The organism is Rhizobium sp. SYY.PMSO (genome assembly GCF_046840415.1).
In the GTDB taxonomy this organism is placed as follows: domain Bacteria; phylum Pseudomonadota; class Alphaproteobacteria; order Rhizobiales; family Rhizobiaceae; genus Rhizobium.
The window spans coordinates 1,127,301-1,184,971 of sequence record NZ_CP177349.1; the positions used below are offsets into that span (position 1 = coordinate 1,127,301).

General features: G+C 60.6%; 52 protein-coding genes and 3 tRNA genes (2 of these 55 cut by a window edge). 36 read left to right on the top strand and 19 right to left on the bottom strand.

Annotation, left to right across the window (positions count from 1 at the left end; translation table 11 throughout):
- On the bottom strand, positions 1-804 hold the 5' portion of the coding sequence (locus tag ACJJVH_RS05460; protein ID WP_112795636.1) for an extracellular solute-binding protein. It extends 549 nt beyond the left edge of the window; 804 of the gene's 1,353 nt are visible here — the first part of the coding sequence; the start codon lies at positions 802-804; its stop codon lies off the left edge, out of view.
- Between the two features lie 315 nt (positions 805-1,119).
- Between ACJJVH_RS05460 and ACJJVH_RS05465 the strand changes: the two genes are divergently transcribed.
- Entirely contained in the window at positions 1,120-1,677 is a 558-nt protein-coding gene (locus ACJJVH_RS05465; RefSeq protein ID WP_113372532.1) for a sugar O-acetyltransferase, read from the top strand.
- Positions 1,678-1,784: 107 nt separating this feature from the next.
- Here the strand turns inward: ACJJVH_RS05465 and ACJJVH_RS05470 are convergent, their stop codons facing one another.
- The gene (locus tag ACJJVH_RS05470) at positions 1,785-2,096 is read right to left on the bottom strand and encodes a hypothetical protein (protein ID WP_412064869.1); all 312 of its coding nucleotides are present in this window, start codon (positions 2,094-2,096) and stop codon (positions 1,785-1,787) included.
- Positions 2,097-2,212: 116 nt separating this feature from the next.
- On the opposite strand from ACJJVH_RS05470, the gene ACJJVH_RS05475 reads away from it, so the two are divergent.
- From ACJJVH_RS05475 to ACJJVH_RS05485, 3 genes are all read left to right on the top strand, one after another.
- A tRNA-Asn gene (locus ACJJVH_RS05475) sits at positions 2,213-2,287 on the top strand.
- 288 nt (positions 2,288-2,575) lie between these two features.
- A complete protein-coding gene (locus ACJJVH_RS05480) occupies positions 2,576-2,980 on the top strand; it encodes a DoxX family protein (protein ID WP_112795632.1) in 405 nt (134 codons plus the stop codon).
- A gap of 300 nt (positions 2,981-3,280) precedes the next feature.
- Complete coding sequence (locus ACJJVH_RS05485) at positions 3,281-3,469, top strand: hypothetical protein (protein ID WP_112795631.1); 189 nt, start codon at positions 3,281-3,283, stop codon at positions 3,467-3,469.
- A gap of 208 nt (positions 3,470-3,677) precedes the next feature.
- Here ACJJVH_RS05485 and ACJJVH_RS05490 read toward each other — a convergent pair whose 3' ends face one another.
- The 4 genes from ACJJVH_RS05490 to ACJJVH_RS05505 form a co-directional block, all read right to left on the bottom strand.
- Positions 3,678-3,995 (bottom strand): hypothetical protein, encoded by a 318-nt coding sequence (locus ACJJVH_RS05490; RefSeq protein ID WP_113357930.1) that lies wholly within the window; start codon positions 3,993-3,995, stop codon positions 3,678-3,680.
- 211 nt (positions 3,996-4,206) lie between these two features.
- Positions 4,207-5,310, bottom strand: a complete 1,104-nt coding sequence (locus ACJJVH_RS05495) for a porin (protein WP_113357931.1) — start codon at positions 5,308-5,310, stop codon at positions 4,207-4,209.
- Between the two features lie 1,037 nt (positions 5,311-6,347).
- Positions 6,348-6,421, bottom strand: a tRNA-Cys gene (locus ACJJVH_RS05500).
- 614 nt (positions 6,422-7,035) lie between these two features.
- Entirely contained in the window at positions 7,036-7,461 is a 426-nt protein-coding gene (locus ACJJVH_RS05505; RefSeq protein WP_412064870.1) for a Rap1a/Tai family immunity protein, read from the bottom strand.
- Between the two features lie 444 nt (positions 7,462-7,905).
- Between ACJJVH_RS05505 and ACJJVH_RS05510 the strand changes: the two genes are divergently transcribed.
- From ACJJVH_RS05510 to exoR, 6 genes are all read left to right on the top strand, one after another.
- Positions 7,906-8,574, top strand: a complete 669-nt coding sequence (locus tag ACJJVH_RS05510) for a protein-L-isoaspartate O-methyltransferase family protein (RefSeq protein WP_112796463.1) — start codon at positions 7,906-7,908, stop codon at positions 8,572-8,574.
- Positions 8,575-8,822: 248 nt separating this feature from the next.
- Positions 8,823-9,692, top strand: coding sequence for a DUF2497 domain-containing protein (locus tag ACJJVH_RS05515; RefSeq protein WP_412064871.1), 870 nt, complete (start codon positions 8,823-8,825; stop codon positions 9,690-9,692).
- Positions 9,693-9,814: 122 nt separating this feature from the next.
- Positions 9,815-12,658, top strand: a complete 2,844-nt coding sequence (locus ACJJVH_RS05520) for a valine--tRNA ligase (RefSeq protein WP_112796461.1) — start codon at positions 9,815-9,817, stop codon at positions 12,656-12,658.
- Positions 12,659-13,067: 409 nt separating this feature from the next.
- Entirely contained in the window at positions 13,068-14,330 is a 1,263-nt protein-coding gene (locus ACJJVH_RS05525) for an OmpP1/FadL family transporter (RefSeq protein WP_112796459.1), read from the top strand.
- A gap of 312 nt (positions 14,331-14,642) precedes the next feature.
- Entirely contained in the window at positions 14,643-15,020 is a 378-nt protein-coding gene (locus ACJJVH_RS05530; protein ID WP_162752457.1) for a hypothetical protein, read from the top strand.
- A complete protein-coding gene (exoR, locus tag ACJJVH_RS05535; RefSeq protein WP_113393663.1) occupies positions 15,013-15,816 on the top strand; it encodes an exopolysaccharide production regulator ExoR in 804 nt (267 codons plus the stop codon). The genes ACJJVH_RS05530 and exoR overlap by 8 nt, the downstream gene beginning before the upstream one ends.
- Positions 15,817-15,932: 116 nt before the next feature.
- Here the strand turns inward: exoR and xth are convergent, their stop codons facing one another.
- Positions 15,933-16,724 (bottom strand): exodeoxyribonuclease III, encoded by a 792-nt coding sequence (xth, locus tag ACJJVH_RS05540; RefSeq protein WP_113393664.1) that lies wholly within the window; start codon positions 16,722-16,724, stop codon positions 15,933-15,935.
- 128 nt (positions 16,725-16,852) lie between these two features.
- The gene (locus ACJJVH_RS05545; RefSeq protein WP_112796453.1) at positions 16,853-17,185 is read right to left on the bottom strand and encodes a HesB/IscA family protein; all 333 of its coding nucleotides are present in this window, start codon (positions 17,183-17,185) and stop codon (positions 16,853-16,855) included.
- Positions 17,186-17,490: 305 nt separating this feature from the next.
- On the opposite strand from ACJJVH_RS05545, the gene ACJJVH_RS05550 reads away from it, so the two are divergent.
- The 13 genes from ACJJVH_RS05550 to ACJJVH_RS05610 all read left to right on the top strand — a co-directional run bounded on the left by ACJJVH_RS05550 (position 17,491) and on the right by ACJJVH_RS05610 (position 32,771).
- Complete coding sequence (locus ACJJVH_RS05550; RefSeq protein WP_412064872.1) at positions 17,491-18,708, top strand: deoxyguanosinetriphosphate triphosphohydrolase; 1,218 nt, start codon at positions 17,491-17,493, stop codon at positions 18,706-18,708.
- Positions 18,709-18,764: 56 nt separating this feature from the next.
- Positions 18,765-20,525, top strand: coding sequence for an arginine--tRNA ligase (gene argS, locus ACJJVH_RS05555; protein ID WP_113383538.1), 1,761 nt, complete (start codon positions 18,765-18,767; stop codon positions 20,523-20,525).
- Positions 20,526-20,586: 61 nt separating this feature from the next.
- Positions 20,587-23,298: an SPOR domain-containing protein gene (locus ACJJVH_RS05560; protein WP_412064873.1), complete on the top strand. Its 2,712-nt coding sequence runs from the start codon at positions 20,587-20,589 to the stop codon at positions 23,296-23,298.
- 125 nt (positions 23,299-23,423) lie between these two features.
- Positions 23,424-24,437: a beta-N-acetylhexosaminidase gene (gene nagZ / locus ACJJVH_RS05565; protein WP_113358031.1), complete on the top strand. Its 1,014-nt coding sequence runs from the start codon at positions 23,424-23,426 to the stop codon at positions 24,435-24,437.
- A 71-nt stretch (positions 24,438-24,508) separates the two neighbouring features.
- Entirely contained in the window at positions 24,509-25,306 is a 798-nt protein-coding gene (locus tag ACJJVH_RS05570) for a segregation and condensation protein A (RefSeq protein WP_112796518.1), read from the top strand.
- A gap of 13 nt (positions 25,307-25,319) precedes the next feature.
- Positions 25,320-26,042: an SMC-Scp complex subunit ScpB gene (gene scpB / locus ACJJVH_RS05575; RefSeq protein WP_113372639.1), complete on the top strand. Its 723-nt coding sequence runs from the start codon at positions 25,320-25,322 to the stop codon at positions 26,040-26,042.
- Between the two features lie 245 nt (positions 26,043-26,287).
- Positions 26,288-26,494, top strand: coding sequence for a twin-arginine translocase TatA/TatE family subunit (locus ACJJVH_RS05580; RefSeq protein WP_112796448.1), 207 nt, complete (start codon positions 26,288-26,290; stop codon positions 26,492-26,494).
- Between the two features lie 55 nt (positions 26,495-26,549).
- Complete coding sequence (tatB, locus tag ACJJVH_RS05585) at positions 26,550-27,239, top strand: Sec-independent protein translocase protein TatB (protein ID WP_412064874.1); 690 nt, start codon at positions 26,550-26,552, stop codon at positions 27,237-27,239.
- A complete protein-coding gene (tatC, locus tag ACJJVH_RS05590; protein ID WP_113372641.1) occupies positions 27,236-28,063 on the top strand; it encodes a twin-arginine translocase subunit TatC in 828 nt (275 codons plus the stop codon). The genes tatB and tatC overlap by 4 nt, the downstream gene beginning before the upstream one ends.
- 100 nt (positions 28,064-28,163) lie before the next feature.
- A complete protein-coding gene (gene serS / locus ACJJVH_RS05595) occupies positions 28,164-29,447 on the top strand; it encodes a serine--tRNA ligase (RefSeq protein ID WP_113357940.1) in 1,284 nt (427 codons plus the stop codon).
- Between the two features lie 15 nt (positions 29,448-29,462).
- Positions 29,463-30,227 (top strand): 5'/3'-nucleotidase SurE, encoded by a 765-nt coding sequence (gene surE / locus ACJJVH_RS05600; RefSeq protein WP_112796440.1) that lies wholly within the window; start codon positions 29,463-29,465, stop codon positions 30,225-30,227.
- A gap of 4 nt (positions 30,228-30,231) precedes the next feature.
- Complete coding sequence (locus tag ACJJVH_RS05605; protein WP_412064875.1) at positions 30,232-30,885, top strand: protein-L-isoaspartate(D-aspartate) O-methyltransferase; 654 nt, start codon at positions 30,232-30,234, stop codon at positions 30,883-30,885.
- Positions 30,886-31,055: 170 nt separating this feature from the next.
- Positions 31,056-32,771, top strand: coding sequence for a peptidoglycan DD-metalloendopeptidase family protein (locus ACJJVH_RS05610; protein WP_412064876.1), 1,716 nt, complete (start codon positions 31,056-31,058; stop codon positions 32,769-32,771).
- A 75-nt stretch (positions 32,772-32,846) separates the two neighbouring features.
- On the opposite strand, the gene ACJJVH_RS05615 is transcribed toward ACJJVH_RS05610, so the two are convergent.
- A complete protein-coding gene (locus ACJJVH_RS05615; RefSeq protein WP_412064877.1) occupies positions 32,847-33,719 on the bottom strand; it encodes an ATP-binding protein in 873 nt (290 codons plus the stop codon).
- A 205-nt stretch (positions 33,720-33,924) separates the two neighbouring features.
- On the opposite strand from ACJJVH_RS05615, the gene yajC reads away from it, so the two are divergent.
- From yajC to ACJJVH_RS05640, 5 genes are all read left to right on the top strand, one after another.
- On the top strand, positions 33,925-34,272 hold the full coding sequence (gene yajC, locus ACJJVH_RS05620; protein WP_112796434.1) for a preprotein translocase subunit YajC: 348 nt from the start codon (positions 33,925-33,927) through the stop codon (positions 34,270-34,272).
- Between the two features lie 158 nt (positions 34,273-34,430).
- Positions 34,431-36,974, top strand: coding sequence for a protein translocase subunit SecDF (gene secDF / locus ACJJVH_RS05625; protein WP_412064878.1), 2,544 nt, complete (start codon positions 34,431-34,433; stop codon positions 36,972-36,974).
- 4 nt (positions 36,975-36,978) lie between these two features.
- On the top strand, positions 36,979-37,365 hold the full coding sequence (locus ACJJVH_RS05630) for an Mth938-like domain-containing protein (protein ID WP_112796430.1): 387 nt from the start codon (positions 36,979-36,981) through the stop codon (positions 37,363-37,365).
- A 16-nt stretch (positions 37,366-37,381) separates the two neighbouring features.
- Positions 37,382-38,242, top strand: coding sequence for a phytoene/squalene synthase family protein (locus tag ACJJVH_RS05635; protein ID WP_112796428.1), 861 nt, complete (start codon positions 37,382-37,384; stop codon positions 38,240-38,242).
- A gap of 77 nt (positions 38,243-38,319) precedes the next feature.
- Positions 38,320-38,781, top strand: a complete 462-nt coding sequence (locus tag ACJJVH_RS05640; protein ID WP_112796426.1) for a hypothetical protein — start codon at positions 38,320-38,322, stop codon at positions 38,779-38,781.
- A gap of 21 nt (positions 38,782-38,802) precedes the next feature.
- Here the strand turns inward: ACJJVH_RS05640 and trmFO are convergent, their stop codons facing one another.
- The 3 genes from trmFO to ACJJVH_RS05655 all read right to left on the bottom strand — a co-directional run bounded on the left by trmFO (position 38,803) and on the right by ACJJVH_RS05655 (position 41,072).
- The gene (trmFO, locus tag ACJJVH_RS05645) at positions 38,803-40,245 is read right to left on the bottom strand and encodes a methylenetetrahydrofolate--tRNA-(uracil(54)-C(5))-methyltransferase (FADH(2)-oxidizing) TrmFO (RefSeq protein ID WP_113357946.1); all 1,443 of its coding nucleotides are present in this window, start codon (positions 40,243-40,245) and stop codon (positions 38,803-38,805) included.
- A gap of 232 nt (positions 40,246-40,477) precedes the next feature.
- Positions 40,478-40,621: a DUF1127 domain-containing protein gene (locus ACJJVH_RS05650; RefSeq protein WP_015339701.1), complete on the bottom strand. Its 144-nt coding sequence runs from the start codon at positions 40,619-40,621 to the stop codon at positions 40,478-40,480.
- 304 nt (positions 40,622-40,925) lie between these two features.
- Entirely contained in the window at positions 40,926-41,072 is a 147-nt protein-coding gene (locus ACJJVH_RS05655; protein ID WP_015339702.1) for a DUF1127 domain-containing protein, read from the bottom strand.
- Between the two features lie 887 nt (positions 41,073-41,959).
- On the opposite strand from ACJJVH_RS05655, the gene ACJJVH_RS05660 reads away from it, so the two are divergent.
- From ACJJVH_RS05660 to tig, 4 genes are all read left to right on the top strand, one after another.
- Positions 41,960-43,099, top strand: a complete 1,140-nt coding sequence (locus tag ACJJVH_RS05660) for a DUF2157 domain-containing protein (RefSeq protein ID WP_412064879.1) — start codon at positions 41,960-41,962, stop codon at positions 43,097-43,099.
- 5 nt (positions 43,100-43,104) lie between these two features.
- The gene (locus ACJJVH_RS05665; RefSeq protein ID WP_113503909.1) at positions 43,105-43,713 is read left to right on the top strand and encodes a GDYXXLXY domain-containing protein; all 609 of its coding nucleotides are present in this window, start codon (positions 43,105-43,107) and stop codon (positions 43,711-43,713) included.
- A gap of 144 nt (positions 43,714-43,857) precedes the next feature.
- Positions 43,858-43,942 (top strand) — tRNA-Leu (locus ACJJVH_RS05670).
- A 279-nt stretch (positions 43,943-44,221) separates the two neighbouring features.
- Entirely contained in the window at positions 44,222-45,709 is a 1,488-nt protein-coding gene (gene tig, locus ACJJVH_RS05675) for a trigger factor (RefSeq protein WP_412064880.1), read from the top strand.
- A 101-nt stretch (positions 45,710-45,810) separates the two neighbouring features.
- On the opposite strand, the gene ACJJVH_RS05680 is transcribed toward tig, so the two are convergent.
- The 7 genes from ACJJVH_RS05680 to phaC all read right to left on the bottom strand — a co-directional run bounded on the left by ACJJVH_RS05680 (position 45,811) and on the right by phaC (position 53,523).
- Positions 45,811-46,620 carry a phytanoyl-CoA dioxygenase gene (locus tag ACJJVH_RS05680; protein WP_412064881.1) on the bottom strand — a complete coding sequence of 270 codons (810 nt, stop codon included), beginning with the start codon at positions 46,618-46,620 and terminating at the stop codon, positions 45,811-45,813.
- Positions 46,621-46,840: 220 nt separating this feature from the next.
- Entirely contained in the window at positions 46,841-48,244 is a 1,404-nt protein-coding gene (gene sthA / locus ACJJVH_RS05685) for a Si-specific NAD(P)(+) transhydrogenase (RefSeq protein WP_112796416.1), read from the bottom strand.
- A gap of 108 nt (positions 48,245-48,352) precedes the next feature.
- Entirely contained in the window at positions 48,353-48,949 is a 597-nt protein-coding gene (locus ACJJVH_RS05690) for a dual specificity protein phosphatase family protein (protein WP_112796415.1), read from the bottom strand.
- A 262-nt stretch (positions 48,950-49,211) separates the two neighbouring features.
- Positions 49,212-50,030, bottom strand: a complete 819-nt coding sequence (gene radC / locus ACJJVH_RS05695; RefSeq protein WP_412065136.1) for a RadC family protein — start codon at positions 50,028-50,030, stop codon at positions 49,212-49,214.
- Positions 50,031-50,072: 42 nt separating this feature from the next.
- Positions 50,073-50,909: a type I methionyl aminopeptidase gene (gene map, locus ACJJVH_RS05700; protein WP_113385112.1), complete on the bottom strand. Its 837-nt coding sequence runs from the start codon at positions 50,907-50,909 to the stop codon at positions 50,073-50,075.
- Between the two features lie 2 nt (positions 50,910-50,911).
- Positions 50,912-51,661 carry a DNA/RNA nuclease SfsA gene (sfsA, locus tag ACJJVH_RS05705; RefSeq protein WP_412064882.1) on the bottom strand — a complete coding sequence of 250 codons (750 nt, stop codon included), beginning with the start codon at positions 51,659-51,661 and terminating at the stop codon, positions 50,912-50,914.
- A 14-nt stretch (positions 51,662-51,675) separates the two neighbouring features.
- Positions 51,676-53,523: a class I poly(R)-hydroxyalkanoic acid synthase gene (phaC, locus tag ACJJVH_RS05710; RefSeq protein ID WP_412064883.1), complete on the bottom strand. Its 1,848-nt coding sequence runs from the start codon at positions 53,521-53,523 to the stop codon at positions 51,676-51,678.
- Between the two features lie 159 nt (positions 53,524-53,682).
- On the opposite strand from phaC, the gene ACJJVH_RS05715 reads away from it, so the two are divergent.
- The 4 genes from ACJJVH_RS05715 to recJ form a co-directional block, all read left to right on the top strand.
- Positions 53,683-54,132, top strand: a complete 450-nt coding sequence (locus ACJJVH_RS05715) for a hypothetical protein (RefSeq protein ID WP_112796316.1) — start codon at positions 53,683-53,685, stop codon at positions 54,130-54,132.
- Between the two features lie 221 nt (positions 54,133-54,353).
- A complete protein-coding gene (locus tag ACJJVH_RS05720; RefSeq protein WP_412064884.1) occupies positions 54,354-55,574 on the top strand; it encodes an LL-diaminopimelate aminotransferase in 1,221 nt (406 codons plus the stop codon).
- A 57-nt stretch (positions 55,575-55,631) separates the two neighbouring features.
- On the top strand, positions 55,632-56,951 hold the full coding sequence (locus tag ACJJVH_RS05725; RefSeq protein WP_112796313.1) for a homoserine dehydrogenase: 1,320 nt from the start codon (positions 55,632-55,634) through the stop codon (positions 56,949-56,951).
- A gap of 53 nt (positions 56,952-57,004) precedes the next feature.
- A protein-coding gene (recJ, locus tag ACJJVH_RS05730; protein WP_412064885.1) for a single-stranded-DNA-specific exonuclease RecJ crosses the window boundary here: on the top strand, positions 57,005-57,671 show its beginning. The gene runs 1,139 nt beyond the window's last position; the window shows 667 of its 1,806 coding nt (coding positions 1-667); the start codon lies at positions 57,005-57,007; its stop codon lies off the right edge, out of view.

Below are 57,671 nucleotides of genomic sequence, written 5' to 3' on the forward strand. Positions count from 1 at the left end.
GCCGGAGGCGAAGGCCTGAACCATGTCCTGACCGAGCTCCTTGGACTTGATCTTGACGAAGCCCTGATCGTACCAGCTCTTCAGGTCCGTTACGTATTTGACAAACTTGGTCTTGTTGACCGTCAGACGGGCGTCGAGGCCGTCATAGCCGTTGTTCTTCGTGGCAACCGGCTGGTCGTGGATCGCGGAGAACTGCTCCATCAGCTGCCAGCTTTCGTTGCCGGAGATGTTGATCGCCATCGGGCAATCGTAGCCGGCGCCCTTCAGCGCCTTCATGTCTTCGGCAGCCTCTTCCCAGGTCTTCGGAGCGGCGGTCTTGCCGATCTTAGCGAAGGCGTCCTTGTTCCAGTAGAGCAGGGCGGTGGAGGAGTTGAACGGGAAGGAGAGCAGCTCGCCCTTGGAGGTGGCATAGTAGCGGGCGATACCGGGGAAATAATCGTCCCAGTTCACCTTGTAGTTATTTTCCGACATCAGCTTGCCGACGGGATAATAGGCGCCGGAAAGCATCATCGTGGCGGTGCCGACGTCATAGACCTGAACGATGGTCGGCTGCTTGCCGGCGCGGAAGGCGGCAATCGTGTTCTGCAGGGCCGCGTCGTAATTGCCCTGGCTGACGCAAGAGACCTCGTAGTCCTTCTGGGAATCATTGAAGTTCTTGCACAGCGTCTGGACGACGCGTTCCAGGTCGCCGGACAGGCCGAACCAGAAATCGAACTTGGCCGGAGCGGCAGCAGCAGGCAGGGCCAGCGCTACGCTCATGACACCGGCTGCGGCAGCCGAAATGCAGTTTTTAAGTTTAGACATAATCCCTATTTCCTTTTTGAAAGATCGGAACCGGTGGTCTTGCGCAAGTCCGCGGTAGCGCGGGTTATAGACAAGCTGTGTGACAGTTTGTTGAGGGCAAGAATCCCGTATCGGCGGGCTTTTTCACTTGGAAGGCAGGTTCGGAGACGAGGGATCTTCGACGGCTCGAATATTTGAGATCCTGCTAATCAAGGCGTGCAAGATGCCTTTGCTCGCGCATGGCCCGTTGGCCGGCGGAAACCGCGATCGGCTTTCTTGCCGGGGCGGCCGATCGTGATGCAAGATCAATCCGCAAGACATCGGAGGATCGAGAACATGAGCTTGAGCGAACGGCAGAAAATGGCGGCGGGAGAGTGGTACTGCTGTTTCGATCCCGAACTCGACGCCTTGCGCTGGCAAGCGCGCGAGGCCGTGCATGAGCACAATACGATGCCGCCCTCGCAACGCGGCCATTTCGCCGCCGCCCTGTCGGCGCTCTTTGCCGACGCCGGAGAGGGCACTTTCATCGAAGCGCCGTTTCACTGCTCTTATGGGATCAATATTTCGCTCGGCCGCCGCGTCTATATGAACGCCGGCTGCACCGTTCTCGATAGTGGCAGGGTTCGCATCGGGGACGGCAGCATGCTCGGCCCGGGCGTCCATATCTATTGCGCCGAACATCACAAGGATGCGGAGCTGCGCGCAGCCGGCATGGAAATCGCCCGGCCGGTGACGATCGGCAAAAGCGTGTGGATTGGTGGCGGAGCGATCCTGGTCGGCGGAGTGACGGTAGGTGACGGTGCGATCATCGGCGCGGGTTCGGTCGTCACCAGAGATGTGCCGGCCGGGGCGACCGTCGCCGGCAATCCCGCCCGCCCGCTCGGCGTGCGATAAGAGAGGCAAGAGCATTTCCGCTTTTCTCCGAAACGCGAAAACGTTCTATCCTTTTGCTTGACGCAATTCCGGACGGTAAGCCGCGATGCACTTTTCCTGGAAGGGCTCTAGTTCGCCGGACGGCGCTTTCTCGTCCACCATATGGCGAAGCGCCGGCGCCAGCGGCGGACGATCGGCATGTCGTGCGAGAGCACGATAAAGCCCAGCGGCAGCATCCAGAAGCCGAGGATCGGCAGAAAGCCGAGCAGGCCCCCCAAGATGAGGGCGATTCCCACACCCATGCGGGCGAGACGCGATTGCGGCAGAGGAATTCTCACCGAGCCGAAAACGAGCTCGCGCGTTGAGGGATCAATGCCGAAACGCCGGGCTTTCCGGCCATTTCCAGCGGCATTTGCTGTCGTTTCGCTTTGATCGGTCATCCACAGGAAATGGTGAGGCGAAGAAATAATGCAAGAGAAATGGATTTTTTTGAAAAAACCGCTTGGCAAATCGGGAAAGCATTTGTATTACCCCGCTCACACCGCGCCAAGCGCATTCCCTGGTAGCTCAGCGGTAGAGCATTCGACTGTTAATCGACAGGTCGCCGGTTCGAATCCGGCCCGGGGAGCCACTCTTCTTCGAAGATATCAAGCTGAAATTCGCGCACGCTGCCCTGCAAGCGTCTGATGGCGGATTGCCGGCTCGCCCCCCTTTTTCAGCTGGATCGGCTGCAAGCTGTAGCATCCGAATTTTGCAGTTTTATTGCGCGTTTCGAGCCGATGACTGGCGCTTGATTCGTCTTCGGTCCCGACCCGGACGCACGCGGCATTCTCATTGACCTGTCTTTCCGGGCCATGGCAGGATCGATGGCGGCTCCTGGAGGGCCGTGGGAGCGGATTTCGGGATATTGGGGGATAGGATGGCTGAGAATGCAAAATCGCGCGCAGTTTCGCGCGTCGGATGGATACTGACGTCGATCGTCGTGCTTGCCTTGGCGGCCGACGCCGCAGTCAGCCTGTTTTCGCCGGCGACGCTCACCGCCGAAATGGAGGCGACCGGATTTCCAGCCGCCCAGACGTCATTATTGGGGCTGATCACCCTCGTGTGCGCCATTCTCTATGCAATCCCGCGTACTGCCGTACTCGGCGCCATCCTGACAACGGGCTTTCTCGGCGGGGCGATCTGTACGCATTTCCGCCTCGGAGAAATAGGGTCGCCGCCGCAACTTATCAGCTTGCTGCTGGGCGTCATGGCCTGGGGGGGCCTTTATCTTCGCGACGAACGCATTCGGCGCCTGCTGCCGATGCGAACCGCCATCGGCTAAGCATCAAAAGCCGGAGCCTTTGTGCTGCGACAACAGCCTGTTGCGGTCATTCCGGTTCGTCCGTGGGCTATCGGGTGCAAGGGGTTGCGGCCTGCATCGAAGAAAGGCAAGCGGCGAATCCGGATGGCTATCGCTGTTTGCTTTCGTGCCGGAAAATGCGGTTCTCGCAAAAAATGCATTCAAGGCATGGTTGCTCTCGCGAATGTGAGAATACGTTCATGTGTCGTTAATGCCGTGCGGCGCATGAACATATGTGCGTGATCCGCGCAGCATAGTCCCCCAATGCTTTAGAGGTTCGACATGAAAAATCTGTTTCTTGCTTCCGCAGTAGCTCTGGCATCGTTCTTCGCCGTCAGCGCGCCTTCCGAGGCCGCTCCGATGCATCATCGTCACTACCATCATCATTATCATCACAACTGCCATATGAAGACGGTAAAGCACCGGGTTCATGGCCACTGGGTCGTCCGCAAGGTGCGCGTCTGCCGTTGATGGCAGGGAGCGGGAGCCTGCACGTTCCCTTACAAAGCAAGCGGCCGCTACCGACATCATCGGCAGCGGCCATTTTATTTCGCGGCATTCCTTTTGGGCGAAGTCCCTGGCCCCGGGCTTGCAGCATTCCCGACGCCCGTGGCGGGGGAATGCACATCTCTCAATCGAAGAAGAGATAGAGCGTTTCGGCAGCTCCTGGTGAACCGCTTTACGGCCTGATTTCGAATATCACGCCGTGATGGTGCCGGTGATGATAGCGGCGGTCGTCCCGCCATCCGTTATTCCAATGACGGCGCTCCCAGCCGCGCTCGCGCCAGTGATGGCGGTCACGATCGCGGTCGCGCCAATAGGTTCTCCGGTCATCGTTCGGATACCGGCGTGTTCCGTGCTCCTGTACCAGGATGATGTTCGATGCCGTCGACGATGGCGGGTTGCCAAGCGGGGCAGATGCGGCGGGCAGGGCGGCGGATAGCACGGCACCTGCGGCCAGCGCGGCGGTCAAAGCAATTGAAGCAAGATGTTTCAAGGCGGTAACTCCTCTATTCAGCCACGTCCCTCTTCCATCGGTAAACGTCATGGCACCGACAAGGTTCCCCTTTCTGGTTGATGGGAGCCTTCGCGATGCGCGCGCTGATCGTGGGAGAAGGTCGTGTCTTCAGGAATTATCGGCAAAAAAGGGGTCCGGCAGGGAAAGCCGGACCCCTTCCTTCTCTGATCGGAGGTCAATTCAGATCAGGTTAGAAGTTGCGTTCGAAGCGCAGGATACCGGAAACAGTATCGTCCTTGGCATAGTCGTAGTGGACGTAGGTCAATTCCGGCTCGATCAGGAGATCCTTGACCGGGTTGAACTTCAGGTTCGTCGTTGCTTCGAAGATCTTCGAGTCGGTGTAGGCGAGCTGAACGTTCCACTTCAGCTTGTCGTTGAACGGTACGCCAACGCCGCCCCAGACAGCCCAGTCGCCCCAGCCGCACTTGGCTGCATTGACGGTGCCGTTCGGCGCCGTGCAAGCGGAAATGTCCTGGTTGGTGCCTGCGTACTTGTTGAGCTTGTCGCCGTCGGTGTTCCAGCCGCCCATCAAGAAGGCCGAGAATGCGCCGAAGTCGGCATCGACACGAGCCTTGACGGCGCCTTCTTCAACGATGGAGTCGTAACCGCCGACAACCTTGAAGCCCCATGCGCCGGACTTGAAGCCAGCACCGGCAACAACGTCAGGAGCGTAGTGGTCGCTCTTGTCGTCGGTCCACCAGCTTGCGCCGTAGGAAGCGCCGGAGCCGCTGGAGTTCGAATCTTCGAGCGAGATAACAGCCGAGAAGCCGTTGCCCGCATCGTATTCGTAGGTCAACTGGTTGAGTTCGTACGGACCGTCATAGATCACGTCGTCGTTGATGACGTCGCCGGCATAACCGATATACAGGTTGTACTGCGAGTCTTTCTTACCGACCGTGAAGCCGCCGAGGCTGATGTAGGACCACAGCAGGTTGGTGGAGGTGGAGCCGCCGTCGTTCCAGTCCCAGCGAACGATGGTTTCGGTCTTCAGCGGGCCGTATTCGGTGTCGGTCGCGGTGTCGACGTTCAGCTCGGCGCGGGTGTGCCAGAGCGTGCCCTGCTTGCTGGCGCGGTTGTAAGCGTTGTACCATTCACCTTCGGTACGAACCTTGCCGCCGATCTTGAGGCAGGTTTCGGTACCCGGGATGAAGAAGTAGCCAGCACCGTATGCGTCGCAGATGCGAACGTATTCCAGCGGCTCCGGCTCGGCAGCAACGATAGCGTCGGCTGCATGCGCGCCGGATACTGCTGCCAGGGCAGCAGCGGAGCCGAGAAGAAGGCTCTTGATGTTCATAATAACTCCAATCTCTCTTGATTGGGCCTGAGATATCGCGCCGGAAGCCGGCGTGCCCAACCCCATCCCGTTCATGTTCCCTATCAGTAGGTGCGAAGTAATAAGCTTCACGAACCATTTCCTGAACCTGCTTCACTGATTTGGCAAGATACTAAGATTATCGAACTATATGCGCCCTATTTGAAAACGGACGTTGTTGCAAAAATGACGCAATTTGCAATCCGGCTGGTTGCAGTGCCCGGCGATCCGCACCCTCCGGCTTTAGGCCTCCGAAGATGAGAAAAGCGCTGGAGCTTCATTGCGTTAACGGCAGGCATGACCGAACCGGGGCAGGGCGACTGAATCCGAAGATGACGATCGTTTCTCCACAGGCTCGATCGATACCACCGGCAGCGGAGCCGGCTTGCGACGCGGAAGATTCGGGCAGCCGGCGCGAAAACGATTCTGGCGATGAAGAATCAGGAGCGATGAGGAATCGGGAAAGACGCACGGCGCGCCATCTTCCGGGAGAGGAATCCCAGCCTTATAGTGAAATGCGGGAAGCGCGTGAAAATCGTCGGGCAATCTTGCCACGTTCCAATGGCCCCTTATCGGCTGTCGCGGCAGTGTGCGTCCGACGACATTACTGGCGGCGTAGTCTCGTCGGACGCGACACTGTCCGGTTCGTGGGTGGCATCCAAACCGGTAGCATGAGTTCTAGCATCTGCCACCGGTTTCCATAACCTGCCTGAATGGGCGGCGCCCATGCCTCTTCCGGACAGTGGGATGGCTGCCTCTTTCATGCGCAAGCAGTGGCGTGACATAAGATCGCCTTCTTGGGCCGGAATGGGAACGAAGTCCGGGCCGGGTTTCAAAATGGTCTCTATTGCGACGGCGGCGCGCTGTAGCGGTTTATGGGCCGCCGAGACCAGCCGTATCGGACTTCCCCAATTGAGGACCATACCTTGCTTCGGTGTGGAGGAACTTTTTGGGTCCGGGCTGCCATACCCGAAAATTTCAACGAAAAATCAATTGCTTGCGCGAAGGAAGGGAAGGGATGGAGGCCTCGCCCGGAATCGAACCGGGGTGCAAGGATTTGCAGTCCTCTGCGTAACCACTCCGCCACGAGGCCATCCAAAAGCAATTTGCGTTGTGGTGGCGCGGATTTAGAATGATCCAAAGAAAACCGCAAGAGGGTTATTCTGAATTCCCTCCTTTTTTCATTCTGAACCGGTGTTTTCCAATCCTTCCGTATAAAGCCGGCAAATGATCGGAAGCGTGGCAACGGCAATCGAACGAGAATATGGGAAACGGCCGATCTCGCAGCTGGAGCTTGAGCTCGCTGTTCTAAGCCATCGCGGCGTTCGCAGCCAAGCCACAGCCTGCGTGAAGTCAGTGAATCGAAAGAGTTGCGACGGATTGATGTCCTGAAAAAGCAAAAGCGGTCCAGTCTAGGGAAAAAACTGGGCCGCCTTTTGCTGGACTAGAGGTCAATCAAATTCAGCATCCTAATTATAAGGGCGGCTTAGTAATTGTCAACGGGGGGAGGAATCATCCTGTCGGGATGGTAAACATCGCGGTCGCGGATGCCTGCAATCTCGCCCCCGGATCCCATTCGCGCGCTGTATCCGGGCTAAACGAGTTGCCGGAAACGCACCGGCAGCAGTTCCCGGCTCTATCGGCGAAGCAGGATCTGTCCCTAAATTTCGAGCTGCCGGCATCTGGAAAGGAGGAGATAGGCGATGCCTATTCCTCAAGGCATGGGAAGGCGAATTTGTAGGAACGGGCAATCAGCGAACTGGCGGATCGCTCGAGCTGCCAGGAATGTTCCGACATCCATTTGCAGGCAATCGCAGTCGCCTTTGCGTTGCTGAGATCGGGAGGCAGACAAAATGCGCCGACGAACTGCTGAAGGTAGCGTTCGTAGCGCGACGAATTCTTCGGCGTCTGCTTGGTGGCTCGAATCGTCAGATTTTTCGTGCGCTGGGCTTCGTCGAGAATGCCCTGGATATAGACGGAAGCAAGCGTCCGATCCTCCTTGCACCATTCGTCGAGCTGTTTGCCGGTCACGACATGCCCGATGATCGGTGTTGTCTCCAGCAATGCTTCTTCGCTCAGCGCGGCTTGGGGTAAAAGAAGGAGAAGCACTGCGACGGAGAGCGAGAGCTTCATTCGGAAACCTACATCATCGAGGAGAGACTGGCAGCCAGAAAGACCACCAGCGGCAGCGAGGTAGCGACGAAAAGAACGAGAGAGACAGGCATCCAGCCACCTTCTATTCGCATTTAATCTTAACCCGAAGGCTATCGGGCCGGAAGGTTGATCGGTTTCCACACTCAGGCGGTCCAACGGCTGGAAGCGTGGTCCTGCAAAGTTAACATTTTGCTAACGGATATGCCGATTCGACGCAACGGGATCTGCACCGTGCCGGCGGCGAAGGCGTTGCAAGGCCTCGCTTCGGAATTGGCGGCCGCGATTGTTGTTCATCGGCGACGCCGGTCATGAATCTCCGCGCCCGTTGCCGCAATGCCTTGAAAGCTCGGCGTCAGGCGATTAAGACACGCGTAACAGAAAGTAGAGCCGGCCCGTTAGGGTGTGAGGGCGCAAGAGGATAAGATGGATTTCGAAGCAGCGCGCGTGAAGATGGTCGAGAACCAGATCCGGACGACGGATGTCACCTCCCATTCCGTGTTGAATGCGTTTTTGACGGTGCCGCGCGAGAATTTCGTGCCGGAGAAGTCGAAGCTCCTGGCCTATATCGACAGCGATATCGAGATCGCCCCGGCAGCCGGCGGCAAGTCTCCGCGCTTCCTGATGGAGGCGTCGCCGCTTGCAAAGCTCCTTCAGCTCGGTGTCATTACCAATCAGGACAAGGTCCTCGATGTCGGCTGCGGCACCGGATATGTTTCCGCTCTCCTGTCCCGTCTTGCCGACAAGGTCGTCGCTCTCGAAAGCGATGAGGAACTTGCCGCTCAGGCCAGGGCCAATCTCGCCGCGCTCGGCTACGACAATGTCGCCGTCGTTACCGGCGAACTGGAGAAGGGCCATCCCGCCAATGCCCCTTACGACGTCATTTTCATCGACGGCTCGATCGAGCAGCTGCCGCAGGGACTGCTCGACCAGCTCGGCGAAGACGGCCGCCTGATCACGGTCATCGGCTACGGCCATGCAGCACGCGCGACCGTCTTCATGCGCGAACGCGGCGCCTTTTCGGAGAACGTCTTCTTCAACGCCTCGATCAAGCCGCTTCCGGGCTTCGCCAAGGCGAAGGAATTCGTATTCTGATTGTCTGGTCGGCCAGGCTGAACCAGCTTGTGACAGGCGCTCTCGGGCGCCTGTTTTTTATTGTCGTCGCCTGTGGCAGAATCGGAAGCTGCGGAGCGATTCGGCGTGATCGTAACAAAACTGTGCATCGCCGGCTTTAGTGCTTTCCGGGAGATTTTTTTCCCCGGAACAGTCATCTAGGGTGGCCCTGATTCGGGTGCCATATTGGCGAGTTTCCGGTCGCTGGAAATGGGAAAACGGGGATGAATATGGCTCAGCCAAATGTAGTGCGTGAACCGTCCATGGAGGAGATCCTGGCGTCGATCCGCAGGATCATCGAAAGCAACGAACCCGTGGGTGCTAAGCCGCTTCCTTCCACGCACTTTGCCGCCTCCGGCATGCGCGAGGACGATATCCAGTTGACTGTGGACGAAGAGTTCGCGGCCGCCGATCGCGCTCGCGCGGCGGAACAGGAGCCGCGTTTCGTCGCGGCAAATTCGCAGATGCCTGTCTCCGAGCCGGAAAGCGGCAGTCGCGGTCTGTCGCTGGCCGATGTTGCCGCGCGCGTTCGCGCCGCCTCCGAGCGCAACACCGCCGCATTGCTGAATGCGGGGCGCGAGCCGCCGCAGCCGCGCGAATTGCCGCCCGCCATCGCAGCCCGCCTTGCCGAGGCGCATGTCGAGCCGGTCGCCGATTTCCCGTTGAGACATGCCATCCCGGATGGCGCTTCCCCAGCCGTTCAGGCCGCGCCCGAAGTCAGAGTCGAGCCGGAAATGGAAGAGTTGAAGCCGATGCCGGCCATTGCAGCACCTGAGGCGGCTCAAACGCTGGAAGTGCCTGCTGCTCAGGCGCCGGAACAGCCGGTAACGGTTGCGGTGGAAACGGAAGCATCCTTGCCGCCGGCTCAGCCCGCATCCGCGCCGGCGTTGATGTCCGAATCGGCCGGTGCGCAGGTCGCCCGCTCGTTTGAAGAGCTTGCCGCCATCGTCGATGGTGGCCCGCGCCGCTCTCTCGATGAATTGGCCCAGGAGATGCTGCGGCCAATGCTTCAGGAATGGCTCGACGACAATCTGCCGACCCTTGTCGAGCGCCTCGTGCGCGAGGAAATCGAACGAGTGGCCCGCGGCCCGCGCCGCTGACACGCCTGAGCTTCGGGTAACCGATCCGCCGCTCCGGGCTCCGGGGCGGCTTTTTTATTGACTTGCCCACGGCCATCCTATTTACAACCCGCATCACCCAGTCCTCTAGATCCGGTCAAAAAATGCTCGACAAAACCTATGATTCCGCCACCGTCGAACCGAAGATCGCCCAAAAATGGGATGAGGCCGACGCTTTTCGCGCCGGTGCGAACGCCAAGCCGGGCGCGGAAACCTTCACCATCGTCATTCCGCCGCCGAACGTGACCGGTTCGCTGCACATGGGCCATGCGCTGAACAACACGCTGCAGGACATCATGGTCCGGTTCGAGCGCATGCGCGGCAAGGACGTCCTCTGGCAGCCGGGCATGGATCATGCCGGCATCGCCACGCAGATGGTCGTCGAGCGTCGGCTCGCCGAGAGACAGCAACCCGACCGCCATACGATGGGCCGCGAGGCCTTCATCGAGAAGGTCTGGGAATGGAAAGCGGAATCGGGCGGCTTGATCTTCAATCAGCTCAAGCGCCTCGGCGCTTCCTGCGACTGGTCGCGCGAGCGTTTCACCATGGACGAGGGCTTGTCCAAGGCTGTTCTTGAGGTCTTCGTCACGCTCTACAAGGAAGGCCTGATCTATCGCGACAAGCGGCTGGTCAACTGGGACCCGAAGATGCTGACCGCAATTTCGGACATCGAGGTCGAACAGCACGAGGTCAACGGCAATCTCTGGTATCTGCGCTATCCGCTGGAGCCGGGCGTCACCTATCAGCATCCGGTTGCCTTCGATGACGATGGCAAGGCGACGGAATGGGAAACGCGCGATTATCTCGTCGTCGCCACCACCCGCCCCGAGACGATGCTCGGCGACACCGGCATCGCGGTCAATCCCGAAGACGAGCGTTACAAGTCGATCGTCGGCAAGCACGTCATTCTGCCGATCGTCGGCCGCCGCATCCCGATCGTCGCTGACGAATATCCGGATCCGACGGCTGGAACGGGCGCGGTCAAGATGACGCCGGCGCATGATTTCAACGACTTCGACGTCGGCAAGCGCCGTGGCCTGCGCCTCGTCAACGTCCTGACGCCCGATGCGCGCATCACCATCAAGGACAACGAGGATTTCCTGGAAGGTCTCGACAATCCTGCCGCCCTGCACGGCGCCTGGGATGAGCTGGAAGGCACCGATCGTTTCGAAGCCCGCAAGATCATCGTTCGCATCTTCGAGGAATCGGGGCTGCTCGACAAGGTCGAGCCGCACAAGCACATGGTTCCGCATGGCGACCGTGGCGGCGTGCCGATCGAGCCGCGTTTGACCGAGCAATGGTACGTCGATGCCAAGACGCTCGCAGAACCGGCGATTGCCTCCGTCCGCGAAGGCCGCACCAAGCTCGTCCCGAAGAGCTGGGACAAGACCTATTACGACTGGATGGAAAATATCCAGCCATGGTGCGTTTCCCGCCAGCTGTGGTGGGGGCATCAGATTCCCGCCTGGTACGGACCGGATGGCCAGGTCTTCGTCGAAAAGACCGAGGAAGAGGCGCTCCAGGCGGCGATCCAGCATTACCTCTCGCATGAAGGGCCGATGAAGGCCTATGTCGAGGACTTGCTGGAGAACTTCAAGCCGGGCGAAATCCTGACGCGCGACGAAGACGTGCTCGACACCTGGTTCTCTTCCGCACTCTGGCCATTCTCGACGCTCGGCTGGCCGGACGAAACGCCGGAACTGGCGCGCTATTATCCGACGAACGTCCTCGTAACCGGTTTCGACATCATCTTCTTCTGGGTTGCCCGCATGATGATGATGGGCCTTCATTTCATGAAGGACGAGAACGGCGAGCCCGTCGAGCCGTTCAGCACCGTTTATGTCCACGCCCTGGTGCGCGACAAGAACGGGCAGAAGATGTCGAAGTCCAAGGGCAACGTCATCGACCCGCTCGAACTGATCGATCAGTACGGCGCCGATTCGCTGCGTTTCACGCTGGCGATCATGGCCGCGCAGGGCCGCGACGTGAAGCTCGATCCGGCCCGTATCGCCGGCTACCGCAATTTCGGCACCAAGCTGTGGAACGCCACGCGCTTTGCCGAGATGAACGGCGCCAAGAGCGATCCGCACTTCGTGCCGGAAGCCGCCGAACTCACCGTCAATCGCTGGATTCTGACGGAGCTGGCGCGCGCTGAGCGCGACGTCACCGAGGCGCTGGAAAGCTTCCGCTTCAACGATGCCGCAAGCGTGCTGTATCGCTTCATCTGGAATCAGTTCTGCGACTGGTATCTCGAACTCCTGAAGCCGATCTTCAATGGCGCCGACGAGAACGCCAAGGCGGAGGCCCAGTCCTGCGCGGCCTACGTTCTCGAAGAGACCTACAAGCTGCTGCATCCGTTCATGCCCTTCATGACCGAAGAGCTTTGGGCGCATACGGCGGGTGAGGGCAAGGAGCGTGAAGGCCTGATCTGCCATGCCGATTGGCCGGCGCCTTCCTATGCCGACGATGTTGCCGCCGACGAAATCAATTGGCTGATCGACCTCGTCTCCGGCATTCGTTCGGTTCGCTCGGAAATGAACGTGCCGCCCGCCGCCACCGCGCCGCTGGTCGTTGTCGACGCCAATAGCCTGACGCGCGAGCGCCTGTTCCGTCACGATGCCGCCATCAAGCGGCTGGCACGCGTCGAAACCATCTCGCTTGCCGATACCGCACCGAAGGGTGCCGCGCAGATCGTCGTCGGCGAGGCGACCGTCTGCCTGCCGCTCGGCAGCCTGATCGATCTTTCCGCCGAAAAGGCACGTCTCGAAAAGGCGATCGCCAAGAACGAGCAGGAGATTGCGCGCATCGCCGGCAAGCTTTCGAACGAGAAATTCGTTGCCAACGCGAACCCCGACGTGGTCGCAGCGGAGCGCGAGCGTCTCGGCGAGCTGGAGGGGCAGCAGGCCAGCCTCAAGGTGGCGCTGGCCCGCGTGAGCGAAGCCGGCTAGAAAACGAAAAGTGCGAACATTTGAGAAAAGGCACGCGGCCTTCGCCGCGTGCCTTTTCGTTTATCCGTTCGATTCGATGTGGATTGATCGGATTGCCGATTTCGATCCGCCGCCAGTTTCGCACAGGCGAAACAGATTACCCCTAATTTCGGTAGGCATTCTCGAAAAGCTGAACTGTTGTCAGATTGTTACAGAATTGTTGCCGTGAAGAACGAGAATCTATGTGGTGATAAAAATGGCGCTGAAAAAGAAAAATTTACCTAATTTAGCGGATTTTCCGAGGCGGAGTTCATTTTCTTACGTAAATCAATCACTCTTTTCCATGCTTGGCGCTCTTTTCGGCCACATTGCCAACTCGGGCGATCGTCGCAACAATCGGGCAAATGAATGCACCAGTGGGGGAGACACAATGGCATTTTCTGTCATGTTGAGGGGCGCAGTTACACTCGTCATCGGCTCGTCATTTGCAAGCGCCGCCTTCGCGGGTGGTCTTGATCGCGGCGGCTATGACATCGATCTGCTCTTCGACAAGGGGCGCTACGTCTTCGAGTCGGGCGTGACCTATGTGATGCCCGATCGCAAGCTGAAGAACGCCAAGGATATCAATCCATCCGACGGTAATCTCAACGGCCGCAGCCGCTCGGTCGGCGCGTCGGAAAATTACGCAATTCCCTATGTCGGCTTCAAGATCGGCATCACCGACGACATCGATTGCATGGCCGACTACTCGCAGCCGTTCGGCGGACATCTGAACGAAGGCCAGAACTGGGCGGGCGCCAACAACGAAATCGAAACCAAAGTCCGCACCAACAACTACTCGGCCACCTGTTCCTACAAGTTCGATGCCGGTCCGGGACAGCTGCGCCTGATCGGCGGCGGCTTCTACCAGGAGGTCAGCGGATATAAGTCGCGCCTGGTTTACGACACGCCGGCGCCGATATCCGCGATCTATAACGGCGTGGGTTCGCTTGATGTCGACGGTCACGGCTGGGGCTGGCGCGCCGGTGTGGCCTACGAAATTCCGGAATATGCCTTCCGCACCAGTCTCGTCTACAATAGCCGGGTCAAATACGACAACCTGAAGGGCAGCGTCGATCTGACCGAGGTGCCGCCGCCAGTCGCTCCGGGATTCGGCGGCAAGCTTACCTCCGTTTTCGGCTCGGCCGATGCTCCCGATTCGCTGGAATGGAAGGTACAGACCGGCATCGCACCGGATTGGCTCGCCTTCGGTTCGGTCAAGTGGACGAATTGGAGCGTGCTGCAGAGCATTGCGCTGTGCCCCAGCTCGACGCGTGGTGCAGCATCCTGCAAGACCGGCAGCCCGACGGAACTGACTTCGCTCGATCTCCTGTATCGCGATGGCTGGACCATCACCGGTGGCGTCGGACACAAGTTCAATGACAAATGGAGCGGCGCCGTCAGCCTGACCTGGGATCGCGGGACGAGCGATGGCTATGGCATCAACTCGGACTCCTGGACCCTCGGTGCAGGCGTTGCCTATAAGGCGACCGAACATGTCCAGTTCAATTTCGGCGGCGCTCTGGGCCTGATGACCAGCGGCAAGTCCGGACCGGTCACTCGCGGCGGCATCGTTTATGGCGACGATGCGACCTACAGCTTCGGCAATGACTTGTTTGCGGCTCTTCAGACTTCGGTGAAGGTTAGCTTCTGACGATAAGCCCTTGGATGGAAGGGGCTTTCCAAAATCTCTTTATTCACCACCGGCGTCGCGAGCCCATGCGGGTTTCGCGACGTTTTCTTGCCGGGGCGGACAAACAATCGATGGCAAAACCATCCGCTTGCGCGATTTATGGTTAAGGCAATCTCAAGTCCGGTAAAATCTTTGTGACGAATTAGCAACACTCTATTTCAAGACTTTGCAGGCGCGTGATCAGATTACAATTTGTCCATTTCCCGCCACAAATGGGGAGCAGCGATTACCTGGGCACAGGGGCAAGCTTTGTAGAAAGTGCGTAAGCGGTCGATGGGTGAACTTCCACTTTGGCATAAGCAACAATCCGGGATCGGAGCCACCGCGCTTCCGACGCAGCGGAAAAGTCTTTGTCTGCCAAGGAAAGTCGTCAGCCTGACGATGTTCGATCTCACTCACCGGAAAGCGGACGAGAACGCTGCTTCGGCGGCGAGATACGATAACCGACGCACAAATGCTGGTTTGGACATAATTGCAAGCTATGCTCGCAATTGTGGCAAGCAGCCTCGGTTGAATGCCATGGGAAACATCCTTTCGAAGGATGATCCGGTGTCGTGCGCCATCAGGGAGAACATTCGTGAATCCGGCGGCGCGCACCCGAATGCCGTGGCGGGTCCGAATGGAGCGAAAGAAATCGACTGTTATGTTTAAGTCCGAGTTCATATCAGCGAGAGTCATGATGCTCAGCCTGTCTCTTGTCGCTGCGGTGGCGGTGGCGGATCAAGCCCGGGCATTCGATATCAATGCAGGAGTCACAAAGGAATCGGGTCCTTTCGATCTCTTCAAGTTCGGCTTCAAAGCCTACAAGAACGGCCAGAAGGAAGAAGCGGTCGAAGCCTACCGTTATGCTGCCGAAAAAGGTCATACCGGTTCGCGCTGGGCGCTCGCCAATATGTATGCCGATGGCGATGGCGTCGCGCAGAACGATTTCGAAGCTTTCAAGATTTATAGCGAGATTGCCCAGCAGGGCGTGGAGCCGGGGTCCGAAGACACCGGCTTCTTCATCAATGCGCTGCTGGCTCTGGCGAGTTACTACAAGACCGGCATTGCCAACAGCCCGGTCAAGATCGACCTCAATCAGGCCCGCCAACTCTATTTCCAGGTTGCGTCGACCTTCGGCGTTCCCGAGGCGCAGTTTCAGCTTGCGCAGATGATGCTGTCGGGCGAGGGCGGTGCCGTCAACGTGCAGCAGGCCAAAAAGTGGCTCAACCAGGCGCGCAAGAGCGGCCATCCGGGAGCGATGGCCGTCTTCGGCAATATTCTCTTCCAGGAGGGCCAGTCGGTCCGTGGGCTGGCCTTCATGACTGCGGCACTCGACAAGTGCAAGCCGAAGGATTGCAGCTGGATGGAAGACATGCAGGAGCAGGCCTTCTCGCTGGCCAATGAGAACGATCGTCGCGTGGCGGTCTCGATGTCTCATCAGCTGGATGTCGCCGGCTCAGATTGACCGCCGGCCCTTGCGGCGCAGCCGTTCGGGCGCTGCTCCCGCCGGCAAGCCTTTCCGTCTCGGGTTGAAGCCCGGAGCAATTCTATGAAAAGCGCAGGGCGGCTCCTGTCCGGATTTCAGCCGCCGAAATCGAGATGCGCGACGACAGGCACATGGTCCGAGGGTTTTTCCCAGGCGCGCACATGCTTCTCGATGGCCGTCGCGGTGAGGCGGTCGGCAGCTTCCGGCGACAGCATCAGATGATCGATTCGAATGCCGTTGTTCTTGGGCCAGGCGCCGGCCTGGTAGTCCCAGAATGAGTAGAGCTTGACAGCATCCGTCGTCGCGCGCACGGCGTCGGTAAAGCCGAGATGTTCGAGCTGGCGAAATGCCCGGCGCGTCTCCGGCAGAAACAGCGCATCGCTCGCCCACACCTTCGGGTCGAAGCAATCATGCGGCTCGGGAATGACGTTGTAGTCGCCGGCGAGAATCAGCGGCTCCTCCAGCGCCAGGCGATCCAAGGCGAATTTGCGCAGACGCTCCATCCAGGCGAGCTTGTAGGGATATTTTTCCGTATCGACCGGATTGCCGTTCGGCAGATAGAGGCAGCAGACGCGCAGGACACCATGCCCCGGCACGGAAAACACGGCTTCCATGAAACGGGACTGCTCGTCTCCATCGCCGCCCGGCAGGCCACGCATCACCTCATCCGGCTTGATCCGGGAAAGAATGGCGACACCGTTGAAACCTTTCTGGCCGTGGGTTTCGACGTGATAGCCGAGCGCCTCCACCTCCAGCCGCGGAAAGCCTTCGTCGACCGTCTTGATCTCCTGCAGGCAGGCGATGTCCGGGTTCGAATCCTTCAGCCACTGGCAGAGGTTCTCGATACGCGCTTTGACGCCGTTGATGTTCCAGGTGGCGATTTTCATGGGCGGCTCATTCCTTTGCTTCGCCCTGTTGTATCCGCACCCGGTCGGCTTGACTACAGCCCATATGGAAACCGGCCCGGAGCGCAGGCTCCCGGCCGGTGATCAAACTGTGGAAAAGACGGAGGGGTTCAGATCGCGAAACTCGTGCCGCATCCGCAGCTTGCGACGGCATTCGGATTCTTGATCTGAAAGGATTGGCCGAGAAGGTTATCGACGAAATCGATCTCGGAGCCTGCCATATAGACCAGCGACAGCTGGTCGATCAGCACGGTTGCGTCGCCCTTTTCGACGATCACGTCGTCGTCCCCGGGGCCGTCGACAAGGTCGAATTTATAGGAAAAGCCGGAGCAGCCGCCGCCTTCGACCGCGACGCGAAGCGCGCGTTTTCCGGCCTCCGCGCCGACGATGGCAGCGATTCGTTTGGCCGCTGCGTCCGATAGGGTAACACTTGTCTCAGTCATATCTTCCTCCTGCCGGGGTCAAGATCCGGAGAGAACCACTAAGCCGCCAAACTTTCAAACGGCTGATATCCATAGCCTTTATCATGAAAGTCAGGCCGGTGACAGCTCTGGTTTGGTGGTTGAGCCACACGCCGTTTTGCTGTTTTCTTATCTATAGGTATGAAGGCCGTAAAGCGGCGTCAATGGGCCGGACGCTCAAGGGCCGCAGAGCGGTCCGGATTGCCGGGCGATGCCGCTGACCGACTGCAAGGAATCGACTGCACGCCAGCGATGGTGTGGAAACCAAATGCCGGAATGGATTGATAATGGCGATTGATACGCATGTATTGGGTTTCGGGTATGGGGAAAAGGCAGCCTATGCGACCGATCCCTGGGCGTCGCGGGGAAGGCTCTATGAGGAGGGATCCAGCCCGACGCGCTCCGAATTCCAGCGCGATCGCGACCGGATCGTCCATACCACGGCCTTCCGGCGGCTGAAGCACAAGACGCAGGTGTTCATCGCCCAGGACGGCGATCACTACCGGACCCGGCTGACGCACACGATCGAGGTGGCGCAGATTGCCCGTGCCCTGGCGCGCGCCCTGAAGCTTGATGAGGATCTTGCGGAAGGTGTCGCGCTGGTTCACGATTTCGGCCACACGCCGTTCGGTCACACCGGCGAGGACGCGCTGCATGAGGTGCTGCTGCCCTATGGCGGCTTCGATCACAACGCACAATCCCTGCGCATCGTAACCAAACTCGAGCGGCGTTATGCCGATTTCGACGGGCTCAACCTGACCTGGGAAACGCTTGAAGGTCTGGTCAAGCACAACGGCCCGTTGATGACGCCTGACGGCGAGGGTATCCGCGGTCCGGTGCCGCAGCCGATCCTCGATTACTGCGAGATTCACGATCTCGAAATCGCGTCCTTTGCCAGCCTGGAGGCGCAGGTCGCCGCGATCGCCGACGATATCGCCTATAATACGCACGACATCGACGATGGCCTGCGTGCGGGCTATCTGACATTCGACATGCTGGAGGACGTGCCGTTTCTCGCAGGACTGATGGCCGAGGTGAGGGCGCGTTATCCGCATCTGGAAGCGAGCCGTTTCACCCATGAAATCATGCGCCGGCAGATCACCCGCATGGTCGAGGACGTCATCGCCGTTTCGCAGCAGGCGCTCGCGGAGGTCAGGCCGGGCAACGTCGCGGATATCCGCGCGGCCGGCCGGGTCATCGCGACCTTCTCGCCGGAAATGGCGGAAACGGACAAGCTGATCAAGCAAATGCTGTTCAAGCGCATCTACCGCCACCCCGACATCATGCGCATTCGGGCAGGCGCAGCACAGATCGTCACGGATCTGTTCCAGGCCTACATGGACAATCCCAAGGAGATGCAGAGCCACTATTGGGTCGACCATATCGCCGGCCTCGCCATCGCCGCCAAGGCAAGGCATGTGGGCGACTATCTGGCCGGGATGACGGACACCTATGCCATCAGCGCCCACAAGCGCCTGTTTGACCAGACTCCCGATTTGCGGTAGGCAGCGGCGGCGCCGGGCCGATAGCGGCTCGCCGAAGCAATTGCGTGGATCATATCATGAACCTTTTCACCGACTTCGAAGTAAGAATTAAGAACGCTCTCGAACAAATTGATATTGTACGGGAAAAGCGATCGGAGCTCGACTTCGGACGTGTTGGCGTGGAGCCGCCGCGGGATGCCAGCCATGGCGATGTCGCGACGAATGCGGCCATGGTGCTGTCCAAGCCGCTGGGCACGAATCCGCGTGCGCTTGCCGAAATTATCGTTGCAAAGCTGAAGGAAGATGCCGACGTCGCCGATGTTTCGGTCGCCGGTCCGGGCTTCATCAATATTCGCCTTTCGGTCGGCTACTGGCAGCGGCTGCTGGCGACGATGATCTCCGAGGGCGGGAAGTTCGGCCGTTCCAAGCTCGGCGAGGGGCAGAAGGTCAATGTCGAGTACGTCTCGGCCAACCCGACCGGGCCGATGCATGTCGGCCATTGCCGCGGCGCCGTCGTCGGCGATGCGCTCGCCAATCTGCTGGGTTTTGCCGGCTACGACGTCACCAAGGAATATTACATCAACGATGCCGGCTCGCAGATCGACGTGCTGGCGCGCTCGGTTTTTATTCGCTATCGCGAAGCGCTCGGCGAGCAGGTCGGCGAGATCCCGCCCGGCCTCTACCCCGGCGACTATCTGGTTCCGGTCGGCGAAGCGCTCGCCAGGGAATTTGGCACAAAACTGCGCGGAATGACGGAAGAACAATGGCTTCCCATCGTCAAGGATCGCGCCATCGACGCCATGATGGCGATGATCCGGGAAGACCTCGAGGCGCTGAACGTTCATCATGACGTGTTCTTCTCGGAACGTACCCTGCATGCCAACGGCGCGGCGCTGATCCGCACCGCGATCAACGATTTGACCTTCAAGGGCTATGTCTACAAGGGTGCGCTGCCGCCGCCGAAGGGGCAGCTGCCGGAAGATTGGGAAGACCGCGAGCAGACGCTGTTCCGCTCGACCGAGGTGGGCGACGACATCGACCGTCCGCTGATCAAGTCTGACGGTTCCTATACCTACTTCGCCGCCGACGTCGCCTACTTCAAGAACAAGTTCGACCGCGGCTTCAACGAGATGATCTATATTCTCGGCGCCGACCATGGCGGCTATGTGAAGCGGCTGGAAGCGGTTGCACGCGGCGTTTCCGAAGGCGCTGCGAAGCTGACGGTGCTTCTGTGCCAGCTCGTCAAGCTGTATCGCAATGGCGAGCCGGTGAAGATGTCGAAGCGCTCCGGCGATTTCGTCACTCTGCGCGAGGTCGTCGACGAAGTCGGCCGCGATTCGGTGCGCTTCATGATGCTTTACCGGAAGAACTCCGAGCCGCTGGACTTCGATTTCGCCAAGGTGACGGAGCAGTCGAAGGATAACCCGGTCTTCTACGTCCAGTATGCGCATGCCCGTTGCATGTCGGTCTTCCGTCAGGCCAAGGAGGCGTTCCCGGATCTCGATATCGCCGCGCTCGATCTGTCAAAGGCGGTCCTCGGCGCGATCTCGGATCCGGCCGAACTGCAGCTGGTCGCCAAGATTGCGGAATTCCCGCGAATCGTCGAAGCTGCGGCACACTCTCAGGAGCCTCATCGCATCGCCTTTTACCTTTATGATCTGGCAAGTTCCTTCCACGGACACTGGAATAAAGGTAAAGATTTACCTGAATTACGTTTTGTTAACGATAAGAACCGAGAATTGAGCATTGCCAGACTTGGGCTGGTGTACGCTGTCGCGTCGGTTTTGAAGTCGGGTCTTGGTATAACCGGGACCGCAGCACCGGACGAAATGCGATAAACGTCACCATTTACCCACATTGCGCTGGCATCAATTGTAGCGTTTTCGAGTGGAACGGGTGATGGCAGAAAAACAGTTGGCGTATCGCGCAAGCGGAAACGACGGGTTCTTTGCGGATGATGATCCGCTTGCGGAACTCGCTCGTATCGTAGGTTTCGAGCCGCGCCCCGCTGCTCAGGAAACTCCTGCGGCTCAGCGGCAGGAGCCGGCCTTCAATCTCGAGGACGAGCTTCTTCGCGAATTCGAGCGTTACGATACGCCGCGAATGAATCCGGCAAATGACATCGCCGCTCCGGTGGAGCAGCCGGTGTCTCCGCCGAGCCAGGAGCAGGTTTCGCACCCCGCCGAACCGGTGCGGGCCGAACCCACCTTTGACGAGCCTAAATTCGAGGCGCCTGCTCCCCAGGTGGCTGCTCCGATAAAGCCGACGATCGGCGCTCGCGATCTGATCGACGAGCTGGAAATGTCGATTGCGCCGGTTCTGCAGCCCGCCCCGGTCGCGCCGCCGGCAGCGCCCGTTGCCAAGACGCCGCAATCGGCGGCCGCCACGATCCGGCTGCCGCTTGCCAATTTCACGCTCGCAACCCCCGCCGGGCAGATGGAGCAGGCTGCGTCGCCTGCCGTTACTCCGCCGGCACCGAAGGCGGCTTCGCCGGAAGCGATGTTCGATGAGGCGCTCGATTTCGAGGCGATCGACCTTGCCGAGCCTTCGCAAGTTCAGGCGTCCGCACCTCAGCCTGTCGCGCCGCAGCCGGCCCCGGCCGTCTTCAAGGCGCCCGAACCGCCGACGGTTGCCAAAGCCGATCCAGCTGCGCTTTCCGCCGAGATCGACGCCCTGCTGGCCGATGTGGATCGCTATCCGGTTCCATCCAGAGCCAATGTGCCCGAGGCAAAGGTAGAACCGGATTTCGGAAGTTTCGACGTTTCGCTCCCTGAGGCCGCACAGTTGCCGGTCTCTCCGGCGGTTGCGCCGAAGCGTGAAGAGCCGAAGCCGATTGCGCTCGATACGGAAGACCCGTTTGCGGGCCAGGATTTCGAATTCGATCTGGCCGATATCGAGATGGAACTTGCCGGTCTCGATTTCGCTGAAGGCGACAAGCTTCCTGCCGCCCAGCAGCCGGTTCCGGCTGCTCCGGTTGCCGAGCCGATCGTTTCCCGCGCGACTCCGGTAGCGCCAGCACCTGCGGCGTCTGTCACCGCCGCCGTGGCGCCCAAGCCGATGCAGGCCGCACCGGCACCTGTTGCCCCGATCGCGACCGCACCGGCGCCGGCCTTCGAGGTGGAGCAGGCGCTCCCCTTCGATCCGACGGAAATCTCCGAGACGGAAGATCGTGTCGAAACCTTCGAGGCTGCGCACGTTCCGCACCTGCCGACGATCGAGCCGGAAGAGCCGATTGCCGTTCCGCCGGAATATGATTTCGATCTCGATTCCGAAATGGCGAGCCTGCTGGGTACGCCTGCCAAGGAAGCTGCGCCTGAGCCGATCAAGCCGGCCGCTGCCGCGGTGCTCGGCGGTGCCGCAGCTGCTGCCTCCTGGTCGAAGAACGCAGCCGCTCAGTCCGCCGCACCGGTCGCGAAGCAGCCGATGGAGGAATTCGACGAATTCGAGCGCGCGCTGGAAGAGGACTTCCGCCGCAGCTACCGCGAGGCGTCCAACCCGGTCGAGAATGTGGCCAGGATGACACTGAACCCGGCTGCGGCCAGCCGTCGGCCGGTTCGCTCGGTGCGTGGCATGGTGACGACCGCTGCCGTGATCGTGGTTCTGGGTGTGGGCGCTTATGGCGCTTACAGCTGGGTCCGCCACGGTGCGCCGATCTCCAGCTTCTCCGGCGAGCCTCGCGTTATCGCGGCCGACAGCGATCCGGTGAAGGTCGCTCCGGAAAATCCGGGCGGCACAGTCGTCCCGAATCAGGACAAGGCCGTCTATGACCGCGTTGCCGGCGATAGCACCGCAGCGCCGAAGCAGAAGGAGCTCGTGTCCTCCAACGAGCAGCCGGTCGATGTCGTGCAGAAGACGCTCATTCCCGAATCGGTCTCTCCGGATGACGGCAGCGCCGATCAGGTCACGGCGACGCCGGTCGGTGAAACCGAGGATCCGCGCCTGCTGCCGAATCAGAATGGCGGAAACGCCGACGTTGCGTCCAATGGCGACGATCAGGTGCCAGCCGTATCGCCGCGCAAGGTCCGCACGATGATCGTCAAGCCGGATGGTTCGCTGGTGCCGCGTGACGAGCCCGCTCTTGCTCCGGCGACGACCGCCGCGGCAAAGCCGGCAAACAACCAGGTTGCATCCGCCAACCCGCGTCCGTCGGCAACGAACGCTCAGGCCGCAGCCCAGCCCGACGATAACGATGCCGCCAGCGCCGAAAGCACGCCGATCCGCGTCGTCAAGACAAACCCGGTTCCGACGGCCCGCCCGGAGCCTGCCAAGGCAAACGCCGCAGCTCCTGTGCAGCCCAAGGTTCAGCCGAAGCAGGTTGCCTCTGCAAGCCCGGCGGCTGCCCCGGCAGCGACCTCTGCGGCAAGCAGCGGCGCCTATGGCGTGCAGATCGCATCGCTGCCGACCGAAGCCGACGCGCAGAAGTCGCAGGCGAACCTCAAGGCCAAGTTCGCCAGCGTCATCGGCAATCATCCGCTTGAGATCCGCAAGGCCGATATTGCCGGCAAGGGCACCTACTATCGCGTCCGCGTCGTTGCCGGCTCCAAGGATGAGGCCGCAGCCATATGCCAGCGCTATCGCTCCGCCGGCGGCACTTGCCTGATCTCGAAATAAGAATCGGCTATGAAAGTTCTGAAAACGGCGGGCATTGGCTCGCCGTTTTTCTTTGAGGCGCACTGTTCCTGTGTATCGTGCTTGACGTCACTCGCATTTCGCAGCGCAAGCCTTATGATTCGGGTATGACCGAATCGAAATCCATGATCCTTGGCTGCAGCGGCCACACCATCACGCCCGAAGAGCGATCCTTCTATCAAGGCGAGCAGCCCTGGGGCTTTATCCTGTTTGGACGCAACATCTCCGAGCCGGCGCAGATCGCCGATCTGGTTGCGTCCCTGCGCGACAGCGTCGGCCGCGAGGCCCCGGTGTTCATCGATCAGGAAGGCGGCAGGGTGCAGCGTATCCGCCCGCCGATCCTGCCGCATTACCCTTCGGGACAGGCGCTCGGCGATATCTATCGCCAGGATCGCGAGCGCGGCATGCGTGCCGCCTGGCTGATGTCACGGCTCCATGCCTTCGATTTGCTGAAGTTCGGCATCAATGTCGATTGCCTGCCCGTGCTCGACGTGCCGGTCGAGGGGGCGAGCAACGTCATCGGCAATCGCGCCTACGGCAACGATCCGGTGACGGTGACGGAGATGGGGCGTGCGGCGGCCGACGGCCTCAAGGCCGGCGGCGTGCTGCCCGTCATGAAGCACATGCCCGGCCATGGGCGCGGCTTCGCGGATTCGCATCATGAGCTGCCAGTCGTGTCGGTGCCGCGAGCAGAACTCGAGGCACATGATTTTCCGCCTTTCGTGGCTCTCAAGGACGAGCTGATGGCGATGACCTGCCATGTCGTCTTCACCGATATCGATCCGGCCAACCCGGCTACGACGTCGCGCAAGGTAGTCGAGGAGATCATCCGAGGTTACATCGGTTTTGAGGGGCTGCTCCTGTCGGACGATACCTCGATGAACGCCCTGAAGGGCACGATCGGCGAGCGGGCGGCAAATATTATTGCGGGCGGTTGCGATATCGTGCTGCATTGCAATGGCGTCATGGACGAGATGCGGCAGGTGGTTCGCAACGTTCCGGCCCTTGCGGGTGCGTCGCTGGCAAGGGCCAGGGCCGTCGAAGCGGCATTCGGCAACGATGACGGCGCAGACGAAGCGTCGATTCGCGCCGAATTCGACGCGATGTTCGCAGTGGCGTAAAACGGAGCATCGAAGGACGGACGGGTGACAAGGTGAGCGGCACGGAAAAGCTTCAGAAGGCGGGAACGCCGATGGACAAGCTCTGGCAGGAAGGCGAGACGCAGCGCGGCTCGCATGAGCCGGCGCTCGTCGTCGACCTTGCCGGCTTCGAAGGGCCGCTGGACCTTTTGCTTCATCTTGCGCGCACCCAGAAGGTCGATCTGTCCCGCCTTTCCGTTCTGGCGCTTGCCGAGCAATATCTTCAGTTCATCGAGAGCGCCCGGCGCATACGCATCGAGCTTGCGGCAGACTATCTCGTCATGGCCGCATGGCTTGCCTATCTGAAATCCAAGCTGCTGATCCCGCAGCAGAGCAAGGAAGACGGGCCGACCGGCGAGGAGATGGCGGCAACGCTCGCTTTCCGGCTGAAGCGCCTCGAAGCCATGCGCGACGCGGCGACGGATCTCGTCAATCGCAACCGTCTCGGCCGCGATATCTTCGCTCGCGGGGCGCCGGAACATATTCCGGATCGGCGTCAATCCGCCTATGACGCCAGCCTCTACGATCTTCTGACCGCCTATGCCAGCCTGCGCCAGCGTCAGGCCGTGACCCAGGTGACGATCGAGAAGCGCCGGGTCTGGTCGCTGGCCGATGCCCGCACGATCCTCGATCGAATGATCGGCGAGATTACCGATTGGACGGCCTTGGAACATTACCTGCTGAACTATATGACCAGTTCCAGCGAGCGGGTTACGGCCATCGCCAGCGCCTTTGCTGCTTCGCTCGAATTGGTGCGCGAAGGACAATTGGAAATCCGCCAGGAAGGTGCGTTTCAACCGCTCTATATGCGGCGCGGTCCGAAGCATGCGCCGTTGGAAGCGGCGGAATAGGGCAGGGAGCAGCGTGAGCGAGCCGGACGACGAGCAGCAGCATTTCGAACATGAGGCGGAAACGCCCGATCTCGACGAGCGCCGGGCGAGTGAGGCCGAGCGGATCGCCGAAGCGCTGGTTTTTGCTTCGGCCCAACCCGTTTCTGAGGCATTCATTGCCGAGCGCGTGGCGCGTGGCATCGATATCCGCGCTGTTATGCAGAAGCTCAAAGCCGATTACGCCATGCGCGGCGTGAATCTCGTTCAGGTCGATGGCGCCTGGGCCTTCCGCACGGCAGCGGATCTTTCCTTTGTGATTCGGCGCGACGAGAACGAAGTGCGCAAGCTGTCCCGCGCCGCGCTGGAGGTACTGGCCATCATCGCCTATCATCAGCCGGTGACGCGCGCCGAAATCGAGGACATCAGGGGCGTGCAGACATCCAAGGGCACGCTCGATGTGCTGATGGAATCCGGATGGGTGCGGTTCCGGGGCCGTCGCCGCACGCCTGGCCGTCCGGTCACGCTCGGCACGACGCGCGATTTCCTCGATCATTTCGGCCTGGAAGAGCTGCGCGATCTCCCCGGTCTCGAAGAGTTGAAGGGGGCGGGGCTGCTCTCCGGCCGAATTCCGGCCAATTTCAACATTCCATCGCCGCTGATGAGCGACGAGCTTACTGAAGATGAAGATCCGATCACGCAGATGGATCTCGAAGAGCTGGGGCTTTTGCCGCCCAGCGGTGCAAGCACGGGCGATTGACCCGCTGGCCTGCCTGCCGGGGGCGGCCGCAACCGCGTCGGCGGATTTTCGCGAAATCGCCCGGCAAGTCTCTCTTTTGCCATCAGCATGTGCGAATATAAAAACATCCTCCCGACGTGGAGACGTCCGGCCGCCCGCATGGGCGCTTCGCATCCTGATATGCGTGGATGCGCTGCATTTTGTTGTTTGAAAAACATCCGCAAACGTCTTACATCGGGAAGACACTGTAATTGGGAGTTATAGCAATGGGTTCTCTAAGCATATGGCACTGGCTCATCGTCCTGGCCATCGCGCTGTTGTTGTTCGGCCGTGGAAAGATCCCGGAGCTGATGGGTGATGTCGCCAAGGGCATCAAGAGCTTCAAGAAGGGCATGAGCGACGACGACGATACGTCGACGCAAACGCAGACGGCGTCCCGTACCGTCGAGCACAAGGCTGACGAAACGAAGTAATCATGTCGGGCAGGCGTCAAGCTGAGAGGCTTGCCGTTGGCCCAGGAGCCTTTGCATGTTCGATATTGGCTGGTCCGAGCTCGTGATTATTGCCGTCGTGGCCTTGGTGGTGATCGGCCCCAAGGAATTGCCGACGACCTTGCGGACAATCGGCAAGATGACGGCCAGAGCCAGGAAGGTGGCTGGTGAATTCCGTGCCCAGTTCGACGAAGCCTTGCGCGAAGCCGAGCTGGACGACGTGCGCCAGACGATTGCCGATGCCCAGAAGCTCAATCCCGTCCACTCGTTGCGGGAAGCCATGAACCCGCTGCGGGAAATGGGCAATGAGATAAAGGCCGATCTGCAACGTGCGGCAACACCGGACAAAGCGGCTCCTGCCGCGACGCCGTTGCCGTCGGAACCGGTGCCGGGCGTTTCGGCTGGTCTGCCGGAAGCGCTTGCGGCCACGTCTGCGTCGGCCGATCCGTCGCCGGCAGTTGCTCCCGCTCCGCAGCCGGTTGCCGCTGTGAGTGAAGTCGCAGAGAAGCCGAAGGCCGTGCGCAAGCCTCGTCCGAAACCGCCGGCCAAGAACGACGATGTCGCTGCGGCCGCGGTCGTGCGGACGCCTGTCGTTACCGAGAAACCAAAGCGTGCCCCGCGCAAGGTCGCAGCCGCTGCTGTAGAAAAGATGTCCGCAGCTCCCCGGACGCGTTCCCCAGCCGGCAAGGCGGCGCCTAAGACGCCCAAGAAGAAGGACCAGGCATGACGGGTGATATCGACGATAAGCCGCAGCCGCTTATCGAACACCTTATGGAATTACGCACGCGATTGATCTGGTCGCTCGTGGCGTTCTTCATTGCCTTCATCGGATGTTTCGCTGTGGCGAAGCACCTCTTCAACTATCTGGTTTATCCCTATAAATGGGCGGTCGAATGGGCACATCTCGACCTTGCCAAGTCCGAACTGATCTATACGGCGCCGCAGGAATTCTTTTTCACGCAGGTGAAAGTCGCCATGTTCGGCGCTCTGGTGATTTCCTTCCCGATCATCGCATCCCAGATCTACAAGTTCGTAGCGCCGGGCCTCTATAGGAACGAGCGCAATGCCTTCCTTCCGTTCCTGATCGCGTCTCCCATCCTGTTCCTGATGGGTGCCGCACTCGTCTACTTCTTCTTCACGCCCATGGTGATGTGGTTCTTCCTGAAGATGCAGCAGACGGGTGGTGACGGTCAGGTGGGTATCGCGTTGATGCCGAAGGTCTCGGAATATCTGAGCCTCGTCATGACACTGGTCTTCTCCTTCGGCCTCGTCTTCCAGCTGCCGGTTATCACCACGCTGCTGGCCCGTGTCGGCCTGCTGACTTCGGCCTGGCTTGCGCAGAAGCGCAAGTTCGCGATCGTTTTCGCCTTCATCGTCGCCGCCGTGCTGACGCCGCCGGATCCGATGTCCCAGATCGGCCTTGCACTGCCGACAATCCTTCTCTACGAGATTTCCATCTACGCGGCGCGACTCGTGGAACGCCAGCGTACCCGGCAAGCGCTCGAGGAGAGTGGCAGTACATCCGACGTCGCCAAGACGGATAGCGTCTAGACGAGGAAAAACCGCCGTCTTTTCCCAGCTATTTGCCGGTTCGACCTCCGACCGAAATCTCGGTCGGAGTTTTGCTCATGCCAAACGACCTGGAACGAAGATGCTTGATATCAGATGGATTCGTGAGAATGCCGAGGCTTTCGATGCCGCGCTTGCCAAGCGCGGCGCGGAGCCCCTGTCGCAAAGCCTCATTGCGCTCGACGAGAAGCGCCGCTCCGTCGTTCAGTCCGTCCAGGATATGCAGTCCCGCCGCAACGCCGCCTCGAAGGAAATCGGCGCGGCGATGGCGCAGAAGAATACCGCGCTGGCCGAAAAGCTGAAGGCCGAGGTCGCCGACATCAAGACCTCGCTTCCGGCCGCGGAAGAGGAAGAGCGCACGCTGACGACCGAGCTCAACGACGCGCTGTCGCGCATCCCGAACATTCCGCTCGAGGATGTTCCCGTCGGCAAGGACGAGCACGATAATGTCGTCAAGCATGTCTGGGGCGCAAAGCCGACATGGAACCATGAGCCGAAGGAGCACTTCGAGATCGGCGAGGCGCTCGGCTACATGGATTTCGAGCGTGCAGCCAAGCTTTCCGGTTCGCGCTTTACGGTATTGACGTCGCAACTGGCCCGCCTGGAGCGGGCGCTCGGCCAGTTCATGCTCGACCTGCACACCAGCGAACACGGCTATACCGAAGTCAGCTCGCCGCTGATGGTGCGTGACGAAGCGATGTTCGGCACCGGCCAGCTGCCGAAATTCGCCGAGGACCTGTTCCGGACCACGGATGGCCGCTGGCTGATCCCGACGGCGGAGGTGACGCTGACCAACCTCGTCGCCGGCGAAATCCTCGATCAGGAGAAACTGCCCCTGCGCTTCACGGCGCTGACGCCGTCTTTCCGCTCGGAGGCCGGCTCCGCAGGCCGCGACACGCGCGGCATGTTGCGACAGCACCAGTTCTGGAAGTGCGAGCTGGTGTCGATCACGGATGCCGAAAGCTCCATTGCCGAGCATGAACGGATGACGGCCTGCGCCGAAGAGGTTTTGAAGCGTCTCGGGCTGCATTATCGCGTTATGACGCTATCGACCGGCGACATGGGGTTCGGCGCCCGCAAGACCTACGACCTCGAAGTCTGGCTGCCGGGGCAGGATACCTATCGCGAAATTTCGTCCTGCTCGGTCTGCGGCGATTTTCAGGCCCGGCGCATGAATGCCCGCTATCGCGGCAAGGACGACAAGAACACGAAGTTCGTTCATACGTTGAACGGTTCCGGCACGGCGGTCGGCCGCTGCCTGATCGCCGTTCTGGAGAATTATCTCAATGCCGACGGTTCCGTCACCGTGCCGGACGCACTCCTGCCATATATGGGTGGTCTGAAGCGGATCGAAAAAGCAGCATAATCGAGCGGTGGGGCGATGCGAATTCTTCTGACCAATGATGACGGCATTCATGCCGAAGGGCTGGCCGCATTGGAGCGCATCGCCCGCACTTTGTCGGACGATGTCTGGGTCGTGGCGCCCGAGACGGATCAGAGCGGCCTAGCGCATTCGCTGAGCCTTTCCGAGCCGCTGCGCATGCGGAAGGTCTCCGACAAGCATTATGCATTGCGGGGAACGCCGACCGATTGCGTCATCATGGCGATCCGCAAGGTTCTGGATGGCAAGCCGGATCTGGTGCTGTCAGGCGTCAATTCCGGTTCGAACGTCGCCGATGACGTGACCTATTCCGGAACCATCGCCGGCGCCATCGAAGGTACGCTGCAGGGCGTACGCTCCTTTGCGCTGAGCCAGGCTTACGTCTATGAAAACGGTGCGCGTGTCGTGCCGTGGGAAGTCGCCGAGGCGCATGCCCCTCAGCTGCTCGACAAGCTCATGAATGTCGAGCTTCCCGACGGAACTTTCCTCAATCTGAATTTTCCGAATTGCCGGCCTGACGACGTGGACGGTGCGGAAGTGACCGCGCAGGGCAACCTTGCCTTCAACGTGCAGGTGGAAGAGCGGGCGGATGGCCGGGGCTTTCCTTATTATTGGCTTCGCTTTGGCGAGCGAAGCGGTATCTTCCGTCCAGGAACCGATATTCAGGCGTTGAAACAAAATCGTATTTCGGTAACGCCTTTGAAACTCGATCTAACGGATTATTCGGCGCAAGACCGCGTGGCGCGGGCGCTCGGTATGGAGTAGCGGATTGACACCTCGTTTGGTGGAAAAGGAAGGCTTTGCGGCCGTGGTTCTGCGGCTGCGGGCGGAAGGTATATTGGACATCGATCTGATGACGGCGGTCGAGCAGACGCCGCGCCTGCCTTTCGTGCCGCCGCAATTTGTCGATGATGCCTATTCCAGCCGGACGATCCCCATCGATTGCGGCTCCTTCATGGAGGGCATCGATCTGGTCGTGCGCATTCTTCACAGCCTGAAGATCAAGCCGGGGCATCGTGTCCTTGAGATCGGCACAGGCAGCGGCTTCACCGCCGCCGTCATGGGGCGAATCGTCGAGCGGGTGCTCACCGTCGACCGCTACAAGACGCTGACGACGGCCGCGCAGCAGCGCGTGGATACGCTCGGGTTGCGCAACGTCATCATCCGTCAGGCCGACGGCAGCGCCGGTCTTCCGGGCGAGGGAACCTTCGACCGCATTCTTGTGACGTCCGCGTTTCAGACCATGCCGCGCTTCTATGCCGAGCAGCTTGTCTCGGGCGGCTCGATGATTGCACCGCTGATGGTATCCGACGATGTCTGCCGCCTCGTACGTCTCACCAAGACCGGCAGCCGTTTCGAACGCGAGGAACTGTTCGACGTTCCTTATCAGCCCATCGTGCCTATGGTCGCCTCTTATCTTTGAGATTTAATTCGGGCCGAACCGCCTGTGAAACAGGGCATCCGGCGCTGTTTCAGCGTCTATGGTTAGCAATTCCTCAAAAAAACACATGTCTCCCCAGTGCTTTAACCGCATGGTAAGATTAACGCGCTTTAATCGACCCATAAACGGTTGCGTCTCAAGTGGGTCGAGTCATGGGTTACAGTCTTTCTTCAAACTTCGGTAAATCGGCAGGGAAAGTCCTTGTGGCCATCCTTCTGGCGAGCACTGCAACGGCTTGTAGCTCGGACACGACCCGCTTCAGCGGGCTCTTTTCCAGCAGAACGGATAATGTGACGACCGGTTCCATCAACCGGCGCGGCCTCAACGGTCCGGATGGCGATCCGGTGCCGCGGGCCGACATCGCCCAGGCCGGCGGATACGGTCAGCAGGATTATTCGCAGCAGAGCGCGCCGGTCTCGCAACCTTATCCGAACTCGCCGGCTCGCTATAATCCCTCCTACTCCAGTGCACGGGTCGCTGCTGCGCCTGTCGCCATCCAGCGCAGCGACCTTGCTCCCCCGAGCGCTTCCGCCAGTGTCGGCCGTTCTCGTGCCGCATCGCGAGCAGAAGCCGAGGCGATGGCTCAGCCATTCCCGGCATCGCGCAACAATAATGGCTCTCGTGCCGAGCCCGCTCTTGCGCAGGATACCTTGTCGACTGGCACGATCAAGACCGCCGCCGCCCCGCAGATGTCTCCCGGATGGACCACGGTCAACGCTCCGAGCGTGACGCTGCATCCGGGTGAGAATATCGCTCTTCTGTCGCGCCGCTATGGCGTTCCGGAAAAGGAAATTCTGCGCGCCAACGGGTTGCGCAGTGGCGCCGGCGCACAGCCGGGTCAGCAGATCATCATTCCGACGATGAACGGTGCAAGCGCCTCCAGTCCGGCCAAGATGGCATCCGAGGCGACCGACCTTTCCAAGGGTGGCAAGATGCCGGGCCCTGCCAAGGCGCCGCAGCAGGAGGCTCTTGCGCTGCCTTCCGGAAATCAGATGCGCGGCAAGTCCCAGGCCGGGCTTGCCGATCCCAACAAGCTCGCCGCCGGCAACGGCAAGGGGCCGACGCCGAAGGGCGCAGGCACCTACGTCGTCAAGCCGGGCGACTCTCTGGCGAGAATCGCCAAGGCCAGCGGCGTGACCGTCGCCGAGCTGAAGCATGCGAACAACATGCAGGCCGGCGATAGCATCCGCATCGGCCAGGCGCTGGCCCTGCCGCATGGCGCAGCTACGGTTGCGGCGGCAGACCCGGTCAAGACCGCATCCATCCAGCCGCAGAAGGTTTCGGCCAAGCCGGGCGCTTTGCCTGTTGCCGAGCCGAAGCAGGCGGCGGCGGACCCAGTGGCCAAGCAGCCGGCGCCGAAGGTCGTCGCTCATGCAGATGCGGCCACCGATACTCCCGCGAAGCCGCAGGTCGTCGCTTCGGCCTCGCCGAGCCAATCCATCAACGATGCGGCCAAGTCCGATGCGCAGGCGGACGCACCGGAAGCAACCGGTATCGGCAAGTATCGCTGGCCGGTTCGCGGCGCCGTGATCGCCAACTACGGCTCCAACGTCAACGGCAGCCGCAACGACGGCATCGACATCTCTGTTCCCGAGGGAACGCCGATCAAGGCGGCCGAGAACGGCGTAGTCATCTACGCAGGCAACGGCCTCAAGGAACTCGGCAATACGGTTCTCGTCCGTCATGACGACGGCACGGTCACGGTCTATGGCCACGCCGATGCGCTTAGCGTCAGCCGCGGCCAGAAGGTTCAGCGCGGCCAGACACTGGCAACTTCGGGCATGAGCGGCAATGTCAGCCAGCCGCAGCTGCACTTCGAGGTTCGCAAGAACTCGGCTCCGGTCAACCCGATGACGTTCCTTGAATAGGTAGTGCGTCTCAAGGACTCTGCAAAAAGCCCGGTCTGTGCCGGGCTTTTTGTCGTTTGCAGGCTGGCTTGAAGATCAGTCCCGGTCGAGCGTGATGCGCAGCCGTCCGGCGAGATCCTGGATATATTGCCAGGCGACGCGGCCTGAGCGGGCGCCGCGCGTCGTGGCCCATTCCAGGGCTTCGTGATGCATCCGGGCGCGATCGAGATCGAACTTGAAGTGATCGGCATAGGCATCGATCATCTGCAGATAGTCTTCCTGGCCGCATTTATGGAAGCCGAGCCAGAGCCCGAAGCGGTCGGAAAGCGAAACCTTCTCCTCGACGGCTTCAGAGGGGTTGATGGCGGTCGATTGCTCGTTTTCCATCATGTTTCGCGGCAGCAGGTGGCGGCGGTTGGACGTGGCATAGAACAGCACATTGTCGGGCCGGCCCTCGACGCCGCCGTCCAGCGCTGCCTTCAGCGACTTGTAGGCCGTGTCGTCGTGATCGAAGGAAAGGTCGTCGCAGAAGACGATGACGCGCTGCGGCGTCGCTTTCAGAATGTCGAGCAGGACGGGCAGGGAGGAAATATCCTCGCGATGCACTTCGACCAGCTTCAGCGATACTCCGGTGGAGCGGCGCACATCCTCGTGCACGGCTTTGACGAGCGAGGATTTGCCCATGCCGCGCGCGCCCCAGAGAAGCACGTTGTTGGCGGCGAAGCCTTCCGCGAAGCGCAGCGTGTTCTCGTGCAGAATATCGCGTACATGGTCGACGCCGCGAATGAGGGATAGCACCACGCGATTTGGCCGCGCGACCGGCTGCAGGTGAAGCCGGGCAGGGGCCCAGACAAAGCAGTCCGCGGCATTCCAGTCATTGACGGCCGGAGCCGGCCCGGCGAGGCGTTCGAGCGCGTCGGCGAGGCGGCGGACTTCGGCAAGGATCAGGGCATTTTGGTCTTCAGTCACCGTTTCCTCCTGAATATTGAAGAAGAAAGTCGTAAAATGCGCGCTGTCTTGCCGGGTATCATGCTCCTTCGGGGGCTGAAAGGCTAACAGACCGGGAAAACGGTACGGTCGGCGGCTGTTTTTGTTGCAATCGTCATGCGCCTAACTATATTCCGGCCACCTGACGCGGGGCCTCGTTCCCGCTCGGAGTTCAAGGGAGTTCTCGATGTTTATCACCAACGCATATGCGCAGAGCGCGACAGATTCGGCCGCGAGTGCCTTCGGCGGTTCTGGCTTTGAAATGATCATCCTGTTTGTGCCGCTGATGGTCGTTTGGTATTTCCTCCTCATTCGTCCGCAGCGCGCGCAGGCGAAGAAGCGCGATGAAGTCCTGAAGAACATTCGCCGCGGCGATCAGATCGTCACCAGCGGCATCGTTGGCAAGGTCACAAAGGTCGTCGACGAAAAGGAACTGGAAGTCGAGATCGCCGAGGGCGTGCGCATCCGCGTCGTCCGCAGCGCCATTTCCGAGGTTCGGGTCAAGGGCGAGCCGGTCAAGGCCGACGCCGCGTAAGGCATTCCGCCGGAAGCGGTGCATGCCACCGTTGCGTGTCCTTGAAAATCGGAATCGACTTTCTTGAAGGACTGTGCACAAATTCAAGACGTTACTGCGCCCCTCGCATTGCTTGCCGAAGGTGGGGCGCGGTAGGGAAGCCCTAACTTGAGAGAGCGATGCTGCACGTCTCCTGGTGGAAGACCGCCCTGATCTGGTTCGCCGTTCTCCTGAGCGTGCTTCTGGCCGCTCCCAATCTATTTGGCGAGCGTACGCTTTCATCCTTTCCTGCTTGGTGGGCGCATCGAAAGATCGAGAAGGGGCTCGACCTTCGCGGCGGCTCGCATCTTCTGTTGAAGATCGAACGGAGCGATGTCGAGAAAGATCGCCTGGAAGCCATCGTCGGCGATATCGGTACGCGATTGCGCACCGTCAACGTCGCCTATTCGGGCCTGACCGGAACCGGCCGGAAGATCCAGCTGCGTATCAACGATCCCGCACAGGTGCAGGCCGCCCTGACGGCCCTCCGCCCCCTTACCGGCGGATCGGACAAGCCTGCCGTCGTTCTGTCGCAGGGCGACAACGGCGCCATGACGTTCGATATCACCGATGCCGATGTGAACAGCCATGTGTCGTCGGCCATCGCGCGCTCGATGAACGTCATTCGTGCCCGCATCGCGCAGTTGGGCGTGGGAGAACCGCTGATCCGCCGGCAAGGCTCGGATCGCATCATTGTGCAGGTACCCGATCTTGCCGATGCGCAGCGGTTGAAAAACCTGCTCGGTCAACCTGCCAGCCTCAGCTTCCGCCTCATCGATCAATCGATGTCAGTGCAGGATGCGATGAACGGCCATCCGCCGGCAGGCTCCGACGTTCTGTTTTCCGAGGATGATCCGCCGGTCGGCTATCTCGTGCAGAGGCAGCCGCTGCTCTCGAATGTTGATTTTGCCGACGCGGTCGCCGTCGTCGACGGCCAGAGCGGCGGGGGGACGGTCTCCGTCAAGCTGACGCCGGAGGCGAGCCAGCGTTTTGCCCAATCGACGGCGAGCAATCTCGGCAAGACCATCGTCGTCGTCCTTGACGATCAGGTCATCTCCGCGGCGTCTCTGAAGACGGTCATCGCCACGGGCGATCTCGACGTTCCCGGCGATTTCACCGCCGAGGGTGCGCAGGATCTGGCTGTCATGATCAAGAGCGGGCCGCTGCCCGCGACGCTGACGACGGTCGAGGAGCGCACCATTCAGCCGGGGCTTGGCGGCGAAATGGCGCGCTACGGCCTGATCGCCTGCATTGCCGCCGCCATTTTCGTCGCGGCCCTGATGATCGGCTTCTACCGCCTGCTCGGCATCATCGCGACGATTGTGCTGATCATCAACATGATCATGGTCGCCGCGCTCATGGGCCTGCTCGGGATCACGCTGACGCTGCCCGGCGTCGCAGCGATCGTTCTCATCATCGGCATCGGCCTGGATGCGCTGGTGCTGATCTACGAGCGCGTGCGCGAAGAGGAAAAGAAGACCCATCTGCTTGTCGACGCGCTGCGCCATGGCTTCAATCGGGCGGCGGCGACGGTGGCCGATGCCAATCTGACCGTGCTTATCGTCGCGGCCATTCTGTTCTACGCAAGCAGCGGCGCTGTGCGCGGCTTTGCTGCCACCTTGATGGTCGGCGTCTTCACCACTTTCTTCACCTCCTGCTTCGTCACGCGCTCGCTGGTGAATATGTGGATATCGCGCCGCAAGCCACGCACGCTGCTGGTCGGCGTGCGCAGCGGCGTTTTCGATAACGCCAATATCCGCTTCATGGGCATCCGCCGCTATACGTTCACCATCTCGGCGGCTTTGTCGGTCATCACCCTTGTTGCGTTTGCTGCGGTCGGCATGCATCTCGGCATCGATTTCGCCGGCGGATCGATCATCGAGGTTCGTGCCAAGCAGGGCGTCGCGGATCCGGCGGATATTCAAACCCGCCTTGAGGCTGTCATTCCGGGCGACGTGCGCGTGGAACGGCTGGCCGATCGCCTCGGGGCGGTGATTCGCGTCCACGCGCAGGAGGGCGGTGAAAATGCCGAGCAGTCCGCCGTCTCGCTCGTACAGGACGAATTGGGCAAGGATTACAATTTCTCCCGCGTGGAGGTGGTCGGCCCGGCCGTGTCGGGCGAAATCACCACCACCGCTTCCCTTGCCGTTCTGGCGGCTCTGGTCGCCATTCTCATCTATATATGGCTGCGCTTCGAATGGCAGTTTGCGGTCGGCGCGATCATCGCGACGCTGCACGACGTCATTCTGACGCTTGGTCTCTTCGTGCTGACCGGCATGGAATTCAACATGACCGGCATCGCTGCGATCCTGACCATCGTCGGCTATTCGCTGAACGATACGGTCGTCGTCTACGACCGCATGCGCGAAAATCTGAAGCGCTATTCGCAGATGCCGCTGCCGATCCTGATCGATGCCTCCATCAATCAGACACTATCCCGGACCATTCTGACATCGGCGACGACGCTTCTGGCGCTGCTCGCGCTCTACATCTTCGGCGGCGAAGTCATCCGCGCCTTCACCTTCGTTCTGCTTTTCGGCGTCGCCGTCGGCACTTTTTCGTCGATTTATATTGCGGCGCCCGTGCTGATCCTGTTCAAGCTGCGTCCGGACAAGTTCCAGACCGGCGGCGAAAGCAACGGACCCGCGGCCGGCGATATCCAGTCAGGCAAACCAGCGGTGTGATACAGTGGCAAAAGGTATAGAAATCCGTAACGCGCATTTCCCCGGGCGCGCACCGATCGACGCTTACGGCAATGGCGGGTTTCGCTTTGCCGATATGTCGCATCGCGGCTCTCTGCTCTGCCTGCCCTCGGGCATCTACGGCTGGGACATGATTCTCGGCGATGCTCTGACGCCGGACCGCTTCCAGAAGGTGCTGGACGAAGCCGCGCAGATCGAGGTCCTGCTCGTCGGCACGGGCACGGAGCTGCGTCCGCTCCCGGCCGAGCTCAAGGCCGCCTTGCGGGCAAGGCAGATTTCGTCCGACCCGATGAGCACCGGGGCCGCAGTGCGCACATTCAACATCATGCTATCCGAATCGCGTGCCGTCGCTGCGGCGCTGATTGCCGTCTGACTTTCGGATCGGAAACATGACGATAGCAGCTGCGCCCCGTAGCAACCGCGACATTTGCCTTGCGACGCTTCGCGATACCGATCGCGATCGCTATCTCGCTTGCCTGCTGTCGCCGGAGGAGAAGCGTCCCGCGCTGGCCGCGCTCTATGCCTTCAATGCCGAGCTGGCCCGTGTGCGCGATCTCGTGCATGAGCCGCTGCCCGGCGAAGTGCGCATGCAATACTGGCGCGACCTTCTCGAAGGGCAGTCGCACGGATCGAGCGAGGCCAATCCGCTGGCATCCGAACTTCTGGCTGCCATCGAGCAATATAGCCTGCCGCGCCAGACCCTCGTCGATATGATCGATGCGCGCATCTTCGATCTCTATGATGACCCCATGGAAAGCCGCAGCAGCCTGGAGGGTTATGCGGGCGAGACGGCGTCTGCCCTTATTCAGCTCGCCAGTTTGGTTCTTTCCGCCGACGAGGCCAAACGCTCCGCCGATGCCGCCGGCCATGCCGGCGTGGCGCAGGCGATCGCCGGCCTGCTGCTGCTCATGCCGCTGCATCGCCATCGCGGCCAGCTCTACCTTCCGCTTGAGATATTGTCGGCAACCGGGCTCGATCGCGACGGCTTCCTGGCCGGTGAGGATAAGCCGCGCATTTCGGCGGCGATCGAGGCCTTTGCCGGGCTGGGCCGCGAGCATCTCGCGAAGGCGAGGGCGGCAGGCGCGATACCGCGGGCGGTATTTCCGGCCTTTTTGCCCGTCACCTTGGCCGAGCCGGTCTTGAAAGCAGCACAAAGGCGCGGAGCGGGTATCTTCGACCGATCCCTGGCATTGCCGCAGTGGCGCCGGCAGCTGCGTATGGCGATGGCCTCGATCACAAAGAAAATCTAAAATAAGACACGCTCGCGCAAGTCTCGGCCTCTATGGAAAGGGGCGGACACTCGATTTGCATTTCAGGGGGATCTGCCGTGGGTATTGTCGTCTGGTGCATACTGTTCGCGATCGTCATCTTCGTTGCTTACTACGCGACACGGATGGCGTCGCAGAACAAGGAAGACGGCCTGCACGATACCGGCCTTGCCATTCTGGAGTTCGGTCGCGCCTTTCCGACCGAAGCGATCCGCCAGTTGCAGACAACGGCCGATGGGCAGGCGGTCTTTGTGCGTCTTCATGACGACAAGGCCGGATTCATGCGCAACGTGCGCAATCATTTCAGCGTCCATCTGATCGAGCCCGGCCGGGCTCGCGCCAAGATCTCGGCAACCGGCCGCGGCTTGATCGTCGATTTTCTCGACGTGCCGCATCATAACGGCACATTCGAGTTCAAGACGCCTGCGGAAGCCGCCGAGGTCTCGCTCTGGCTGCTCGGCAATTATGTCGCCGGCGATGATGCCAGGTTTGGGCATCAGGCGCCGCCGGCGAAGGCTTGAAGGTCGCTAAAGCGCGAGGTTTCAGGCGCTTTCTGCTTCTGCGAACACCGGCGCCTGAACGCCCAGCCATCTTGCGCAGTCGCCAAGTGCACGCTTGGCGATGAGTTGGCGCTTCATGACGGTCTTGTCCTTGCCGCGGAAGCGTTTGACGCCCTCCGGCTTGACGATCGAACCCGGCTCCAGCTCGGGGAAAAGCCCGAAATTGATGTTCATCGGCTGGAAGGAGCGTTTGCCCGGCTCTTCGTCGGAGACGATATGGCCGCCGGTGATATGGTTCAGCAGCGAGCCGAGGGCGGTCGTCGCCGGCGGCAGCGACGGCGCTTCGCCCTTGCGCTCCGCAGCGGCAAAGCGGCCGGCGAGCAGCCCGATGCTGGCGCTTTCGACATAGCCCTCGCAGCCGGTGATCTGGCCGGCAAATCGCAGGCCGGGGCGGGATTTCAACACCAGCGAGCGGTCGAGCAGCGTCGGGGAGTTGATGTAGGTATTGCGGTGCAGGCCGCCGAGACGGGCAAATTCCGCATTCTCAAGGCCGGGAATCAGCCGGAAGATTTCCGCCTGCGCCCCATATTTCAACTTCGTCTGGAAGCCGACCATATTGTAGAGCGTGCCGAGCGCATTGTCCTGGCGCAGCTGTACGACGGCATAGGCCTTGACCGTGGGATTGTGGGCATTGGTGAGGCCCATCGGCTTCATCGGCCCGTGGCGAAGGGTCTCGCGCCCGCGCTCGGCCATGACCTCGATCGGCAGGCAGCCGTCGAAATAGGGTGTGCCTTCCCATTCCTTGAAGCCGACGGCATCGCCGGCGATCAGCGCATCGACAAAGGTGTTGTACCGGGCTTCGTCCATCGGGCAATTGATATAGTCCTTGCCGGTGCCGCCGGGACCGACCTTGTCGTAGCGGGACTGATACCAGCAGATGTCCATGTTGATGCTGTCGCGATAGACGATCGGCGCGATGGCGTCGAAGAAGGCAAGCGCATCCGCACCCGTCTCGGCCTGGATGGCGCCGGCAAGGCCGGGCGCCGTCAGCGGGCCGGTGGCGATGATCGCCTGGTCCCATTCTTTCGGCGGCAGGCCCTGGATCTCCTCGCGGACGACCGTAATCAGCGGGTGGCCATGCACTGCCTGCGTCACGGCTGCCGAAAAGCCGTCGCGGTCGACGGCAAGCGCGCCGCCGGCCGGCACCTGATGCTTGTCGGCGCAGGCCATGATGAGGGAGCCGGCCATGCGCATTTCGGCATGGATGACGCCGACGGCATTGCTGGTCGCGTCGTCCGAGCGGAACGAGTTGGAACACACCAGTTCGGCAAGATCGTCGGTCTTGTGCGCTTCCGTGCCGCGCACGCCGCGCATTTCGTGCAGGATGACGGGCACGCCGGCATTGGCAACCTGCCAAGCGGCCTCGGAGCCTGCGAGGCCGCCGCCGATGATGTGGATGGGGGAATGGGAGCTGGTCTGTGTCATGCGCGCGTCATTATCACGGCCGGGCCGGCGATCCAATGCTTTGCTAAAGCACGCCGCGCAAAAGTGTGCCGCCGTTTTGCGCTGCCGGCATGCGCAAGCTCGCGAACCGAAAGAACGCGGAGCGAAGCTGAAACTTCGTGACGCGCTTGACCCGCGGGATTTCAAAAAGGTGCCGGAATCAAAAACGGCGCCGTAAGGCGCCGTCTTGAAGCAGTCCGCAGTTCCTTGACGATTAACGGAAGGAACGGGCAGCGATGTTGCGGATCTCATAGCGGCTGACGCCGATGTCCGAAAGGGTCTGGCTGGAGAGGTTGCCAAGTTCGTTCAGGGTGCGGCGGTAGCTGATCCAGTTTTTTGCAATGCGAAGCGGGTTCATGATCTTGTCCTCGGTATCTTGGTTGCGGGCGGTACGATTACCGCCTCAGCGATTGCATTCTATATAGGCTCGAGGAGGCTGATTGTGCAGTGCAAATAAAAGGCGTCTGCTATGCATTTGTGCAATATGACGCCCAAAAAGCCGCCATTGCTCAAAATTTATATGCTCTGCAAATGGCGAATGGCTCGGCATAGGTCGACTTATGCTGCACCTGCTCAATGAGCAGACAAAAAAGAACGCCCGCCGCGGAGATCCGCAACGGGCGTTGAGAAGGCTTTCGCTGTTGGCGAAGCCTATCCGGCGATCAGCGGCCGGTGGCTTCGCGGGCGACGCGATGAATGTCGGCGCGGTCGATGCCGAGGTCGTGCAGTTCACGCGAGCTCATGCGGCCGAGTTCGTTAACGGTCTGACGGTACTTGCGCCAGTTGTTGAAAGAGCGGGTCAGGTTCATTGTCAGTCCCTTTCGAGGATTTGGAGATCGTGCGGCCCCGTGATTGGTTCCGTCCTTGATCTGATGCTTCTGAATATATGCTGCGCTGCAAGAACTAAAAGTGCCAAAGCATCATGTCACCTATGCATGCTCTGCAAATCTTATAGGCTATTTGCCCAAGAAGGTGGCTGCTTTGTGTGCATATCGCGGCTGAACGTCGATTGGCGGCGGAGGTGGATTTCGGAAATGCCCGGAGATACGGGAGGTGATGCGACCGCCGCCGGTTTTTCGCCATGCTTTCGTCGATCCCGCTGCCGGGAACCGGAATTTTATCGCCGGCGCGGGCTGGTCGCCGGCGCGACGGAACGTACCGCACGGGCTGCCGAATTTGCTGCGGCATCATCGATAGCGGTTTTGCGACAGAAAGGCTGACGCGGATATTCAAACGGTTTAATCGGGAAAAAAATAACGCCCACCGCGGGAGGAGGATGCGGTGGGCGTCATTTGTATTGATCGACGACTTGGGAGGAGGAGTGTCGTCAATCGATCGGAGCGCATTGGGAGGAGGAGTATGCGGCTCCGAATATCGTGTCGGGATTTTCATCCCCAGGCAGGCTCCGATTTGCATCGGCCCGGCGCGCCATCGCCGTGTTTGTTGTCCTATGAATAGTATGATTTTTTAAATTTGTGCAGCGCAATAATTTCATGGTAGACATGAACTGAACGCATGGCTCTTATTGGTATCGCTATACCGGTCGCCATTATGCCGAATGATCACTTAATTCTGTATTAATGCGGGACAGGTTCGCACTGGGGCGAAGCGGTGGCCGAACGCGGGGCTCGCATCGCTTGTCCACCGATTTGTGCTAATCCTGTCGGCAAGCGGAATCGCAGCGAAGGGGCCGGATATGTACAGAGGCAGGCTGGAACGGGATCTGAAAATCTGGACCGACAAGGGCCTGGTCGACGCAACGACGGCAAAGGCCATCCTCCTCGAATATGACGGCCGCCAGACGAGTTTCAGCGCCGGTCGCGTGTTGACCATCATAGCCGCCGTCCTCCTCGGCCTGGCCATCCTGCTTTTCGTTTCCGCGAACTGGCAGGCGATACCCAGAATAGTGCGGCTTCTCGGTCTCGTTGCGATGATATGGGCCTTCTATCTCGGGGCGGCATCCATGCTGGCGCGCGGACGCTCCGTCCTTGCATCCGGGCTTTTGATCCTCGGCACCTTGAGTTTCGGCGGCGCCATGGCGCTCGTCGGCCAGATGTACAATCTGTCCGGCGACGAGCTCAGAATGATGATCGTGTGGTTCGCGGCCGCCGTCATCGCGGCTGCATTGTTTCGCTCCGCGACCCAGGTCGGGCTTGCCGGCTTCCTGGCCTGGGCGTTCTGCGGCGTCTACCTCTGGGGTCATTTCGATCAATGGTACGGCATCATGCCTTGGATGCCGCCGCTGATGGCCGTGATTCTGATTGCGCTTGTTCGCTATGCCGATGCGCCGGCTGCGCGGCATCTGGCCTACCTGATGCTGGTTGGCTGGCTGACATGGCTTTTCGGCCAGCATGAGGGATTGAATACGGCTATCCTGTTTGCTGCTCTCGGGATGGTGGTTTTCCTCGCCGTCAGCATACCCGCTTCGCCGCTGGCGTCTTTTGCGCAAGCGGCCGGCGCGGCCCCGGCCTTCTACGCATTTCTGATCGCATCGATCGGCTTCTTTTTGATTCATGCCGAGATCAGCAACGGTTCCTTTGAAAACAACGTTTGGGTCGAGGACAAGCTGCCGCTCGTCATCATAGCTGCGGCGGCGCTGGGCGGCTCGGTGATCGCTATCGCCCTGGGTGGCCGCGACAACGGCGCGGTGCGCTATCTCGCCTATTTCGTTTTCGCCTGCGAAATTCTCTATCTTGCCAGCGAAACGATCGGCTCGATCATCGGCACGGCCGGCTTCTTCCTCGTTGCGGGCTTGCTCGTGGCGATTGCGGCCTGGTTGGTCATCCAGCTGGAACGGCGTTTCTCCGACAATGGAGGGCAGGGGACACGGGCATGACGGATATGGTTGAAAAGAATGTCGTCGTTGGCGGGTCCCGCCGCGTATGGATCGCCGCCATCGCCGTGGCAGCCCTGCAGACCGCCGTCCTCGGCTATATGGTCGGCGAGCGTGCCTGGGGGCTGCGAAGCGGTGTCGAGGTTACGCTGAAAGCCGCGCCTGTCGATCCGCGCGATCTCCTGCGTGGCGACTACGTCACCTTGAATTATGACATCTCACGGGTTCCGGTCTCGACCTTGGCCGGTGGCCCGCCGAAAGAGAGCCTGTACGGCCAGGTTCTGTCGGTGCGCCTCGGCAAGCAGGACGACGGCTATTGGGGTGTCGTCGAATCGTCTTTTGGGACGCTCGGGCCGAAACCCGGCACGGTCATATTGAAGAGCCTGCCGTTCGACTATGTTTCCTACGGCGATCCCGCTGATGCAGCGCAGGCGGTGATGGCCGTGAATTACGGCATAGAGCGCTACTACGTGCCCGAGGGCCAGGGGCACGATATCGAAAGCGCACGCAACGACAATCGTGTCGCTATTGCCGCGCGGGTGTCTTCGGACGGTGCCGCCCATATCAGAAGCCTGCTTCTCGACGGCAAATCCGTCTACGAGGAGCCGCTCTATTGACGATATCCGCACGAAGACGCCGATAAGCTTTGGGAGCAGTCGCGGAACCGTCATTTTTCCTTTGCGTGGTTTGAAACGGGTGATATAGAGACGCCGCGCTCCGGAAGGCCCCATGGGCAGGCATCGCCATGCGGTTTTGGGAACGCGGGTATGGTGAAATTGGTAGACACGCCAGATTTAGGTTCTGGTGCCGCAAGGCGTGGGAGTTCAAGTCTCTCTACCCGCACCAACACTGTCTTGTGGACGGGGGGAGGCTGATCAAGCCTGTCTTCCAACATGCCGCAGGACGCGCATCTTGCCCAAAGCATCCCGCTTTCGAACAGGAAGTGGATCAGATGTTTTGGCTCGTGACGGGATTAGGGCTGCCTCTTGCGCGTTCGTTCGAAGGCGCGGCGCTCTGGCAAGGTGAAAGAGAATTGCATCCAAGCCACGCTCGGGATTTTCCGGCGTCGTGCTCATCGAAACGAACGGCTGTCTGGGCACGGCCGCCATGAATGAAGGTAGGACAATGCAGGTTATCGAAACGCTCGCTGAAGGGCTGAAGCGCGAAATCAAGGTGGTCATCCCGGCCAAGGACATGGAAGTGCGCATGAACGAGCGCCTGGCCGAGGTCAAGGACAAGGTCCGCATCAACGGCTTCCGCCCTGGCAAGGTTCCGGTCTCGCACCTGAAGAAGGTCTACGGCAAGTCGATCATGGCCGATCTGGTCAACGAGATCGTTCGCGACCAGCCGCCGGCAATCCTGACCGAGCGCGGCGAAAAGTCGGCAACCCAGCCTGAAATCGCCATGACCGAAGATCAGGACGAGGCGGAAAAGATCCTCTCCGCCCAGGCCGATTTCGAATTCACCCTGTCCTACGAAGTCATCCCGGCTATCGAACTGAAGCCGGTCAACGGCATCAAGGTCACGCGCGAAGTCGCTGAAATCGGCGAAGACGAAGTCAACGAGCAGATCCTCAAGATCGCCGAGAGCGCCCGCAGCTACGAAACCAAGAAGGGCAAGGCCGCGAACGGCGACCGCGTCATCATCGATTACCTCGGCAAGGTCGACGGCGTTGCCTTCGACGGCGGCAAGGACGAAGACGCACAGCTCGTTCTCGGCTCCAACCGCTTCATCCCGGGCTTCGAAGAGCAGCTCGTCGGCCTCAAGGCTGGCGACGAGAAGGTCATCACCGTAACCTTCCCGGCGGACTACCCGGCCAAGAACCTTGCCGGCAAGGAAGCCACCTTCGACATCAACGTCAAGGAAGTCGCAGCGCCCGGCGAAGTCGAAATCAACGACGAACTCGCTTCCAAGCTCGGCATCGAATCCGCCGACCGCCTGAAGGAGATCGTTCGCGGCCAGATCGAAAGCCAGTACGGCTCGGTCACCCGCCAGAAGGTCAAGCGCCAGATCCTCGATCAGCTCGATGAGATGTACCAGTTCGACACCCCGCAGAAGCTTGTCGAAGCTGAATTCGCCAGCATCTGGCGCCAGATCGAAGCCGATCTCGGCGAATCGGGCAAGACCTTCGAAGACGAAGACACCACCGAAGAAAAGGCTCGCGAAGAATACCGCAAGCTTGCCGAACGTCGCGTTCGCCTCGGTCTCGTTCTCTCCGAAATCGGCGAAAAGGCCGGCGTCGAAGTCAGCGAAGACGAACTGCAGCGTGCACTCTACGCTCAGCTCCAGCAGTTCCCGGGCCAGGAAAAGGAAATCCTGGAATTCTTCCGCAAGACGCCGGGCGCTTCCGCTAACCTGCGCGCCCCGATCTTCGAAGAAAAGGTCATCGACCATCTGCTGACCGAAGTCGACGTTACGGATAAGACCGTTTCCAAGGAAGCGCTGCTCGCCGACGACGAAGAAGAAGACAAGCCGGCTGCCAAGAAGGCTGCTCCGAAGAAGAAGGCTGCCAAGGCCGAAGCAACGGAAGCTGCCGCCGAAGTCGAAGAAGCCGCAGCTCCGAAGAAGAAGGCCGCTCCGAAGAAGAAGGCTGCTGAAGACAGCGCCGAATAATCGGTTTTTCTTCCGGACTGAAATGAAGCCCTGCCGTTCGCGGCGGGGCTTTTTTGTTTCAGGCAGCTCGAACCGACCGAGATATCATCGTTCGATGCCGATCACTCCTTGCCCAACGCGCGCCGGATGGCGATTTCGACGGGACAATAAGCGTTGTCCGGTCTGTCCAATTGATAGGGTTCGGCAAGGCCGATCGAAGGTTGGGCAATGAAGCGCGGGGAGACGCCCCGATGTTTCTGTGCCGCATGGATGAGGAAGGGATGGCAGATGTATACCGTGCCGGCCTCACCCGTTGCCAGAGCCTCTGGACAATCGGCGGCGACCCCTTCCAACATCATGTGTGAGCAGCCTCTGTTGCCAGCGGGTGCAAGATAGCGCGCCATCTCCTGGTGAGAGCCGACACGAATGCGGGTCGGCGCATCGTTTTCGCCGACATCGGAAAAGAGGAACAAGGTAAGCAGGGCCCTGCCTCGTGAGGTGACGTTTACCCGCCATGCAGAGAAGTCGTTCTGCTCGTTGTGGTCACCGTCTTCACCGGGGAAGCTCAGGTCGACATGCCACCCCGCATCGCCTGGATCGTCTGGATGTGGGAAGCGCACGGGAAAGGTCCCGAGACCGTCGCGTGGCAGCCATCGCCTCCGCCCGACCAGCTGGTCGAAGGCGCTATGCAAAATAGGCATGTTGGCGATGGTACGGAATGGTTCTCCCCCATAACCGGCCAGCCTGACGACCGGAAATCTCCAGCTTGCGGGATCGTGTTCGCTGCATGGAAGATCGCGCCACATGATGGCGCGCGCCTGCGCGGCGTGATCAGATGAAAACGCATGCTCAATGCGCACAAAACCACGTTCGATGAATTCGTCCAGCTGTGCGCTGGAAAGCGCAGCCGGGTACTGTTTCTTGGAGGGCATAAAATCTCTCTCAATCATGACGCCGTATTCGCCCCTATATGGGATACGGCCGTTCCGTCATGAACCGACGCGCGGCCTTGCAGCCGCTGAGGCGGTCCCATCTTCATTGGCTGATCGCCGCCGGATCAGCGGCTTATGAAGAAGACCGAAGCGATGTTGAGAATGCTCATCATGCCGACAGAGTAGTAAGCCCTGCCGGCATCGTCAATATTGCCCGAATCTAAAGCTCCGACTTGATGTCGCCCATGCGGTTCCAGGCGTCGAGACCGGCGATCTTGTAGGCTTCGGCGAGCGTCGGATAGTTGAAGGTGTTCTCGACGAAATATTCGACGGTGCCCTTGAGATTGAGCACGGCCTGGCCGATATGCACGAGCTCGGTGGCGCCTTCGCCGACGATGTGGACGCCGAGGAGGCGGCGGGTCTTCAGCGAGAAGATCATCTTCAGCAGGCCGGTGTCGAGGCCCATGATGTGGCCGCGCGAGGTCTCGCGGAAGCGGGCGATACCACATTCGTAGGGTATATGCCGTTCCTTGACCTCTTCTTCGGAAAGGCCGCAGGTCGAAATCTCCGGCACCGCATAGATGCCGTAGGGGAAGTATTTCGGCGGCTCCTTGGCAATCGCGCCGACGGCGACGCGGGCGGCGATGCGGCCCTGTTCCATCGAGGTGGAGGCAAGGCTGGGGAAGCCGACGACATCGCCTGCCGCAAAGATATGCGGGACCTTTGTAGCGAACGTCTCCGGATTGACGCTGAGGCGGCCGCGCGCGTCGGCTTCAAGGCCGGCAGCAGGGAGATTGAGCGTATCCGTCGCACCCATGCGGCCGGCGGCGAAGAGAACCATATCAGTGGTGATGCGGCGGCCATTGTCGAGCGTCAGTTCGACCTTGCCGTTCTGCCGTTCCACTTTCTCGGCCTTTTGGCCGAGCAGCAGCTTCATGTTGCGGTCCCGCAGCTGATAGATGAAATCCTCGACGATTTCCTTATCGATGAAATCGAGCATCGTGGATTTGGGATCGATCAGCGTCACCTGCGTATCGAGTGCGCTGAAGATGGTCGCATATTCGATGCCGATGACGCCGGCGCCGATGACCACCATGGAGCGTGGCAGATTTTCGATATCGAGCAGTTCGTCGCTGTCGAGAACCGTCTTGTTGTCGAAGGGCATATAATCCGGGCGGAACGGCTTGGTGCCGACGGCAAGAAGGATGCTCGCCGCCTTGACGTTGACGACTTCGCCATCGTCCTTGACGACCTGCATGGTCTGCGGATCGACGAAGCTCGCCTTGCCCCGGATATGCTGGACGCGGTTGCGGGCAAACTGATGCTCGAGAACCTCTACTTCGTGGTCCAGGGTAATCAGCAGGCGACGCCGCAAATCCTCTGCGCTGATCTCCTGCTTGACGCGGTAGGCGCGGCCATAGAAGCCGCGCTCGCGCCAGCCGGAAAGGTTGAGCGCGGTTTCGCGCAGCGTCTTGGAGGGAATGGTGCCGGTGTGGACCGAGACGCCGCCAACGCGCTTGCCTTGCTCGATCACGAGCACCTTCTTGCCGAGTTTGGCAGCTTGTATAGCGCCTCTGCGGCCGGCAGGGCCGCTACCCACGACTAGGAGATCGAATTGGTCCATCGGGAAGCCTCGGATGACTGAATAGGGAATCAATGTCGCAATGCAACATGCTCCGTCAACCGGTAGCTGCTCAATGTTACAGATTATCTAACGGGAAGGGCCTGCAGCTCAGGAGGCCGAGAAGCCAAGCCAGAGTTCCAGCTTCTCGAACGTCCTGTCCATGGCATAGGCGCGGGTGAAGGACAGCGGCAAGTGGCCGTAATAGATCGACATCTGGTTCTCAGCCGTCGTCTCGTTCGCCTTGGCAATGGCTGCAAGGTAAAGCGCGGAGGCAAGTCCGGTGCGGTCCGCACCCGCCTGGCAGTGAATGAGGATTGGTTTCGGCGCATCCCGCATGATCTCGACGAGCTGTTCCGCCTGTTCCTGGGTGAGTTCGCGGCCGGAAGACATGCGGAAATCGATGTGATTGATGTTGAGTTCCTTCGCCTCGGCGATTTCCTTGTCGTACCAGTGACGGCCGCTGTTGTCGCCTCGCAGGTTGATGATGGTCTTGATGCCATACTGCTTCTGGAAGGCTGCTATGGTGGCGGCTGATGGCTGCGACGAGCGATAAAGCTCACCTGCGATGACCGGATGAAAATTCGTGGTCCAGAGCATGTGAGCGTAGAAGCCGCCGGCGATTGCGGCGAGAGCGCCCAGAGCGATCAGCGCTCCACGGCCGATACTGCGAAGACGATGGGCGAACGTCGGCGATATCTTCAGCATGCGAGCTCCACGCTGGCCGACCGCTCAGGCGGATTGGCCAAATCAAAACAACGGCTTCCGCTGGCGGACCTGCCGACTGGAAACGGCGATCCTTCTGCCAGATCATTCTGACGCTGAACTGAAAGCGGAAAGCGGAGCCCGACGGGCGCGCGTTTGTGAGCTGCTTGGAAAGCTTAAGAACAGGAAAAAGTTGGATAGCTGTTTTAATTCAAAATGATGTAGATGATTTTTAAAAGGGAGGATTATCGCATGCGCGACAATTTCAGATCAATCGCAATGCGCGGAAGCTGACGTGGCCGTTCTTGCCGATGATAACATGATCGTGAACAGTGATGCCCAAAGGCTTGGCGGTGTCGATGATCGTCTTCGTCATGTCGATATCGGCGCGAGACGGGGTCGGATCCCCCGACGGGTGGTTATGGACGAGAATCACCGCCGAGGCTGACAGTTCCAGTGCGCGCTTGACGACTTCGCGCGGATAGACCGGCGTATGATCCACCGTACCGAAGCCCTGCACTTCATCCGCGATCAAGGCATTGCGCTTGTCGAGAAACAGCAGGCGGAACTGCTCTCGCGCTTCGTGCGCCATGGCGGCATGACAGTAGTCGATAAGCGCTTTCCAGGAGGAGAGCACCGGCTTGCCCGTCAACTCGCTCTTCAGCATGCGCTGCGCGACGCTGGCGATCAGCTTGAGGTCGAGCGCGACCGCATCGCCGACGCCGGCGACTTCGGTCAACAGGCTTACGGGTGCGCCGAACACGCCGCCGAGCGAGCCGAAGCGGGCAAGCAATGCCTTGGCGATCGGCTTCGTGTCGCGGCGCGGAATGAGCCGGAAAAGCAGGAGTTCGAGAATTTCATAGTCGGCCAGCGCGGCATCGCCGCCGTCGCGGTAGCGATTGCGCAAACGTTCGCGATGACCATGATAATGCGCTTCGGCATTCGTGGGCGCGGTTCCGGCCGCTGGCGCGGATTTGTTGACCTGAGCGGCAGGCCTGGCAGCCTGGGGTGCGAAGAAGAGGCGTTCGTCGAGGAGTGGAGCTTCTTCCAAAGCCTCCGTCTTCCCGCCTCCATCGAGGGGCATGTCGCCATGTCCGTTGGAAGAAGCGGAACGTTTCGCCATGAATTATGCCTGCAGCGGCGGCAGGCCGGGGCGGTCGAGGCCGCCGGGCGACAGGGTGAAGATTTCGCAGCCTGTCGCGGTGACGCCGACCGTATGCTCGTACTGCGCCGAGAGCGAACGGTCGCGGGTAACGGCGGTCCAGCCGTCGCCGAGCACCTTCACATGCGGCTTGCCGAGATTGATCATCGGCTCGATGGTGAAGATCATGCCTTCGCGCAGCTCCGGGCCTTCGTTTACGCGGCCGTAGTGCAGGATATTCGGCGAGTCGTGGAACAGGCTGCCGACGCCGTGGCCGCAGAAGTCGCGCACGACCGAGCAGCGTTCGCCTTCGGCATAGGTCTGGATCGCCTCGCCGATCGCGCCGGTGCGGGCGCCGGGGCGCACGGCGGCGATGCCGCGCATCAGCGATTCATAGGTGACTTCCAGAAGCCGCTCGGCCGACCGCTTGATTTCACCGACCGGGTACATGCGGCTGGAATCGCCGTGCCAGCCGTCGAGCACGTAGGTCACGTCGATATTGACGATATCGCCTTCGCGCAACGGCTTGTCATTGGGGATGCCGTGGCAGACGACGTGATTGATCGAGGTACAGGAGGATTTCATGTAGCCGCGATAGTTCAGCGTCGCCGGATAGGCGCCGTGATCCATACCGAATTCGAAGACGAAGCGGTCGATGTCATCGGTCGGCACGCCCGGCTTGACGAGTGCGGCCAGTTCGTCGAGGCAGCGGGCGGTCAGCTGGCACGCCTTGCGCATTCCGACAAAGGCGTCCTCGCCGTAGATGCGGATAGCGCCCGTGTTTTTCGCCGGCGCGGTTGCCGCTTCGATGTAATTCACCATGACTAGCCTTCAGCAGAAATCTTTATGCTCGTATGTAATGCAGCTATGCCGGGTTCGTCTATCGGGATCAACCCGGCAGGCGCTATTTCCGTCGGTGAAACCCTGCATTTCAGCGCATAGACTTCGACGCCGCGACCCAGGGCCCGGTCAAAGGCTCTGGCGTAGACCGGATCGAGATCGCCGCAAATCCGAAAGCGATTGCAATCGTCGCGCTGGATCACGAACAGCATCACGGCGCGATGGCCGGCTTCAGCCATATCGCCGAGTTCTTCGAGATGCTTAGCGCCCCGAGCGGTTGCCGTATCGGGAAACTCCGCGAGGCCCGGTTGCCGCATGAAATGGACGTTTTTCACCTCGACATAGGTGGTTGTCCGCAATGGGTCGGTCAAGAGCAGGTCGATGCGCGAGTTGCGACCGTAATTCTGCTCCCGCTTGACCGTCGTGTAGTCGCCGAGATCGGAGATCTGCCCAAGGGCGATCGCTTCCGACGCGATACGGTTCGGCATGGCGGTGTTGACGCCAACGGTCGTATCATCGGCTTCGATCATCTCGAAGACATGGCGGTATTTTCGCTTCGCACCCTCATGCTCGGAAAGCCAGATGCGCGAACCCGGTGTCGTCAGCCCGAGCATCGAACCGGTATTCGGACAGGAGCCGGTAATGAGCGTTCCGTCCTCCAGTTCGGCATCGAAAAGGAAGCGCTTGTAGCGCGCGATCAGGCGGGCGGGGACGAGGGGCGTCGGGAAGAGCATGGCGTTGCGGTCGTCTATGCCCGTTCCATGACGAAGCTGCCCGGCGCCTCTTCAAGCGCGTTGAGGGCCTTGCCGCCGGGTTGGCGGGCTGCGGTCATGCGGTGATCTTGCGCCAAAATCCAGGCGTGCCAATGCGGCCACCACGAGCCGGGCGTCTCGTGCGCCTGCGCCAGCCAGCTTTCATAATCGCCTTCCGTCGGGCCGCCGGTCCAGAACTGGTATTTGCGCTTGTCCGGCGGGTTGACCACGCCTGCAATGTGGCCGGAGCCCGTCACCACGAATTCTACAGGCCCGCCGAAATACCGGCTGCCGATGAAGACGGATTTGGCCGGCGCGATATGATCCTCGCGCGTCGCCAGATTGTAGACCGGAATACGCACATCCTTCAGTGACAAAGTCTTGCCGTCGAGCACCATCTTGCCTTGGCTCAACGCATTGTTGAGATAGCAGTTGCGCAGGTAGAAGGAGTGGTTGGCGGCCGCCATGCGCGTGGAATCGGCGTTCCAGAACAGAAGGTCGAAGGGCAGGGGTTCCTGTCCCTTCAGATAGTTGTTGACGAAATAGGGCCAGATCAGTTCCGAAGCGCGCAGCATGTTGAAGGCCGTCGCCATCTTCGAGCCCTCGAGGTAGCCGATGGTATTCATCTGCTCTTCGAGCGATGCGATCTGCTCCTCGTCGACGAAAACCTTGAGGTCGCCGGCGAAGGTGAAATCGACCTGCGTCGTCAGGAAGGTCACGGTGCGGATGCGCTTGTTCTTTTCCTTGGCGTGGAGCGCAAGCGTGGCCGCCAGCAGCGTGCCGCCGACGCAATATCCCACAGCGTTGACTTCCTGCTCACCCGTGGCCTTTTCGACCGTCTCCAGAGCGAAGTCGATGCCTTCGCGCGCATAGGAGGTCCAGTCTTTCGTCGCATGGCGATGATCGGGGTTTACCCAGGAAATGACGAAGACGGTGTGACCTTGCTCCACACACCATTTAATGAAGGATTTCTGCGGGTTGAGATCGAGAATGTAGAACTTGTTGATCCACGGCGGGCAGATCAGCAAGGGGCGCTTCAGCACCTTGTCCGTCGCCGGCTCATACTGGATCACCTGGCAGACATCGCTTTGCGCGATCACCTTGCCGGGTGTCAGCGCCATGTCGCGGCCGACGGCGAATTTTGTCATATCGGTCTGCCGCAGGCGCAGTTCGCCCTGACCGAAGCTGATATCCTCCGCCAGCATCTTCATGCCGCGCACCAGGTTTTCGCCATTCGAGGCGATGGTTTCGCGATAGACCTGCGGGTTCGTCGCGATGAAGTTGGTCGGCGAAAAGGCGGCGGTGATCTGCTTGGTATAGAACACCGCCTTGTGACGCGTATGCTCGTCCAGACCGTCCGCTTCGCCGACCAGCTTTTCCGCCCAGCCGGCCGTCAGAAGATAGGTCTGTTTGAGAAAGTCGAAGAAGGGGTTCTTCTGCCAGTCCTCATCGGCGAAGCGTTTGTCCTTGACCGGCTCCGCCTCGGCCTCGCCCGGCGAATCACCGCCGAGGCGCTGCATCGTCTTCGTCCACAGGCTGAAATAGCCCGCTAAAAGCTGTGTCTGCGCTTCCAGGGTACGTCGAGGATCGGAAAGCCAGTATTCGCCGACCTTGGAGAGCGTCTTGACCATGTCGGTGAAAGGGTCGGCGACCGTGTCGATCTTCTCGCCGCGCTCGCGCGGAGCAAGCCAGGCTGAGGCCGCCTTGCCGAGATTTTCAAGCGCGCGGGCAAAGTTGACGGCCATCGCCTCGGGGTCCCGGACGATGTAAGGCTCGACCGACTTTGGGTCGAAGCCGGCAAAGCCGCCATTACCTTCACTATTATCCCGCTTGCTGTCGGTCACGCATCATCCTCCCGGCGGCAGCTATGTCTTGTTTTCTATTTGTACATCCTGCGGGAAAAGGAATACAAGTCGAATGAAACGCAACCCTGCTCTTGCTTTGCTGCTGCGACAAATTTAACAGTCGCAACCCACAGCAAGGAACAGCGCAGGAAGACAATTATGGGCAGCGGCATGGTAGCAAGACTGAACCGGTATTCCGTACTCTGCGGTGCAATGTGCGGGATTCTCGCGTTGACGCTCGCGGGCTGCTCCACGCCTGAGGAAAAGGCGGCCTACGCCAAGCGCAAACAGTCGCCGCAGGCGGTGATCGTAAAGCCTGCGAAGGGCAGCCAGATCGAGGAAACCAGCACGCAGCAGCATTACAAGGACGGTTATCCTTCCTTCAACGCGCCGCCGACGGCTGCAAACGTGCAGATCAACGATCAGCAGGCCGGCGACATGGTCAAGCAGCTGACGGCGCTTGGATCGCAGCGCAAGTCAGGTGCGATCTCGGAGGCCGAATATCAGAAGCGCGTCGCCGAGATGCGCAAGCTGGCAGCCGATCACGGCCAGGATACGCTGCAGGAAATCCAGCAGCAGGGTGCCCAGCCGGCCCCGGCGCAGAATTAGCCTTGCGTTTCAGGCGATTTGGACGCAAAGCGTTCGGATAGCCGAATTTGGATGTGTCTGGCCGGCGAATTGCACTTTGCATGCATGGCCGCCCAAGATTCACCTAATCTTTCGAGTCAACATGGCTGCGGCGCCGCGAGTCCCAAGTTCGTATCGCGGCTGGCCGGGAGATCAACGAACTTCAGTGCGGTTTTGAGGGCCGCTGTCCCATGGGGAAAGAAATGGAAGAGTTTCATAAAGTCCGGCGTTTGCCGCCCTACGTTTTCGAACAGGTCAATCGTTTGAAAGCGAGCGCGCGAGCGGGCGGGGCGGACATTATCGACCTCGGCATGGGCAACCCCGATCTTCCGACCCCCAAGGCGATCGTCGACAAGCTGTGCGAAGTGGTTCAGGACCCGCGCACGCATCGCTATTCCTCCTCCAAGGGCATTCCGGGCCTGCGCCGCGCCCAAGCCGCCTATTACGCACGCCGTTTCGGCGTGAAGCTCAACCCGGATACGCAGGTGGTCGCCACCCTCGGCTCCAAGGAAGGCTTCGCCAACATGGCGCAGGCGATCACCGCGCCCGGCGACGTCATCCTCTGCCCGAACCCGACCTATCCGATCCATGCCTTCGGCTTCCTGATGGCCGGCGGCGTCATCCGCTCGATGTCGGTCGAGCCGGACGACAGCTTCTTCCCGCCGCTGGAGCGGGCGGTGCGCCATTCGATTCCGAAGCCGCTGGCGCTGATCCTGAACTATCCGTCGAACCCGACGGCCTACGTTGCGACGCTGGATTTCTACAAGGAAGTCATCGCCTTCGCCAAAAAGCACGACATCATCGTGCTTTCGGATCTGGCCTATTCGGAAATCTACTTCGACGACGCGCCGCCACCGTCGGTACTGGAAGTTCCGGGTGCGATGGACGTGACGGTCGAGTTCACCTCGATGTCGAAGACCTTCTCCATGCCCGGATGGCGCATGGGCTTTGCCGTCGGCAACGAGCGGCTGATCGCAGCCTTGACGCGCGTGAAGTCCTATCTCGATTACGGCGCCTTCACGCCGATCCAGGTGGCCGCGACGCATGCGCTGAACGGCGACGGTTCCGACATCGCCGAAGTGCGCAATATCTACAAGCGCCGCCGCGACGTTCTGGTCGACAGCTTCGGCAAGGCCGGCTTCGAGGTGCCGCCGCCGGCCGCGACGATGTTCGCCTGGGCGAAGATCCCGGAAAAGTTCCGTCATCTGGGTTCGCTGGAGTTTTCCAAGCTTCTGGTCGAGAAAGCCGACATCGCCGTCGCTCCCGGCATCGGCTTCGGAGAGCAGGGTGACGACTACGTCCGCATTGCGCTTGTCGAAAACGAGCATCGCATCCGCCAGGCCGCGCGCAATCTGAAGCGCTTCCTCTCGACCGCGGAAGAGACGATGCACAATGTCATTTCGCTGAACGCTCACCGTTCATAACGTCGCGCGGCAGCCGCCGTCGCGGCTGCCGTCCCCAATACTGATCAGGAATTTTCCATGGCAGATGCCCTCAAAATCGGCATTGCGGGCTTGGGCACCGTTGGTGCCTCGCTCGTCCGCATTATCCAGAGCCGCGCTAACGAGCTTGCCGTTACCTGCGGTCGTCCCGTCAAGATCGTCGCCGTCACCGCGCGCGATCGCACGCGGGATCGCGGCATCGATCTGACAGGCATCGAATGGTTCGGCGGCCCGGTCGATCTGGCGCAGAAGGCCGATATCGACGTTTTCGTCGAGTTGATCGGCGGCTCCGAGGGTGCTGCCAACGCTGCCGTGCGCGCGGCTCTAGCTCGCGGCCTGCATGTCGTCACCGCCAACAAGGCGCTGCTTGCCTATCACGGTGTCGAACTGGCGCAGATCGCCGAAGAGAAGGGCGTGCTGCTGAATTTTGAAGCAGCCGTCGCGGGAGGCATTCCGGTCATCAAGGCGCTGCGCGAATCCCTGACCGGCAATACGATCTCGCGCGTCTATGGCATCATGAACGGCACCTGCAACTACATCCTGACCCGGATGGAGAAGGAGGGCCTGTCCTTCGCCGATTGCCTGAAGGAAGCGCAACGGCTCGGTTACGCCGAAGCCGATCCGGCTTTCGACATCGAGGGCAACGATACCGCGCACAAGCTCGCCATTCTGACGACGCTTGCCTTCGGCAACCGCATTGCGGCCGACGACATCTATCTCGAGGGCATCACCAACGTCTCCATCGAGGATATCCGCGCTGCGGCCGATCTCGGCTACCGCATCAAGTTGCTCGGCGTTGCCCAGCGCACCGAGACCGGCATCGAGCAGCGCGTGCACCCGACGATGGTGCCGCTCGATTCGGTCATTGCCCAGGTCGATGGCGTCACCAATGCCGTTGCTATCGAATCCGACATTCTCGGTGAACTGCTGATGGTCGGCCCGGGTGCCGGCGGCAATGCAACGGCCTCGTCCGTACTCGGCGATATTGCCGATATCGCCAAGAGCCGCCCGGGCGAGCAGCGCGTGCCGGTGCTCGGTCATCCGGCCAAGGCGCTCGAGCCCTATCGCAAGGCGCAGATGCAGAGCCACGAAGGCGGCTATTTCATCCGCCTGACGGTGCTCGATCGCACAGGCGTCTTCGCAAGCGTCGCGACCCGCATGGCGGAAAACCATATTTCGCTCGAATCGATCGTCCAGCGCTCGAAGCAGCACCTGGCACCTTCCGATCACCAGACGATCATCCTCGTCACCCACGCGACCACAGAGGATTCGGTGCGCAGGGCGGTTGCCTCCATCAAGAACGAGGGCTATCTCGTCGGCGAACCGCAGGTCATCCGCATCGAGCGGCCGAAAGAGTAATCTGACAGCGGCGGCGTATCTCGCAGAGACGCCGCCCGCAAATTCCGGGAGAGATGGTGGAGCAACCGGTCGATCCAGTTCAGCGGGCGTTTCTGGGCGTCGAGCGCTCGGTTTCCGGCAATCGCTGGGTGTCCCGGCTGGATCAGGCCGGCCAGAACAGGGCGCTCGCCATTGCGCAGACGCACGGCCTGCCGGAGCTGATTGCCCGCGTGCTTGCCGGGCGAGGCGTCGGGCAGGACGAGGCCATGGCCTTCCTCGATCCGACCATCCGCGGCCTGATGCCGGATCCGCATCTGCTGACCGATTGCGAAAAGGCTGCCCGGCGCCTCCTGCAGGCGATCAGGAAGGGCGAGACGGTTGCGATTTTCGGCGATTACGACGTCGACGGAGCGGCCTCCTCGGCGCTGCTTTATCGCTTCCTGACGCATTTCGGCGTTCCCGCCAGCATCTACATTCCCGATCGCATCTTCGAAGGCTATGGCCCCAATCCCACCGCCATCGGCCAGCTCATCGACAACGGCGCGACCTTGATCGTGACGGTCGATTGCGGCTCGACCAGCTTCGAGTCGCTGGAAGTGGCGAAGGCGCGCAATATCGACGTCGTCGTCATCGACCACCATCAGGTGGCGCAAGAGCTGCCGCCATGCCTTGCGCTGGTCAATCCGAATCGTGAGGACGATCTCTCGGGGCAGGGGCATCTCTGCGCCGCGGGCGTCGTCT

Coding starts and splice junctions, on each gene's coding strand:
- ACJJVH_RS05580 (WP_112796448.1), top strand. CDS start 26,288: ATGGGTTCTCTAAGCATATGGCACTGGCTCATCGTCCTGGCCATCGCG.
- radC (WP_412065136.1), bottom strand. CDS start 50,030: ATGCCCCTCGATGGAGGCGGGAAGACGGAGGCTTTGGAAGAAGCTCCA.
- ACJJVH_RS05725 (WP_112796313.1), top strand. CDS start 55,632: ATGGCAGATGCCCTCAAAATCGGCATTGCGGGCTTGGGCACCGTTGGT.
- ACJJVH_RS05520 (WP_112796461.1), top strand. CDS start 9,815: ATGCTCGACAAAACCTATGATTCCGCCACCGTCGAACCGAAGATCGCC.
- tatC (WP_113372641.1), top strand. CDS start 27,236: ATGACGGGTGATATCGACGATAAGCCGCAGCCGCTTATCGAACACCTT.
- ACJJVH_RS05480 (WP_112795632.1), top strand. CDS start 2,576: ATGGCTGAGAATGCAAAATCGCGCGCAGTTTCGCGCGTCGGATGGATA.
- ACJJVH_RS05465 (WP_113372532.1), top strand. CDS start 1,120: ATGAGCTTGAGCGAACGGCAGAAAATGGCGGCGGGAGAGTGGTACTGC.
- sthA (WP_112796416.1), bottom strand. CDS start 48,244: ATGGACCAATTCGATCTCCTAGTCGTGGGTAGCGGCCCTGCCGGCCGC.
- nagZ (WP_113358031.1), top strand. CDS start 23,424: ATGACCGAATCGAAATCCATGATCCTTGGCTGCAGCGGCCACACCATC.
- ACJJVH_RS05525 (WP_112796459.1), top strand. CDS start 13,068: ATGGCATTTTCTGTCATGTTGAGGGGCGCAGTTACACTCGTCATCGGC.
- ACJJVH_RS05545 (WP_112796453.1), bottom strand. CDS start 17,185: ATGACTGAGACAAGTGTTACCCTATCGGACGCAGCGGCCAAACGAATC.
- trmFO (WP_113357946.1), bottom strand. CDS start 40,245: ATGACACAGACCAGCTCCCATTCCCCCATCCACATCATCGGCGGCGGC.
- ACJJVH_RS05655 (WP_015339702.1), bottom strand. CDS start 41,072: ATGAACCTGACCCGCTCTTTCAACAACTGGCGCAAGTACCGTCAGACC.
- map (WP_113385112.1), bottom strand. CDS start 50,909: ATGGTGAATTACATCGAAGCGGCAACCGCGCCGGCGAAAAACACGGGC.
- ACJJVH_RS05530 (WP_162752457.1), top strand. CDS start 14,643: ATGGGTGAACTTCCACTTTGGCATAAGCAACAATCCGGGATCGGAGCC.
- yajC (WP_112796434.1), top strand. CDS start 33,925: ATGTTTATCACCAACGCATATGCGCAGAGCGCGACAGATTCGGCCGCG.
- secDF (WP_412064878.1), top strand. CDS start 34,431: ATGCTGCACGTCTCCTGGTGGAAGACCGCCCTGATCTGGTTCGCCGTT.
- sfsA (WP_412064882.1), bottom strand. CDS start 51,661: ATGCTCTTCCCGACGCCCCTCGTCCCCGCCCGCCTGATCGCGCGCTAC.
- ACJJVH_RS05690 (WP_112796415.1), bottom strand. CDS start 48,949: ATGCTGAAGATATCGCCGACGTTCGCCCATCGTCTTCGCAGTATCGGC.
- ACJJVH_RS05715 (WP_112796316.1), top strand. CDS start 53,683: ATGGGCAGCGGCATGGTAGCAAGACTGAACCGGTATTCCGTACTCTGC.
- ACJJVH_RS05485 (WP_112795631.1), top strand. CDS start 3,281: ATGAAAAATCTGTTTCTTGCTTCCGCAGTAGCTCTGGCATCGTTCTTC.
- ACJJVH_RS05470 (WP_412064869.1), bottom strand. CDS start 2,096: ATGACCGATCAAAGCGAAACGACAGCAAATGCCGCTGGAAATGGCCGG.
- ACJJVH_RS05660 (WP_412064879.1), top strand. CDS start 41,960: ATGTACAGAGGCAGGCTGGAACGGGATCTGAAAATCTGGACCGACAAG.
- ACJJVH_RS05610 (WP_412064876.1), top strand. CDS start 31,056: ATGGGTTACAGTCTTTCTTCAAACTTCGGTAAATCGGCAGGGAAAGTC.
- argS (WP_113383538.1), top strand. CDS start 18,765: ATGAACCTTTTCACCGACTTCGAAGTAAGAATTAAGAACGCTCTCGAA.
- tatB (WP_412064874.1), top strand. CDS start 26,550: ATGTTCGATATTGGCTGGTCCGAGCTCGTGATTATTGCCGTCGTGGCC.
- ACJJVH_RS05560 (WP_412064873.1), top strand. CDS start 20,587: ATGGCAGAAAAACAGTTGGCGTATCGCGCAAGCGGAAACGACGGGTTC.
- ACJJVH_RS05510 (WP_112796463.1), top strand. CDS start 7,906: ATGGATTTCGAAGCAGCGCGCGTGAAGATGGTCGAGAACCAGATCCGG.
- ACJJVH_RS05635 (WP_112796428.1), top strand. CDS start 37,382: ATGACGATAGCAGCTGCGCCCCGTAGCAACCGCGACATTTGCCTTGCG.
- ACJJVH_RS05495 (WP_113357931.1), bottom strand. CDS start 5,310: ATGAACATCAAGAGCCTTCTTCTCGGCTCCGCTGCTGCCCTGGCAGCA.
- ACJJVH_RS05650 (WP_015339701.1), bottom strand. CDS start 40,621: ATGAACCCGCTTCGCATTGCAAAAAACTGGATCAGCTACCGCCGCACC.
- xth (WP_113393664.1), bottom strand. CDS start 16,724: ATGAAAATCGCCACCTGGAACATCAACGGCGTCAAAGCGCGTATCGAG.
- exoR (WP_113393663.1), top strand. CDS start 15,013: ATGTTTAAGTCCGAGTTCATATCAGCGAGAGTCATGATGCTCAGCCTG.
- ACJJVH_RS05505 (WP_412064870.1), bottom strand. CDS start 7,461: ATGAAGCTCTCGCTCTCCGTCGCAGTGCTTCTCCTTCTTTTACCCCAA.
- ACJJVH_RS05570 (WP_112796518.1), top strand. CDS start 24,509: ATGGACAAGCTCTGGCAGGAAGGCGAGACGCAGCGCGGCTCGCATGAG.
- ACJJVH_RS05665 (WP_113503909.1), top strand. CDS start 43,105: ATGGTTGAAAAGAATGTCGTCGTTGGCGGGTCCCGCCGCGTATGGATC.
- serS (WP_113357940.1), top strand. CDS start 28,164: ATGCTTGATATCAGATGGATTCGTGAGAATGCCGAGGCTTTCGATGCC.
- ACJJVH_RS05680 (WP_412064881.1), bottom strand. CDS start 46,620: ATGCCCTCCAAGAAACAGTACCCGGCTGCGCTTTCCAGCGCACAGCTG.
- surE (WP_112796440.1), top strand. CDS start 29,463: ATGCGAATTCTTCTGACCAATGATGACGGCATTCATGCCGAAGGGCTG.
- ACJJVH_RS05720 (WP_412064884.1), top strand. CDS start 54,354: ATGGAAGAGTTTCATAAAGTCCGGCGTTTGCCGCCCTACGTTTTCGAA.
- ACJJVH_RS05515 (WP_412064871.1), top strand. CDS start 8,823: ATGGCTCAGCCAAATGTAGTGCGTGAACCGTCCATGGAGGAGATCCTG.
- tig (WP_412064880.1), top strand. CDS start 44,222: ATGCAGGTTATCGAAACGCTCGCTGAAGGGCTGAAGCGCGAAATCAAG.
- ACJJVH_RS05550 (WP_412064872.1), top strand. CDS start 17,491: ATGGCGATTGATACGCATGTATTGGGTTTCGGGTATGGGGAAAAGGCA.